The following is a 51,753-nucleotide window of genomic DNA, read 5'->3' as shown; positions in this document are numbered from 1 at the left end:
CCCCCCCCCGCCGTATCACCTCGCTTCAGGAGCGACTGTACAAGCAGTTCAATGCAATGGATCTGTTGGTGGGGCAGTTGTCTAATACGTCTTCGAGCCTTCTCGCGTCGCTGGAGAACCTGCCTTGGGCAGGAAGCAATTCGAAAAAGTAGGCCAGACTGCTTATACAAGAACCGCCGGTAGGCGGTTTTTTGTTTGCAAAACAAACTCAAGTCCTGCGCCAGATGACCGATAAACAGGTATGTGAGATCGATGTGGCAAGGGGCTCATCCAAATGAATGCTATGGCAGCAATGCGGCAATACCAGCAGGTTGGCGTAAAAGCCCAGGTTACCGAGGCCGACCCGCATCGCCTGATTCAGATGCTGATGCAAGGTGGTTTGGATCGTATCGCTCAGGCCAAAGGTGCGATGGAGCGTGAGGCTTTCGCTGAGAAGGGTGTGCTGATCGGCAAGGCCATCAATATCATCGGTGGGCTGCGTGATGCGCTGGATCAGGATGTTGGCGGCGAGCTGGCGGCCAACCTTGATCGTCTGTATGAATACATGACGATGCGCCTGTTCGAAGCGAGCCGGCATAATGATGTCGACAAACTGAACGAGGTGGGCAAGCTTCTGGGTGAGATAAAGCTGGCTTGGGATCAGATCGCGCCTAGGGGCTGATTCACCTGAAGCTGGCTTGCTGGCTTACCGCGTTTTCGGGGAAAAGATGTCGTTGAAGAAGCAAGCCTTCGCCGCGTTGGCGCAAAAGCTCCGCGGCGCACTGAGCGCAGGGGAGTGGGATGCGGTCAGCTCGCTGGATCATGAGTGCAGCGCGCTGGTGGCATCATTGTGCGACGAAGATGCAGCTGATGCCGGGCTGCGTGCGGAAATCGACGCAGTGGCGGCTCTGTATGATGAGCTTCAGCGGGCGGGGCGCGCTGAGCGTGAGCGGCTGGCCGCGGAGCTGACCAGGCTGAATCAGGCCAAGCAGGTCAGCCGCGCTTACGGGTCGTTAGGCTAGACGCCCGTCACGCTGGATTCTTCGCGCGGCGAAGAGCTGGGCGGTACCGAGGGTGCGTGGAGTAGGGTGGATGACGCTTCGCTCATCCACCGCGAACCCACCGTCTCAGGGAGTGCTCGCTGCGTCTCAGCGGTACTCGCACAGATACGCGGTGTCTACCTTGACCTTCAGCTGAAATTTGCTGTTCGCCGGTACGGTGAACTGGCTGCCGCTGGCAAAGGTTTCCCAGGCGTCGCTACCCGGCAGTTTCACGTCCAGGCTGCCAGCAACTACGTGCATGACTTCCAGTTGCGCAGTGCCGAATTCGTATTCACCTGGCGCCATGACGCCGATCGTGGCCGGGCCTTCAGTCATGTCGAAGGCGATGGATTTGACGGTGCCATCGAAGTACTCATTGACCTTGAACATTTGGATTCCTTTGCAGGGTCGGGAAAAGGGTCGCCAGTATGCCCAAGCGCCAGGCCTGGCGTCACCTGGCAGAAGTGCTAGCTGCGAAAAATGAAGTAGACCGCTCCGACCATGCAAAGCCCTGCCCATAGATAATCGAGCTTCAATGGCTGCTGCATGTACAGCACGCTGAACGGAACGAACACCATCAGGGTGATTACCTCCTGCATGATCTTCAGTTGGCCGATCGACAGCTCGGTATAGCCGATGCGGTTTGCTGGCACCATCAGCATGTATTCGAAGAATGCGATGCCCCAGCTGATCAATGCGGCGATGAGCCAGGGTTTGCCGTTCAGGCTCTTCAGGTGGCCGTACCAGGCGAAGGTCATGAATAGGTTGGAGCAGCAGAGGAGGGCGGCGGTTTGCAACCAGACAGGCATGGTGGGTGTGGGCTCGAAATGATGACGCGCTAGGGTATTTCCAAGCGTTTTCGCCTGCAATGGTGCATCTGGTGCGTAAGCTTCAGCCGGATTATTATCGCGCCCGTTTTTCACTGAGTGGCAGTTTTATGGATTGTCGCCCCGGTTGCGGTGCCTGCTGTATCGCCCCCTCAATTAGCTCCTCGATACCTGGCATGCCTCATGGTAAGCGCGCTGGGGAGCGCTGTATTCAATTAAGCGCTGACTTTCTCTGTTTGCTGTTCGGCGATCCGCGGCGGCCGGTTGTCTGCTCGGCTTTTTCGGCGGACCCTGTTTGCTGTGGTGAAACTAGGGAGGATGCGATTCGATTGTTGGGTTGGCTGGAGCAAGCGACTGCGTAGGCAAGTCTGCGTGTAGTTAAGTCCAAGATTGCGTATTCAACTGCTCGTCGGGCTATGAGTTGCTGGCTGCGCCGGTATGTCTGCTGAGAGCTGATCAATGACGTCAGGCCGGAAGATCGCCGATTGCGCTAGATGGCCATCGGCCACCTGTGTCGACCTCTAGTGAATCGAATGGAAGGGATAAATATTCAGTCGGCCCAAGGGGAATAAAAAAGGCTGCCCAAGGGCAGCCTTATTTTGCGCTGGTTGTCGCTTAACGCGGCAGGTCGCGCTTGGTGTGGCCGGTATACAGCTGACGCGGGCGGCCGATCTTCTGGCCGGAGGCGATCATTTCCTTCCAGTGGGAAATCCAGCCAACAGTACGCGCCAAGGCAAAGATGACGGTGAACATGCTGGTCGGAATGCCGATAGCCTTGAGAATGATGCCCGAGTAGAAGTCCACGTTCGGATACAGGTTGCGCTCGGCGAAGTAAGGATCGTTGAGAGCAATCTCTTCCAGCTTCATGGCCAGATCCAGCTGCGGATCGTTGATACCCAGCTCACCCAGCACCTCGTCGCAGGTCTGCTTCATGACCTTTGCGCGCGGGTCGAAGTTCTTGTAGACGCGATGCCCGAAGCCCATCAGCTTGAACGGATCGTTCTTGTCCTTGGCCTTCGCCAGGAATTTCTCGACGTTCGATACGTCGCCGATCTCGTCCAGCATGGTGAGTACGGCTTCGTTCGCGCCGCCGTGTGCCGGTCCCCACAGAGCGGCGATGCCGGCTGCGATACAGGCGAACGGGTTGGCACCGGTGGAGCCGGCGAGGCGTACGGTGGAAGTCGAGGCGTTCTGCTCATGGTCGGCGTGCAGGATGAAGATGCGATCCATTGCCTTGGCCAGCACCGGGCTGATCGGTTTGATCTCGCACGGGGTGTTGAACATCATGTGCAGGAAGTTTTCCGAGTAGCTCAGATCGTTGCGCGGATACATCAGCGGCTGACCGATCGAGTACTTGTAGACCATTGCAGCAATGGTTGGCATCTTCGCGACCAGACGCACCGCGGAAATCTCGCGATGGTGCGGGTCGTTGATGTCTAGGGAGTCGTGGTAGAAGGCCGAGAGTGCGCCGACTACGCCGCACATGATGGCCATGGGGTGAGCGTCACGACGGAAGCCATTAAGGAAGGACTTCAGCTGCTCGTGAACCATGGTGTGGTTCTTCACGGTGCTGACGAACTGTGCCTTCTGCTCGGCGGTAGGCAGTTCGCCGTTCAGCAGCAGGTAGCAGGTTTCCAGGTAGTCGGATTTCTCTGCCAGCTGCTCGATGGGATAGCCGCGGTGCAGCAGGATGCCCTTATCGCCGTCGATGTAGGTGATCTTGGACTCGCAAGAGGCGGTCGACATGAAGCCGGGATCGAAGGTGAAGTGACCCGTGGAGGTCAGGCTTCGTACGTCTATTACATCAGGCCCTACGGTACCGGTTAAAACGGGCAGTTCGACGGGGGCAGCGCCCTCGATGATCAACTGCGCTTTCTTGTCAGCCATGTATGGCCTCCTGTTTTGTGCTTGGAATCATCATGGCCCCCCACGCAGGGCCCGCATCACTATAGAGTGATAAATCGCAAAGTCAATTTGCGTGAACCCATGCCGTAGAGGGCTCTGCAGGGGGATGCGTACAGCTTGGATGCACTGTTTACGGCATTTATATAGGGGCTGCTATCAGCCTTTAGTGGCACTTCACCACATTGTCATTAGTGACCTAACTGTTTATACTCGGACACCGACCGGCAGGGGCCTTACAGGCAGTATTCTGTAGGTTGTCACTCGTGGGTAGCGGGTACTGCTGCGTACTCTTCCCAACAACTTTGCCCTGCGCTCTGGGGCTCTCAAGTGTGAAAAAAAGCCGTGAAAAGCCAACGACCTGTAAACCTAGATCTTAGGACAATAAAACTCCCCATCACTGCTTACACGTCGATTCTCCACCGTGTATCCGGTGTCATCCTGTTCGTCGGTGTCGCCTTGCTGCTGCTTGCGCTCGATACCTCGTTGTCTTCGCCAGAAGGCTTTGAGGATGTTCGTGCGTATCTGAGCAGTCCCCTGGCCAAGCTGGTGAGCTGGGCGTTGCTGTCCGCACTGCTGTACCACCTTGTGGCGGGTGTGCGTCACCTGATCATGGACACTGGGCATGGCGAGACGCTGGAAGGCGGCAAGCTGGGCTCGAAAATCGTAATCGCCGTGTCGGCGGTGCTGATCGTTCTGGCGGGAGTGTGGATATGGTAACCAATGTCACCAACTTTTCGCGCTCGGGTCTGTACGACTGGATGGCGCAGCGCGTTTCTGCAGTGGTTCTTGCGGCTTATTTTCTGTTCCTGCTTGGGTACCTGATTGCGAACCCGGACTTGGAGTATGCACAGTGGCATGAGCTGTTTTCGGCCAACTGGATGCGGATCTTCAGCCTGTTGGCGCTGGTTGCCCTGAGTGTGCACGCGTGGGTTGGTATGTGGACGATTTCCACTGACTACCTGACCAACATGGCGATCGGCAAGTGGGCTACCGGCGTTCGTTTCCTGTTCCAGGCGGTGTGTGGCATTGCCATGTTCACCTTCTTCGTCTGGGGCGTGCAGATTCTTTGGGGTATCTGATTCATGGCTAACATTCGTACGCTTTCTTTTGACGCCATCATCGTTGGTGGCGGTGGCGCCGGTATGCGCGCGGCGCTGCAGTTGTCCCAGTCCGGTCACAAGACCGCTGTGGTCACCAAGGTTTTTCCGACTCGTTCGCACACCGTTTCCGCTCAGGGTGGCATCACCTGCGCCATCGCTTCGGCCGATCCGAATGATGACTGGCGCTGGCATATGTACGATACCGTCAAGGGTTCCGACTACATCGGTGACCAGGACGCTATCGAGTACATGTGCTCCGTCGGCCCGGAAGCCGTGTTCGAGCTCGAGCACATGGGCCTGCCATTCTCCCGCACCGAGCAGGGCCGCATCTACCAGCGTCCGTTCGGTGGTCAGTCCAAGGATTTCGGCAAGGGCGGGCAGGCTGCTCGTACCTGCGCTGCTGCCGACCGTACTGGTCATGCGCTGCTGCATACCCTCTATCAGGGCAATCTGAAGAACGACACCGTATTCCTCAATGAATGGTACGCGGTCGATCTGGTGAAGAACCAGGATGGTGCGGTCGTTGGTGTTATCGCCATCTGCATCGAGACCGGCGAAACCGTTTACATCCGCTCGAAGGCCACTGTTCTTGCAACTGGTGGTGCTGGTCGCATCTATGCATCGACCACCAACGCGCTGATCAACACCGGCGACGGCGTGGGCATGGCGCTGCGTGCAGGCGTACCGGTACAAGACATCGAGATGTGGCAGTTCCACCCGACCGGTATCGCCGGTGCCGGCGTGCTGGTAACCGAAGGTTGCCGTGGTGAAGGTGGCTACCTGATCAACAAGCACGGCGAGCGTTTCATGGAGCGTTATGCTCCTAACGCGAAGGACCTGGCTGGTCGTGACGTCGTTGCGCGCTCGATGGTCAAGGAAATCCTGGCTGGTAACGGCTGTGGTCCGGATGGCGACCACGTGATGCTGAAGCTGGATCACCTCGGTGAAGAAGTGCTGCACAGCCGTCTGCCAGGTATCTGTGAGCTGTCGAAGACCTTTGCTCACGTCGACCCGGTGACTGCTCCAGTACCTGTCGTGCCGACCTGCCACTACATGATGGGTGGTATCGCCACTAACATCCATGGTCAGGCCATTACCCAGGACGCCAACGGTAATGACACCATCATCGATGGCCTGTTCGCAGTAGGCGAAGTGGCTTGTGTATCGGTGCATGGCGCCAACCGTCTGGGCGGCAACTCGCTGCTCGACCTGGTGGTCTTCGGTCGCGCTGCGGGCCTGCACCTGGAGAAAGCGCTGAAGGAAGGTATCGAGCATCGTGGTGCCAGCGAAACCGATCTGGACGTTGCTCTAAGCCGTCTTGCCGGTCTCAACGAGCGTACCACTGGTGAGGACGTCGCCCCGCTGCGCAAAGAGCTGCAGAACTGCATGCAGAACTACTTCGGTGTATTCCGCACCGGTGAATATATGCAGAAGGGTATCGCTCAGCTGGTGGATCTGCGTCAGCGTATCGCCAATGTCAAGATCTCGGACAAGAGCCAGGCGTTCAACACCGCGCGCATCGAAGCGCTCGAGCTGCAGAACCTGCTGGAAGTTGCCGAGGCTACTGCAATTGCCGCGGAGAACCGCAAGGAATCCCGTGGCGCGCATGCTCGCGAAGATTTCGAAGAGCGTGATGACGAGAATTGGCTGTGCCACACCCTCTATTTCCCAGGTGACAAGCGCGTTGCCAAGCGTGCCGTGAACTTCGCTCCGAAGACCGTTCCGGCATTCGAGCCCAAGGTTCGGACTTATTGAGGTCGACGATATGTTGCAAGTGAGTGTTTATCGCTACAACCCCGATCAGGACGAAAAGCCGTTCATGCAGGATTTTCAGGTCAATACCGATGGTAAGGATCTGATGGTTCTGGACGTCTTGGCTCTGATCAAGGAACAGGATCAGGGTTTCTCCTATCGTCGCTCCTGCCGTGAAGGCGTGTGTGGCTCCGATGGGATGAATATCAACGGTAAGAACGGTCTGGCTTGCATCACGCCGCTGTCCGCCGTGGTCAAGAACAACAAGCTGGTCGTGCGTCCTCTGCCGGGGCTGCCAGTTATTCGTGACTTGGCCGTCGATATGAGCATCTTCTACAAGCAGTACGAGAAAGTGCGTCCGTATCTGATGAACGATACGCCGCCACCGGCTATCGAACGTCTGCAAAGCCCGGAAGATCGCGAAAAGCTGGATGGTCTGTACGAGTGCATCCTGTGCGCTTGCTGTTCGACCAGCTGCCCGTCCTTCTGGTGGAACCCGGACAAGTTCCTCGGTCCGGCCGCGTCGCTGCAGGCTTATCGTTTCCTGGCCGACAGCCGCGACACCGAAACCGAAAACCGTCTGGCAGGTTTGGACGATCCGTTCAGCGTGTTCCGCTGCCGCGGTATCATGAACTGCGTCGACGTTTGTCCGAAGGGATTGAACCCTACCAAGGCAATCGGTCACATACGCAACATGCTGCTGCAGAGCGGTACCTGATGACACCCCGGTCGCGAAAGGTTATGCGCTAGCCTGGAATGGCCGGATTGCGTTACCCGTTACACCTGCGGCGCCGAAGTTGAAGCTCGGCGCCGTAGTTTTAGTAGGAATCCCAGCCCACAAAGCCGGGATTCCACTCTGAAAACTTGATGACCAGCAGGAGCACCCGGCTTGTGCCCGGGAACTATCTGCGCGGTCCGTAGTGGCTTTACCTGAGTCGCTGCTTCAGAACTTGGGAAGTCATGCTGCGGTTTCCACGCTGGTGGTGTCTCCTTATCGAAGGTGACCAGACATGCAAGAAAGCGTAATGCAGCGCATGTGGGACAGTGCCCACCTATCCGGTGGTAACGCTGCCTATGTGGAAGAGCTTTATGAGCTCTACCTGCACGATCCCAACGCTGTGCCCGAAGAGTGGCGCACTTACTTCCAGAAGTTGCCCTCCGGTGGCAGCGCTTCAGCCGATGTATCGCACTCGACGATTCGCGACCACTTCGTCCTGCTGGGCAAGAACCAGCGGCGCGCTCAGCCTGTGTCCGCGGGCAGCGTCAGCAGTGAGCATGAAAAGAAGCAGATCGAAGTCCTGCGCCTGATTCAGGCCTACCGAGTGCGCGGCCATCAGGCAGCACAGCTCGATCCGCTTGGCCTGCAACAGCGCACCGTTCCTGCCGATCTGGCGATCAACAACTACGGCCTGACCGACGCCGACCTCGACACCGTGTTCCGCACCGCTGACCTGGCCATGGTCAACGGCCAGGCCACTCTGCGCGAAATCCTGCAGGCGTTGCAAGAAACCTATTGCCGCACCATCGGCGCCGAATACATGCACATCGTCGATTCCGAGCAGCGCAGCTGGTTCGTTCAGCGCCTGGAAAGCGTGCGTGGCCGCCCGGACTTCTCGCCGGAGATCAAGAGCCATCTGCTCGAGCGCCTGACTGCCGCCGAAGGCCTGGAAAAGTACCTGGGTACCAAGTATCCGGGCACCAAGCGTTTTGGTCTCGAAGGTGGCGAGAGCCTGATTCCGCTGCTTGACGAGATCATCCAGCGTTCTGGCTCTTATGGCACTAAGGAAATCGTAATCGGCATGGCCCACCGTGGCCGCCTGAACGTGCTGGTCAACACCTTTGGCAAGAATCCGCGCGACCTTTTCGACGAGTTCGAAGGCAAGAAGGTCGAGGGTCTGAGCTCAGGTGACGTGAAATATCACCAAGGCTTCTCCTCCAATGTGATGACCCCGGGTGGCGAAATTCACCTGGCCATGGCGTTCAACCCGTCCCACCTCGAAATCGTTTCCCCGGTGGTCGAGGGTTCGGTGCGGGCTCGTCAGGATCGCCGTTGTGATCCGGTCGGCGACAAGGTGCTTCCGGTAACCATCCACGGCGATGCTGCTGTCGCCGGTCAGGGCGTGGTGATGGAAACCTTCCAGATGTCGCAGACCCGTGCTTATCGCACCGGTGGCACCATTCGCATCGTGGTCAACAACCAGGTCGGCTTCACCACCAACAAGCAGGAAGATGCTCGTTCCACCGAGTACGCAACCGATGTGGCGAAGATGATCCAGGCGCCGATCTTCCATGTGAACGCAGACGATCCCGAGGCGGTGCTGTTCGTCACCCAGCTCGCTGTCGACTACCGGATGCAGTTCAAGCGCGACATCGTCATCGACCTGATCTGCTACCGCCGTCGTGGTCACAACGAAGCGGACGAGCCGAGCGGCACTCAGCCGTTGATGTATCAGAAGATCGCCAAGCAGCGCACCACTCGTGAGCTGTACGCCGATTCGCTGATCCAGTCCAAGGTGCTGGACGACGAGCGTGTTCAGGCCAAGATCGACGAGTACCGTACGGCGCTCGACAATGGGCTGCACGTAGTCAAGAGCCTGGTCAAAGAGCCGAATAAAGAACTCTTCGTTGACTGGCGTCCGTATCTGGGTCATGCCTGGACTGCCCGTCATGACACCAGCTTCGATCTGAAGACCTTGCAGGATCTGTCCAACAAGCTGCTGCAGACGCCGGAAGGCTTCGTGGTGCAGCGTCAGGTCTCGAAGATTCTCGAAGATCGCCAGAAGATGGGTGCGGGCGCGCTCACCATCAACTGGGGCTACGCGGAAGTCATGGCGTACGCCACGCTGCTGTTCGAAGGCCACCCGGTACGTATCTCCGGTCAGGACGTCGGCCGCGGCACCTTCTCGCACCGCCATGCTGCGCTGCATAACCAGAAGGACGGCAGTACCTACATTCCGCTGCAGCACCTCTATGAAGGTCAGCCGCGTTTCGATCTGTACGACTCGTTCCTCTCCGAGGAAGCGGTTCTGGCTTTCGAATACGGTTACGCCACCACTATGCCCAACGCGCTTGTCGTGTGGGAAGCGCAGTTCGGCGACTTCGCCAATGGCGCCCAGGTAGTGATCGACCAGTTCATCACCAGCGGTGAGCACAAGTGGGGTCGCCTGTGTGGCCTGACCATGCTGTTACCACATGGCTATGAGGGGCAGGGCCCGGAGCACTCGTCCGCTCGTCTGGAGCGTTACCTGCAGCTGTGCGCCGAGCACAATATCCAGGTTTGCGTGCCGACGACTCCGGCGCAGGTCTACCACATGCTGCGTCGCCAGGCGATTCGCCCGCTGCGCAAGCCGCTGGTTGCGCTGACACCCAAGTCGCTGCTGCGTCATAAGCTTGCGACCTCGACTCTGGAAGAGCTCACCCAGGGTTCCTTCCAGACCGTTATCCCGGAAGTCGACGCGATCGATCCGGCGAAGGTCGAGCGTGTAATCATGTGTAGCGGCAAGGTCTACTATGACCTGCTGGACAAGCGTCGTGCCGAAGGCCGCGAAGATATCGCCATCGTACGTATCGAGCAGCTGTATCCGTTCCCGGAAGAGGATCTGGCCGAAGCGCTCGCGCCTTACCAGAATCTCAAGCACATCGTCTGGTGCCAGGAAGAGCCGATGAACCAGGGTGCCTGGTACTGCAGCCAGCATCACATGCGCCGTGTGGCCACCGCACACAAGAAGGAACTGTTCCTTCAGTACGCGGGTCGTGATGCTTCAGCGGCGCCGGCGGTCGGTTACGCCTCCATGCATGCCGAACAGCAGGAAAAACTGCTGCAGGACGCCTTCACCGTTTAACCATTTCGTGCAAGGGGCCGCGATATCGCGGCCTCGATGTAGAAACCGAATCAATAGGACCCCTGAATAATGGCTATCGAGATCAAAGCCCCTACATTCCCGGAATCGGTTGCCGACGGCACCGTTGCCACCTGGCACAAGCAGCCGGGCGACGCGGTCAAGCGTGATGAGCTGATCGTCGACATCGAAACCGACAAGGTGGTGATGGAAGTGCTCGCCGAAGCTGACGGCGTGCTGACCGAGATCGTCAAGAACGAAGGCGACACCGTGCTGAGCGGCGAGCTGCTCGGCAAGCTGGAGGCTGGTGCTACTGCCGCCGCTGCACCTGCGCCGGCTGCTGCCCCGGCTCAAACTGCTGCTCCGGCTGCTGCCGCAACCGCAGGTGAAGAGCCAATCCTGGCTCCTGCTGCGCGCAAGATGGCCGAAGAGAACGGCATCGATCCGAACAGCATCGCCGGTACTGGTAAAGATGGTCGCGTGACCAAGGAAGACGTGGTTGCCGCCGTTGAAGCCAAGAAATCCGCTCCGGCTGCTGCTGCCAAGCCGGCTGCTCCGGCTGCATCCGCTCCGATCTTCGCCGAGGGCGATCGTGTCGAGAAGCGCGTGCCGATGACCCGCCTGCGTGCGAAGGTCGCCGAGCGTCTGGTCGAAGCGCAATCCTCCATGGCGATGCTGACTACGTTCAACGAAGTCAACATGAAGCCGATCATGGAGCTGCGTTCCAAGTACAAGGACCTGTTCGAGAAGACTCACAACGGCGTGCGCCTGGGCTTCATGTCCTTCTTCGTCAAGGCCGCGGTCGAAGCACTCAAGCGCCAGCCGGGCGTCAATGCTTCCATCGATGGCAATGACATCGTCTACCACGGTTATCAGGATATCGGCGTCGCCGTTTCCAGCGACCGCGGCCTGGTGGTTCCGGTCCTGCGCAACGCCGAGCACATGAGCCTGGCCGAGATCGAAGGCGGCATCAACAACTTCGGCAAGAAGGCCAAGGCCGGCAAGCTGACCATCGAAGAGATGACTGGCGGCACCTTCACCATCTCCAATGGTGGTGTGTTTGGTTCGCTGCTGTCGACGCCGATCGTCAACCCGCCTCAGACCGCCATCCTCGGTATGCACAAGATCCAGGAACGCCCGATGGCTGTTAACGGTCAAGTGGTCATCCTGCCGATGATGTACCTGGCGCTGTCCTATGACCATCGCTTGATCGACGGCAAGGAAGCTGTGACCTTCCTGGTTACCATGAAGGACCTGCTGGAAGACCCGGCCCGTCTGCTGCTGGATATCTGATAGAAACGTCACGGGCTGCAGCTGGTAGGTCAGGCGAAAGCCGTCCCTGCTGCCTGCAGCTTTTGGCTTTTAGCTGCTTTTAAGAGGATTCGTAATGAGCCAGAAATTCGACGTCGTCGTCATCGGTGCCGGCCCTGGCGGCTATGTGGCCGCCATTCGTGCAGCCCAGCTGGGTCTGAAGACCGCGTGTATCGAAAAATATCAGGGCAAGGACGGCAAGACCGCGCTGGGCGGTACCTGCCTGAATGTAGGTTGCATTCCTTCCAAGGCTCTGCTGGACAGCTCCTACAAGTTTCATGAAGCCCACGAGAGCTTCAAGGTTCATGGCATCAGCACTGGCGAAGTGGCCATGGACGTTCCGACCATGGTTGCGCGCAAGGACCAGATCGTTAAGAACCTCACCGGTGGTGTTTCCGCTCTGCTGAAGGCCAACGGTGTGACCGTCTTCGAAGGCCACGGCAAGCTGCTGGCCGGCAAGCAGGTCGAAGTGACCGGCCTGGACGGCAACGTGCAGACGCTGGCTGCCGAGAATGTGATCCTGGCATCTGGCTCCACTCCGGTGAACATTCCGCCGGCGCCGGTCGATCAGAACGTCATCGTCGACTCCACTGGTGCGCTGGATTTCCAGAGCGTTCCGGGCAAGCTCGGCGTCATCGGTGCTGGCGTGATCGGTCTGGAGCTGGGTTCGGTCTGGGCACGTCTGGGCGCGGAAGTGACCGTTATCGAAGCCATGGACAAGTTCCTGCCAGCTGCCGATGAGCAGATCTCCAAGGAAGCGTTCAAGGTTCTTTCCAAGCAGGGTCTGAAGATTCTGCTGGGCGCTCGTCTGACCGGTTCGGAAGTGAAGGGCGAGCAAGTGACCGTCAACTTCACCAGCGCCGAGGGCGAGCAGCAGATGACCTTCGATAAGCTGATCGTCGCAGTTGGCCGTCGTCCGGTCACCTCCGAGCTGCTGGCTGCCGATGCCGGTGTCGATATGGATGAACGTGGTTTCATCTTCGTCGACGACTACTGCGCGACCAGCGTCCCTGGCGTCTACGCCATCGGCGATGTGGTTCGCGGTGCCATGCTGGCCCACAAGGCCTCGGAAGAGGGCGTGATGGTTGCTGAGCGTATCGCTGGTCACAAGACCCAGATGAACTATGACCTGATTCCGTCGGTCATCTACACTCACCCGGAAATCGCATGGGTCGGCAAGTCCGAGCAGGCGCTCAAGGCTGAAGGCGTTGAAGTCAACGTCGGTACCTTCCCGTTCGCGGCCAGCGGACGTGCCATGGCGGCCAACGACACCGCCGGCCTGGTCAAGGTCATCGCCGATGCCAAGACCGACCGCGTGCTGGGCGTTCACGTCATGGGCCCAAGCGCTGCCGAGCTGGTTCAGCAAGGCGCGATCGGCATGGAATTCGGTACCAGTGCCGAAGACCTGGGCATGATGGTGTTCTCGCACCCGACGATGTCCGAAGCGCTGCATGAAGCGGCCCTGGCAGTGAATGGCCACGCCATCCACATTGCCAATCGCAAGAAGCGCTAATCGGTTTCGTGCTGTACCCGGGCCCGACGTATCTGTGGATACGCCGGGCCTTTTGCAAACTGCAGATTCGAAAAGGATTGCAGGTCGCTGAGAGGTATCGTGAATTCGCAGATAGTTTTCAGCGACTTGTGAGGGGGCACGGCGGCTCGTCGTGCCGTAAATGCGCCAATACCAAACCAGACGGTAGAAAGCATGAATCTTCACGAGTACCAAGGTAAACAACTGTTCGCTGAATACGGTCTGCCCGTGTCCAAGGGTTACGCAGTCGATAGCCCGAAGGAAGCAGCGGAAGCCTGCGACAAGATCGGCGGCACGCAATGGGTGGTCAAAGCCCAGGTGCATGCAGGCGGACGTGGCAAGGCAGGTGGCGTAAAGCTGGTTCGCAGCAAGGATGAAGCCCGGGCGTTTGCCCAGCAGTGGCTTGACAAGCGTCTGGTGACCTATCAGACCGACGCCAATGGTCAGCCAGTCAGCAAGATCCTTGTCGAGGCTTGTACCGATATCGACAAGGAGCTCTATCTGGGCGCCGTGGTTGATCGCGCGAGTCGCCGGGTCGTGTTCATGGCCTCCACCGAAGGTGGCGTGGATATCGAAAAAGTCGCTCACGACACGCCTGAGAAAATCCTCAAGGCCACCATCGACCCGCTGGTCGGTGCACAGCCGTTCCAGGCGCGCGAGCTGGCATTCCAGCTGGGTCTGAAGGGCGATCAGGTCAAGCAGTTCGTCCATATCTTCGTCGGCCTTGCCCAGCTGTTCCAGGACTATGACCTGGCCCTGCTCGAAGTGAACCCGCTGGTGATCAAGAAGGACGGCAACCTGCATTGCCTGGACGCCAAGATCAACATCGACAGCAACGCCATCTATCGTCAACCCAAACTGCGCGACATGGCCGATCCGTCTCAGGACGATCCGCGCGAGGCCCACGCGGCCAAGTGGGAGCTCAATTACGTAGCGCTCGACGGCAACATCGGCTGCATGGTCAATGGTGCGGGCCTGGCCATGGGCACCATGGATATCGTCAACCTGCATGGCGGTGCGCCGGCGAACTTCCTCGACGTGGGCGGTGGTGCCACCGAGGAACGCGTGACCGAAGCGTTCAAGATCATTCTCTCCGATAGCAATGTCGCGGCCGTTCTGGTGAACATCTTCGGCGGCATCGTGCGATGCGACATGATCGCCGAAGGCATTATCGGTGCCGTTCGCGAAGTGGGCGTCAAGGTACCGGTGGTGGTTCGCCTGGAAGGCAACAACGCCGACTTGGGGGCCAAGATGCTGAGTGAAAGCGGTCTGAACATCATCGGTGCGAGCAGCCTGACCGATGCGGCCATTCAGGTTGTCAAAGCCGCGGAGGGCAAGTAATGAGCGTATTGATCAACAAGGACACCAAGGTCATTTGCCAGGGCTTCACCGGCTCGCAAGGTACCTTCCACTCCGAGCAGGCCATTGCCTACGGCACGAAGATGGTCGGCGGCGTCACGCCGGGCAAGGGCGGCACCATGCACCTCGGTCTGCCGGTATTCAACACCGTTCGGGAGGCCGTCGAGACCACCGGTGCTGACGCCTCGGTGATCTACGTGCCGGCGCCGTTCTGCAAGGACTCGATTCTCGAAGCGGCTTTCGGTGGGATCAAGCTCATCGTCTGCATCACCGAAGGCATTCCGACACTGGATATGCTCGAGGTTAAGATCAAGTGCGACGAACTGGGTGTGCGCCTGATCGGGCCGAACTGCCCGGGTGTGATCACGCCGGGTGAGTGCAAGATCGGCATTCAGCCTGGGCACATCCATATGCCCGGCAAGGTCGGCATCGTCTCGCGCTCCGGCACGCTGACCTACGAAGCCGTGAAGCAGACCACCGACGCTGGTTTCGGCCAGTCGACCTGTGTTGGCATCGGTGGTGACCCTATTCCGGGCTCGACCTTCATCGATATCCTCAAGCTGTTCCAGGATGATCCGCAGACCGAGGCCATCGTCATGATCGGCGAGATCGGCGGTTCGGCCGAGGAAGAAGCGGCGGCCTTCATCAAGGCCAACGTGACCAAGCCAGTCGTTTCCTACATTGCGGGTGTCACGGCTCCGGCTGGCAAGCGGATGGGGCACGCCGGCGCGATCATTTCTGGCGGCAAGGGAACGGCGGAAGAGAAATTCGCAGCCCTGCAGGACGCCGGTGTGAAGACCGTTCGCTCGCTTGCCGATATCGGCAAGGCGCTGGCGGAAGTGACTGGCTGGGAAATGAAGGCCTGATGTAACGCCCGCTCGGCTGCAGTCGGGCGTTCGAGTTGCTCAGTCTTCGCATGCCCCGAGGCAGACCTGACGGTTCTGCCTCGGGGCTTTCAGCTTTGGGTTTGGTAACGTTGCAGCTTCAATCGCTGCTTGGTCCCGCGCTTCATCTATCACGCGTTGAGCGCTTCAACTCTGCGGCGCGACGTTTTTTCGCGGCCAATGTTGACGCTCCGGTCAGCATCCATCGCCGCATCGTGGCATCATTGCCGCTCATTCATACGCTTGTTCGGTCCACAAGAGCGACAGCGTGCAACGAAGGATTCGGCCCAACCGGCTGAATGACGTTTCCCCTTATCCCTGAAGGAAACCCGTATCCCATCATTCAGGCCAATATGAACCGCTGACCCGTCGCGCTCGTGGCATGTGCGTCGCGTTCATTTAAGCCGTCATCCATTTGGTAGTTTTTTCCGCATGAATCGTTTGAAAGGTTTTGACCTGCTGGCTCTTGGCTTCATGACATTTGCGTTGTTCCTTGGCGCCGGCAACATCATCTTCCCGCCCAGCGCCGGTATGGCGTCGGGCGAGTTTATCTGGCAGGCGGCACTGGGCTTCTTGCTGACCGGTGTCGGGTTGCCGCTGCTGACCGTCGTCGCGCTGGCGCGAGTGGGTGGGGGCATGGACCGTTTGACCGCACCGCTCGGCAAGGTCGCTGGTACGGTGCTGGCGGTGGCCGTCTACCTGGCGATCGGTCCGCTGTTCGCGACTCCGCGCACCGCCGTCGTTTCGTTCGAGATGGGCATTGCGCCATTCAGCGGTAACGCCGGCATGCCGCTATTCATCTACACGCTGGTGTTCTTCGCGGCCATGCTGTTCCTGGTGCTGAACCCCGGTCAGCTGGTCAACCGTATCGGCAAGTTCATTACGCCGGTGCTGCTGGCGGCGCTGTTGGTACTCGGTGGCGCGGCGATTTTCGCCCCGGCGGGAGAGGTCGGTGCTGCGAGTGAGACTTATCGTGCGTCGCCGCTGATCAAGGGTTTTCTCGAAGGCTATCTGACCATGGATACCCTCGGCGCTTTGGTTTTCGGCATCGTGATCGCCACCGCCATTCGCGACCGCGGTGTCACCGAGCCCGCGCTAGTTACCCGTTACTCGATGATTGCCGGCGTGATTGCTGCGGTCGGGCTGTCGTTGGTCTATCTCGCTCTGTTCTACCTTGGTGCTACCAGCCAGGGCATCGCCGCCGGTGCGGAGAACGGCGTGCAGATTCTGACGACCTACGTGCAACACACGTTCGGCACGCCGGGCAGCCTGCTGCTTGCAGTAGTCATCACGCTGGCCTGCCTGACCACGGCGGTCGGCCTGACCACGGCCTGTGGCGAGTTCTTCAGCGCATTGCTGCCGGTTTCCTATCGCACAGTGGTGGTCGTTTTCGCTCTGTTCAGCCTGCTGGTGGCCAACCAGGGGCTGACGCAGTTGATCAGTGTGTCGGTGCCGGTCTTGGTGGGCCTTTACCCGCTGGCCATCGTCCTGGTTGCTCTGAGCTTGCTGGATCGCTTCTGGGTTTCGCCCTCGCGGGTGTTCGTGCCGGTCATGGCGGTGACGCTGATCTTCGGCGTTGTCGATGGACTTGCCGCCGCGGGCTTCGCCGATTGGGTTCCGGTGCTGTTCACGCAGTTGCCATTGGCCGATCAGAGCATGGGCTGGCTGGTTCCGGTTCTGGTGATGTTGGTGTTTGCAGTCGTCACTGATCGCCTGCTCAGTCGCGCCGATCAGGCGCAGCATCACGCCTGACTTGTTCTCGCGCTGCGCCGCGGCTGACGATAGATCGGTCGCGGGGTAGCGCTGACATTAGGCGCAAGCTTCGGCGACGCGGTGCTGGCTATAATCGCGTGATGTCTCCGAGGGCGCGCCATGACGTTATCCGATTCAACCCTGCCGCATCTGATCGCCGTGCTCTGGTTCATCGTCTGTTGGGCTGGATACACCCGCTACGCGAGCTGGCGCGGCCGGGATACGGCTTGTCTGGCGAGTGTGTTGCACCTCTATCGGCAGGACTGGATGCAGCGCCTGCTGTTGCGTGACAACCGTATCGCCGATGCCAACGTGATCGGCAATCTGGAGCGCAACGCATCGTTCTTTGCATCCAGCACGCTGATAATCCTTGCAGGCATCCTGACCGCGTTGGGTGCATCCGATCGAGCGGTTTCTCTATTGGCCGACCTGCCATTTGCGCAACCGGTCAGCCGCGGTCTTTCGGAAGTCAAGCTGCTGTGTCTGGCGGTCGTCTTCGTCTATGCGTTCTTCACCTTCAGCTGGTGCATGCGCCAGTACAACTTCGCCGCGGTACTGGTTGCTTCGGCGCCGATGGTGGGCGAGCGCAACGTCAGTGATCAGGAGCGCAGGGCTTTCGCCGAGCGTGCGGCGCGGGTCCTGTCCATGGCGGCCAACCAGTTCAACTTCGGCTTGCGCGCCTATTACTTCGGCATGGCCACCTTGGCCTGGTTCGTTCACCCCTGGTTCTTCATGTTGGTCACCACAGGCGTGGTCCTGATCCTCTACCGCCGCGAATTCCACTCGGACGTGCTCGGGGTGATGGTATTCACGCCAACTTCCCCGGCCGAAATGCCCAAGGAATAGGGCGCGTGCATGGCAAGGCGGTATCATGCGCGCCTTGAGCCATCCCCCCGAGAATTCGAATGAGCGATAGCCAGATACTCGAGCGCACCCAGCGCTTCTTGTCCTTTCTGCGACACTGTCAGGTGCTGGGTCTTACAGTCGAGCATGCCGACAGCCGCGGCCTTACCCTGCGCCTTCCATACAGCGAGAAGATCATCGGGAACCCGGAAACCGGCGGAGTCCATGGCGGCGCGATCACCACGCTGATGGACACCACCTGCGGCATTTCCACGGCCTGCGCCCTGCCGGATCTGGAAGTTTGCCCGACGCTCGATCTGCGAATCGACTACATGCATCCCGCCGAGGCCGGACACGATATCTTCGGGTTCGCCGAGTGCTACCGCGTCACCCCAACGGTCATCTTTACTCGTGGCGTCGCCTATCAGCGCGACATCAACGAACCGATCGCTCATGTGGTAGGCACCTTCATGCGCATGGGCAAGGCTGCACCGGCAGCCATGGGCAAGGAGGGCGGCGCATGAGCGATTTTAACCTCAACGAGCTGGTCCAGCATGCACACGCCAACAACGATTACGACGCGCTGATCAAACTGGTGCCGTACGCCAAGCTGATCGGCATTGAGTGCCTGCGGCTCGGTGACGAAATGGTTTTTCGTCTGCCGCAGAACGAGGACAACATCGGCAATCCGCTACCGGCCATTCACGGCGGGGTCATCGCAGGCTTCATGGAGCACGCGGCGATGCTGCATCTGCTGATGTTCATGGGCGCGCCACATTTGCCCAAAATCATCGACTTCTCGATAGATTATCTACGCGCCGGTCACTATCGTGACACCTTTGCCGCCTGCCAGGTCTGGCGCCAGGGTCGCAGGGTCGCCAACGTCGCGATCACCGCCTGGCAGACCCATCAGGCCGAGCCCATCGCCACCGCCCGCTGCCATTTCAAGATCGACGAGCCCTGACGCATTCGTCAGGGTGGCGTTGCGGTGTGCGGCGTCACCTTGTGCGATTGCGTGAAGGAACTCGAATGGAAGCACTTCTGATCCTCGGCGGCTTGCTGCTGATTCTTGCTGGCGCCGTCTGGCTCATCAGCCTGGCATTCTCGACGAGCTTGCTCTGGGGCCTGGGCAGCCTGCTGCCTCCATTGACGTTGGCGTTTGTATTCAGTCACTGGCGCGTTGCGCGCAAGGCGCTGATCCTGTCCTGCCTGGGTTTCATTCCGCTGATCGTGGGGCTGTCGCTGCTGGCCAGTCGCGATGCCGAGCGGCTGGATGCGATTTTCAGTCTGCGTTGGCTGCCAACTCAGGTCGAGCCGGATCTTGCCATGGGGGTGCGCGGGGAATTGAACGGACGTCGATTCGCGCCGCAACAGGGTGAGCTCATAAATGGCGTACTGAATCTGCGTGAGGGGAAGGGCTTCTTCGCTCGCCAGGAGGTAACGATTCGCTTGCGCGAACCGATCGAGGGTGCGTTGCGCATCGACGTTCTGCCCGACGACATCGGCGCATTGCCTGAGGTCGAAATCGCCTGGCTGAACCCCGATCAGGAGCTGCCGGAGACGCGACGCCTCGATCGCGGTTACACGTTGCATCTTGATCTGCAGCCGGTGGCGCCGAACAAGCTGCGTGGCGATTTCCATCTCGTGCTGCCGCCACAGTTCGACACCAGCATCACTGGCGTCATCGAGCTGTACACCGATCGCCTGCGCTACCTGAATGGTCAGGTCGACCGCCGCCATGATTCGCGGGACACCCTGGCCTTCGTGATCGAGGACTACCTGCAGCGTCGTCACGCGAGCCGGGACGTCGCTTTGCAATCGACGCCCGTCGTCACGTTGCCGGCCGAAGAGTTAGAGGTTGAGGTCCAGGCTCAGGTGAAGGGCGAGATGCAGGCGTTCACGCTGCCCCTGGCAAAGAACGAGCAGGGCTGGCACGTCAGGGGCGATGACTATCCGCCCCTGACCGAACCTGCGGTGGAGACACCTGTAACGACGACCAAGGCGGCCGAGCCCGTTGCTGCGACGGTGCCGCAAAGCAGTCTGGATCGGCGACTGCGCTTCTCGATGGAGCAGGTCCTGCGCACGCCTGACCGCTATCAGCACCTGTTGATGCGCGCGCACACCGAGCGCGGCGGTGTTGCAGAAGGGCGCTTCGCTGGTCTGGATAGCGAGGGCAATCTGATCATCAGGCGGGTCATCAGCGGCCCAGGCGAAGCGACCTATAACCTGGCTCCCGGGGAGATCGTGCTGCTCGAACTCGTTGACCCTTGACTGACTGGCCGGCGTTGCGACGCGTCGGCTGCCCTTGAAAATCATCGCCACGCCCCCATCTGCCAGACATCGCCGCAACCGCGGTCCGTGCCATTACGCTGATGTGGAGTTTGTAGACGATGAGTGTGGAGACTCAAAAAGAAACCCTGGGCTTCCAGACCGAAGTGAAGCAGCTGCTTCATCTGATGATCCATTCGCTGTATTCCAACAAGGAAATCTTCCTTCGCGAGCTGATTTCCAACGCCTCCGATGCCGCCGACAAGCTGCGCTTCGAAGCGCTGGCCAAGCCGGAGCTGCTTGAGGGTGGCGCTGATCTGAAGATTCGCCTCAGCTTTGACAAGGATGCCAATACCGTCACCCTGGAAGACAACGGCATCGGCATGAACCGCGATGACGTGATCGCGCATCTGGGTACCATCGCCAAGTCTGGTACTGCCGACTTCCTGAAAAATCTCTCTGGCGACCAGAAGAAGGATTCGCACCTGATCGGTCAGTTCGGTGTGGGCTTCTATTCGGCGTTCATCGTCGCCGACAAGGTCGACGTCTACAGCCGCCGCGCCGGTACCCCGGCCAGCGAAGGGGTGCATTGGTCGTCGAAGGGCGAGGGCGAATTCGAAGTCGCCACCGTCGAAAAGGCCGAACGCGGCACCCGCATCGTCCTGCACCTGAAGAAGGGCGAAGAAGAGTTTGCCGATGGCTGGCGCCTGCGCAACATCGTCAAGAAGTACTCCGATCACATCGCGCTGCCGATCGAGTTGCCTAAAGAGTTCCACGGCGAGGAGAAGGACAAGCCGGCCGAGCAGGAGTGGGAGACGGTCAACCGCGCCAGCGCCCTCTGGACCCGTCCGCGCACCGAGGTGAAGGACGAGGAGTATCAGGAGTTCTACAAGCACGTCGCTCACGACTTCGACAACCCTCTGTCCTGGAGCCACAACAAGGTCGAGGGCAAACTCGAGTACACCTCGCTGCTCTATGTGCCCGGCCGTGCGCCATTCGATCTGTATCACCGCGAGGCGCCGAAGGGCCTGAAGCTTTACGTCCAGCGCGTCTTCATCATGGATCAGGCGGACGAGTTCCTGCCGCTGTACCTGCGCTTCGTCAAGGGCGTGGTCGATTCCAACGACCTGTCGCTCAATGTGTCCCGCGAAATCCTGCAGAAGGATCCGGTCATCGATTCGATGAAGTCGGCGCTGACCAAGCGCGTGCTGGACATGTTGGAGAAGCTGGCCAAGGACAAGCCCGAGGACTACAAGAAGTTCTGGTCGCAGTTCGGCCAGGTACTCAAGGAAGGTCCGGCGGAAGATTTTGCCAACAAGGAGAAAATTGCCAGCCTGCTGCGTTTCGCTTCCACCAGCGACGCGTCGGGCGAGCAGTCGGTTTCGCTGACCGATTACCTGTCGCGCATGAAGGAAGGTCAGGACAAGGTTTACTACCTGACTGGCGAAAGCTACGCGCAGGTCAAGAACAGCCCGCACCTGGAAGTCTTCCGCAAGAAAGGCGTCGAGGTACTGCTGCTCACTGATCGTATCGACGAATGGCTGATGAGCTACCTGACCGAGTTCGACGGCAAGCAGTTCGCCGATGTTGTGCGCGGCGACCTGGATCTGGGCAAGCTGGATTCCGAAGAGGACAAGAAGGCTCAGGAAGAAATCGCCAAGACCAAGGAAGGGCTGATCGAGCGCCTGAAGGGCGCGCTGGGTGATGAAGTCGCCGAGGTGCGCGTCTCCCATCGTCTGACCGACTCGCCGGCGATTCTCGCCATTGGCGAGCAGGACCTGGGCCTGCAGATGCGGCAGATTCTCGAGGCAAGCGGGCAGAAGGTGCCAGAGTCCAAGCCGATCTTCGAGATCAACCCGCAGCATCCGCTGATCGAAAAGCTCGATGCCGAGCCGGACGAGGATCGCTTCGCGGATCTGTCGCACATCCTGTTCGACCAGGCTGCGCTGGCGGCGGGGGATAGCCTGAAGGATCCCGCTGCTTACGTGCAGCGTCTGAACAAATTGCTGGTCGAACTATCGGCCTGATCCCTGGCAGCGATGTACGAACGGCCCGTCAAGTGACGGGCCGTTTTCGTTTCGGGTTGCTTCAGAGCAGGACGCTGACCAGGCGAGTGCCGTGGGTGAGATTGTCGGCTACCGGGCAACGCTGCTCGATCTGCTCCAGCAATGCCTGCTTGCCGGCCCGATCCAGATCGGCGTCGATGTCCACCTTGATGCGCAATTCCTGAAAGCCCGGCCGTACAGCAGGATCGCGTCCGAGCAGTCCGGCGGGATCGTAATCGGCTTCGATCTCGAAGCGCATGCCGCGCAGTTCGATCTTCTGCTGGTGAGCGATGAAGCGGCCGATGGTGCCGAAACATCCGGCCACTGCCGCCAGAATGGCTTCCAGCGGCGTCGGGCCGAGGTCTTGGCCCGCCGCGCTCTTTGGCTGGTCCATGATCAGGCGGTGGTTGCCGCATTGCACCTCGATTGCCATTCCGGCATTCAATGTTCCGTGCGCGCTGATGGTTTTCATTGCCATGCGATGGGTCCTTTTGTGAAGCGGAAGAAAAGCAGCGCGCAGTGAGGTAGCGGCTGCGCGGTTGTGGTGATCATGAGACTAGTGTGATGGCGATGGATGGTCGTTGATTTCAGTCAAATACCGTGGGGGGTATGGCTCGGCTGAGCCTCTGGTCGTGTCCTGCAGCATGGCAAAGCTGAACGGGTGGCCCTCCTGACGGTCTACTCGCTGGCTGTCAGGAGGACCGAGCTTTGTACATTTTCAGAATATTTTCCGTTGTAGCCCTCGTTACGTTGTCGTCCGTCGCGGTAGGGGAAGGGCGTGACTATCGTTACAGCGATGCGCATCTGCACTATGTGGATTTTTTCCAGGAAACCGATGGCATGCAAAAGCTGCTGGCAGCGATGGACGCGGGTAGCATCGATCACGTGATGATCAGCGGCATTCCGGTGGCGAAGAAATGGCACGAGAACGAGCCCAAGCGGCCTCGCTACTACGCCGGTGACGATGCGCCGGTGTACTGGTACAGCGCCACCGACGTGCTGGTCGCCGCTGCACTGGAAGATCTGGATGAGGAGCAGCGCAAGCGCTTCCATCCGTTTCTTTCCGGTTTCAACCCTAACGACAAAAACGCCGACGCGCATATCCGCCGCATGCTGGAGCTGAACCCGGGCCTCTGGCAGGGGCTGGGGGAGGTATTCACCCGACACGATGACGTGACCGCGTTGACCGAGGGCGACACCCCGCGGGCCAACAACGAGGCGCTGGCCAGGGTCTATCACCTGGCGGCGGAGTTCGATCTGCCGGTGATGCTGCATTCCAACATCACCTCCAAGCGAGAGCGCAATCCGCTCTACCTGGTCGAGCTGGAGGAGCCGCTGCGCAATCATCCGCATACGCGCTTTATCTGGGCTCATGCCGGAACCAGCATGGAGCTGCACCGACACCAGGAGAAGCTTGAATTCCTGCACGATACGGTCAGCCGCCTGCTCGATGACTATCCGAATCTGTACATCGACCTTTCCTGGACCATGTTGCAACCTTATCTGCTGGACGATGATAAGCGTCCCGACCCGAAGTGGGTCGCGTTGGTGAAGCGGCATCCCAAGCGCTTCGTGATCGGCTCGGACGTGGTCGGCCATTTCGATAACCTGGCGACCGGCATGCACGCCTTCGCTCCCTTCCTCGATGCACTTCCAGCCTCCGTAGCGCAAGGCGTGGCGCGAGATAACTTTCTCGCGCTGCTCCCCCGCAAGCGTCAGGCTGAGCTACGTTGAGCGTCATGAGACTGTAATCGGTGCGTCATAACCTGCCTGCTTCGCAAACAGGAAGGAGCAGGTTCCATGTCGTTCACTCGTTGGGCGCTCGTCGCCATGGTACTGGGTGTGAGTTCGCCCGCAGCGCTGGCGCAGATCGAGGTCGTGGGTGCCGTGGAGTATGGCGTGTTCGAAACCGTCAAAGAGGATTTCGAGCCAGGCGAGCGCGTGCTGACTCGTCGTGACCAGCCCATTCGCCAGACGACTGAGGTGCCGGCGCGGCTCGGAAGCAAGTTCGGCCTGCGCTATCGCCTCGCTGGTAAGCGCGAAGCCGATACGCCGCTGACTTTGCTATACCTGACGCCAGGTGTGGTGACACCCGATGGCAAGCGGCATGACAAGTTCGAGGTCGTGCAAGCGCTGGTGTCGGGCGCTGAAACGGACGTGATGGCATTCGAATTCACCGAGCCCCATGAGATTGTGCTCGGTCGATGGCATCTGATGGTGTTCCAGGGGGACCGCAAGTTGGCCGAGCAGATGTTCGACGTCCGGTGATGGCCATCTTGTTAGGTCGAGATGGCCATTCGAACCGTTAGTCGGGGAGGGAGTCGAGCGGCGCAAAAAATTGGCGTCAAAGTTCAAGTGAAAGGCTAGGCCTTCCGATAACGGAGCAAGTCACGGTTTGTGGCGTTTTTCCGTTTTTCATGGAGAAGGTAGTCCCATGTCCATTCGCTCGCTCACTATTGGTAAACGCTCAACACTGGGTTTCGGCCTGATTGGCCTGCTCGTCCTCTTCCTCGGCCTGTTCGCACTGAACCAGATGGCCAACATGCGCAACGAGAGCAAGGAGGTCGATGAGAACTGGCTGCCCAGCATCATGGCGCTCAGTGAACTTAACGTCACGGTCATGCGCATCCGGGCAAACACCCTGCGACTGGCTTTGGCTGAAGAACCGCAGATGGTGCAGGAAACTGCCCAGCGCTTGACTCAGCTGCGCAGCGAAGTGGCTCAACGTGATGCCGATTACGCCAAGCGAGTAACAACGGCCGAAGAACGTGCTGCGTATGAACGCTTCAAGCAGAGCTTCGAACAGTATCTGCTGCTTCAGCAGCGTGTCGTCGAGCATGTGGTCCGCGGCGAGCGCGCCCAGGCCGTGACGATAATCAACGGCGAAATCAACGGGCACGCGGATAACGTGACTGCGTCACTGAACCAGCTCCTTACCATCAACAGCGAGGAAGCCGGCGGGGCGGCGGATCGCGCGTCCGCACAATACGACACGGCGTTCAGCTGGGTGGTAGCGACGCTGGTGTTCGCTGCCGCTATCACCGTTACGCTGGCTTGGGTGTTCACCCGCAGCGTCGTGGGCCCGCTGGGAACTGCTGTTTCGGTAGCCGAGCGTATCGCTGGTGGTGATCTGACCGGCGATTTTGTGGTCGAGGGCAAGGACGAGCCGGCCCGCCTGCTGACATCACTGAAAGCCATGCAGGCCAATCTGCGCTCGACCATTCAGGGCATCGCCGACTCGTCCAATCAGCTTGCCTCGGCAGCCGAGGAGCTCAACGCGGTCACCGAAGACTCCACCCGCGGCCTGCACCAGCAGAACCACGAGATCGAACAAGCGGCTGCCGCCGTAAACGAGATGACCGCAGCCGTAGACGAAGTGGCGCGCAACGCGGTGGCTACCTCCGAGGCCTCCCAGGACTCCAACGACACCGCACAGCGCGGGCGCAAGCAGGTGCTGCAGACAGTCGAGTCGATCAATCTGCTGGCAAGCGACGTGACCAATACCGCTGGCGAGGTGGAGCATCTTGCCGGTCAGGTGCGAGATATAAGCAAGGTGCTTGAAGTGATCCGCTCGATTGCCGAACAGACCAATCTGCTCGCGCTGAACGCCGCGATCGAGGCGGCCCGGGCTGGCGACGCTGGGCGCGGCTTTGCGGTGGTGGCCGACGAGGTACGTGCCCTGGCGCATCGTACCCAGCAGTCCACCGGTGAGATCGAGCAGATGATTGGCAGCGTGCATCAGGGCACGGACAAGGCCGTGCACGCGATGCAATCGAGCAACGAGCGTGCCCGTACTACGTTGGAAATGGCTCGGGCGGCCGGCGAAGCTCTTGATGGCATCACCTCGGCGATCAGCCAGATCAGCGAGCGCAACCTAGTGATTGCCAGCGCCTCAGAAGAACAGGCTCAGGTCGCGCGGGAAGTGGATCGGAATCTGGTTAATATCCGTGACCTCTCGCTGCAGTCCTCGGCAGGTGCCAATCAGACGAGCGCGGCCAGTCAGGAACTGGCGCGCCTGGCCATCGACCTGAGCGGCCTGGTAGCGCGCTTTCAGGTGTGACATGCGCTAGCCGCAATGGCGCCTTCCCGCCGCCTGCGGGCGCTTCAGCAGCCTCCCATGCCCCCGTGACAGCACAACGCTGGGCATGGACGGGAGAGCGGCGTACCATCCGGCGTTTTTCCATGGCAGGCACGGGCTGTTTCGGGCCGTACCTGCCGAGCTGCGAGATGCGCCCATGTCCGATATGCCTCGATTCATTCGCTTCATCAGCCGTACCAGCCTCGTTGCCCAGATCGTCGCGGGCCTGGTGGCTGGCGCCTTGCTTGCGCTACTGCTGCCTGGCGCAGCAAAATCCGTAGCTCTTCTCGGTGATCTGTTCGTGCAGGCGCTCAAAGCGGTAGCACCGATTCTGGTGTTCGTGTTGGTGACCTCTTCACTGGCCAACCACAAGCGCGGCCAGCCGACCCACATCCGCCCCATCATCTTGTTGTACGCGCTCGGCACGCTGAGTGCGGCGGCCGTTGCCGTGCTGGCGAGCTTCATATTTCCAACCACGCTCACGTTGGTCAGCGGTGCTGCGGATGTAACGCCGCCGTCGGGCGTGGGGGCCGTATTGCAGACGCTGCTGTTCAATATCACGGCTAACCCGGTGCAGGCGCTGCTCGACGGCAACTTCATCGGCATCCTGGCCTGGGCCATCGGACTTGGCTTCGCCTTCCGTCATGCGCAGGAGAGCACCCGGCATCTGATCAGTGACCTTTCCGATGGTGTCACCTTGATCGTCAAGGTGGTCATTCGCTTCGCCCCGCTGGGGGTATTCGGGCTGGTAGCCGGCACGTTGGCCGAATCGGGCTTCGACGTGCTGCTGGGCTACATGCGGTTGTTGCTGGTGCTGGTCGGCGCGATGCTGTTCATGGCGCTGGTGATGAATCCGCTGATCGTGTTCTGGCAGATCCGCCGCAACCCATATCCGCTGGTATTCGCCTGCCTGCGCGAAAGCGGTATCACGGCGTTCTTCACGCGCAGTTCCGCCGCGAACATCCCAGTGAACATGCAACTGTGTCAGCGGCTCGGGCTGCACAAGGACACCTATTCGGTATCCATTCCGCTCGGGGCGACGATCAACATGGGTGGTGCGGCGATCACCATCACGGTGCTTACGCTGGCTGCGGTCAACACCCTGGGTATCGAGGTGGATATCGCCACGGCGGTGCTGCTCAGCCTTCTGGCTGCGGTATGTGCCTGCGGCGCGTCGGGTGTGGCCGGTGGCTCCCTGCTGCTCATTCCGCTGGCGTGCAGCCTGTTTGGTATCTCCAATGACCTGGCGATGCAGGTGGTGGCCGTCGGCTTCATCATCGGGGTCGTCCAGGACTCGGCGGAAACCGCGCTCAACTCTTCTACCGATGTGCTGTTCACCGCCGCTTCGTGTATCGCACATGGCGATATCGATGGAGATGCCGAGCGCCGGGTGTGACGGCGTGAGGTGGAAACAAAAAACGGCGCCCTAGGGCGCCGTTCTTGTTTGTCGCTAGTCAGACTCAGCCTTTGTAGCGGCGCAGCACCAGTGTGGAGTTGGTGCCACCGAAGCCGAAGCTGTTGCTCATCACGGTATCGAGCTGCACGTTCTCGCGGGTTTCGCGAAGAATCGGCATGTCCGCGACTTCCGGATCCAGCTCGTCGATGTTGGCGGAGCCCGCGATGAAGTTGCCTTCCATCATCAGCATCGAGTAGATCGCTTCATGAACGCCTGCAGCGCCCAGCGAGTGACCGGATAGGCTCTTGGTCGAGCTGATGGTCGGGATCTTGTCGCCGAACATGTTGCGCACGGCCTTGATCTCGGCAACGTCACCGACCGGCGTGGAGGTGCCGTGGGTGTTGAGGTAGTCGATCGTGGTATCAACGGTCGACATGGCCTGCTGCATGCAGCGCAGGGCGCCTTCGCCACTCGGCGCAACCATGTCGTAGCCGTCGGAAGTAGCGCCGTAGCCGACGATTTCCGCGTAGATCTTGGCGCCGCGCTTGAGTGCGTGCTCCAACTCTTCGACCACCACCATGCCGCCACCGCCGGCAATGACGAAACCGTCACGCTTGGCATCATAGGCGCGGGAGGCTTTCTCCGGCGTATCGTTGTACTGGCTGGACAGCGCGCCCATGGCGTCGAACAGGCAGCTCTGGCTGTAATGCTCTTCTTCACCACCACCGGCGAAGACCACATCCTGCTTGCCCATCTGGATCTGTTCCATGGCATGGCCGATGCAATGCGCGCTGGTGGCGCAGGCCGAAGCGATGGAGTAGTTGATGCCCTTGATACGGAACGGCGTGGCCAGGCAGGCGGATACCGTGCTGCTCATGGTGCGCGGAACACGATATGGGCCGATGCGCTTGACGCCTTTGTCGCGCAGGATGTCGATGGCTTCCATCTGGTTGATGGTCGAAGCACCACCGGAGCCGGCCACCAGGCCGATGCGCGGGTTGGAGATGTCATCGAGGGTGAAGCCGGCGTCTTTCACGGCCTGCTCCATTGCCAGATAGGCGTAGGCGGCAGCGTCACCCATGAAGCGCAGGACCTTGCGGTCGATCAGTTCTTCGAGGTTCAGATTGACGGAACCGGAAACCTGGCTGCGCAACCCCATGTCCGCGTAGGACTGGTTGAAGCGAATGCCGGGGCGGCCGGCGCGCAGGTTGCCGGAGACGGTCTCTTTGTCATTGCCCAGGCAAGAAACGATACCCAGGCCAGTGATCACGACGCGACGCATGCGGATGTCCTTCAAAAGCTGTCGGTAGAGGTGAACAGGCCGACGCGCAAGCCTTCGGCACTGTAGATCTCGCGGCCATCAACGCTGACGGTGCCATCGGCAATGCCGAGAATCAGCGAGCGGTTGATGGTGCGCTTGATGTGAATGTTGTAGGTGACTTTCTTGGCGGTCGGCAGAACCTGACCGAAGAACTTCACTTCGCCGGAGCCGAGGGCACGGCCACGGCCGGGGTTGCCCTGCCAGCCGAGGTAGAAGCCGACCAGCTGCCACATGGCATCCAGGCCCAGGCAGCCGGGCATGACCGGATCGCCTTCGAAATGGCAAGCGAAGAACCAGAGATCAGGGTTGATGTCCAGTTCGGCGACCAGTTCGCCCTTGCCATACTTGCCGCCGACTTCACTGATGTGAACGATACGATCGACCATCAGCATGTTCGGCGCGGGCAGTTGCGCATTACCGGGACCGAAGAGTTCGCCGCGGCTGCAACGAAGCAGGTCTTCCCGAGTAAAGGCGTGTTGTTTGGTCATGCGTATTCCTCAATGGGCCCCTTGCGAAGGGCTTTGCTGCTTACATACCGGGCCAGAGTTCGAGGCCTGATCATCAAGACTAGTCATAGACTGCCGCGTTGTGGCTAAAGTCACAGCCCGCCAACAGCGACGCCATTCAACCCGTACCTGCGGCTGAATGCGCAAAGACAGAATTGGGCGGCTACTTTAACACTCCTTAACGGCGAACGAGGACCTTGCGACAGCGTGTCCTCTATAGACAATCGTTGCAGTGACGGTTGCATGGCGTGAACGAATACCGATCCAAAGGCCCCCGGGAGGCTCTGGGCTAGCCTTCGTGACGACTGTAACCAAATGATTTCACTGGGCCCCGTAGTTGCGCTGGCCGCTGTGAAGATGAAACGTATAATGCCCGGCACTGCCATTTCGGATGGCCAACAACGGATTCCACATGACACGACAGCAACCCATCGCGGTACTCGGCGGCGGCAGTTTCGGTACCGCGATCGCCAATCTGCTGGCCGAGAATGGTCACCACGTCCTGCTCTGGATGCGCGATGCGGAGCAGGCCGAAAGTATCCGGACGCTGCGACAGAACCCGCGCTATCTAAAGGGCGTCGAGATCCTTACGCAGGTCGAGCCGACCACCGATCTGTCGTCGACCCTCGATGCCTGCGAGCTGATCTTCGTTGCGCTGCCGTCCAGCGCGCTGCGCCAGGCACTGCAGCCGTTCGCGGCGCAGCTCGGCGGCAAGATGCTGGTCAGTACCACCAAGGGCATCGAGGCTGACGGCTTCATGCTGATGAGCCAGATTCTCGAGCAGATCGCGCCGCAGGCGCGCATCGGCGTGTTGTCCGGACCGAACCTGGCGCGTGAGGTGGCCGAGCACGCGCTGACCGCAACGGTCGTGGCAAGTCAGGACGAGGCGCTCTGCCGCAGCGTCCAGCAGGTGCTGCACGGCCGCACCTTCCGCGTCTACGCAAGCTCGGATCGCTTCGGCGTCGAGCTGGGTGGGGCGCTAAAGAATGTTTACGCGATCATGGCGGGTATGGCCGCAGCGCTGGGCATGGGTGAGAACACCCGTAGCATGCTTATCACCCGCGCTCTTGCGGAAATGACTCGTTTCGCCGTGAAGCTGGGCGCCAATCCCATGACCTTTCTCGGCCTGGCCGGCGTCGGCGACCTGATCGTCACCTGTACATCGCAGAAAAGCCGCAATTTCCAGGTGGGCTTTGCGCTCGGTGAAGGCCTCAGCCTTGATGAGGCGGTTTCCCGGCTGGGCGAGGTCGCGGAAGGCGTCAACACTATCAAGGTGCTCAAGTGCAAGGCCGAGGAGCTGCAGGTGTATATGCCGCTGGTCGCGGGTCTGCATGCCATCCTGTTCGAGGGGCGTACGCTCGATCAGATCATCGGTGTGCTGATGCGTGGCGAGCCCAAGACCGATGTGGACTTCATTTCAACCGACGGTTTCTGAGCCGAGCGTAGGGGACATTCCATGAGTCAATCGAACCAGGCAACGGACCGGGAATCGCTGATCCTGCGAGCCGTCTGGATGCTGATCTTCTTCTTCGTCTGGCAATTGGCCGAACTGGCCCTGCTGGTGGTCGTGGTGCTGCAGCTGGTAATGCGCCTGGTCAAGGGCTACCCGGACTCCAGCCTGCAGGGCTTTGGCGACAGCCTCAGCCAGTACATCGCCCAGATTGGCCGTTTCGCCACCTTCAATACCGAACGCAAGCCCTGGCCGCTTTCGGACTGGCCGACCCCGCGCCCGGCGGATGTCGAGCTGACCACCCCGGCTCCGCCCGTTGCGCCGCACGAGCCGAAGGACTCCCAGCAGGGTCCGACGGCATGAAGCTGTGGCTGCTACGACACGGCGAAGCCGAACCCCGTGCGCGCACCGATGCGGAGCGCAACCTGACCGAGGGAGGGCGCCGCGACGTGCGGCGCAGCGCCACTTTTCTTCGCGGCAAGCCGCTGCAAACGATCCTGGTCAGTCCGTTTCATCGTGCACAGCAGACTGCGGACGAGGTGCGCAAGGCGCTGAGCTTCGGCGGTCAATGTGAAACCGTGGACTGGCTGACGCCGGAGGCGGATCTTGGCGAAGCATTGCGCCAGCTCGATCTGCGCGGCGAAAGCGATCTGCTACTGGTCACCCACCAGCCCTTCGTCGGCAATCTTGCCGGCTGGCTGATGAACGGCAACTATGCGGAGCCTGTGCCGATGGCGACCGCGTCCCTGGCGGAGCTGGAGGGTGAGGCAATAGCCGGAGGGCTGATGCGGCTGGTGTCCTTGCGTCACGTTAGTTAGGGTTGACCGGTCCGCCAGGCTGTTTTGCTCACGGCGGCACATCAAGCAAAGAACAACAATAGACGTCAGGAGTATGCGCCTTGAGTATCTGGCACCGTCAGCCCAACCTGGAAGAGCTTCACAGTACCCGCAAGAACACCATCACCGAATTGCTGGACATCCGCTTCGAGACCTTCGATGACTCGTCCATCACCGCCAGCATGCCGGTCGATGCACGCACCCACCAGCCTTACGGCCTGCTACATGGCGGTGCCTCTGTAGTGCTGGCTGAAACCCTCGGTTCGATGGCCAGCTATCACTGCATCGACAGCAGCAAGTTCTATTGCGTTGGCCTCGAAGTGAACGCCAACCATCTGCGCGGTTTGCGCAGCGGGCGCGTGACCGGCGTATGCCGGCCGGTGCACCTGGGACGCTCGACCCATGTCTGGGATATTCGTCTCAGCGGCGAGGACGGCAAGCCAAGCTGCATTTCACGTTTGACCGTCGCGATCGTGCCCCTGGAAAAAGGCGCTCCCGCGGGCTGACAGCAAACCTGGAGCATTGCGGCCTGCTGATTGGCCTGAATGCCCTTCATTCGGCAGGGCTATGGCGATTGCTGCCTGCCGAGGCCTGCCAGACAATGAGGCTTCAGTCTGTCCGGCAACGCCTTCCATGTCGCAACGCATCTTCTTCGCCCACGCCAATGGCTTTCCCTCGGCCACCTATCGCAAGCTGTTCGACGCCCTGGCGCCGGAATACCGGGTCACGCACATGGACCGCCATGGGCACGACCCGCGCTTTCCGGTCGACGATAACTGGAACAACCTGCTCGACGAGTTGTTCGAGCAGCTCGATCGATTGCACGAGCCGGTGTGGGGGGTAGGGCATTCGTTCGGTGGCATGCTGCATTACCGCGCCGCGCTGCTGCGCCCGGACCTGTACCACGGGGTCGTCATGCTGGATTCGCCGATACCGACCTGGTTCGACCAGACGGTGATCTGGGCGGCCAAGCGCCTCGGTTTCATCGACCGGCTGACGCCGGCTGGCCGTACGCTGGGACGGCGCGAACAGTTCGCCAGTGTCGAAGAGGCACGCGCCTATTTCGCCGGCAAAGCCCTGTTCAGCAGCTTTGATCCGGAATGCCTCGAAGCCTATCTCGAGCATGGTCTGGAGCCTGTGGGGCAGGGGGTGCGCCTGCGTTTCGATCCGCGGACCGAAATCAGCATCTATCGCAGCGTGCCTCATCTCACTCCCGGTTGGCCGCCGGCCTTGAAGATTCCGCTGGCGATGATTCGCGGGCGCGATAGTCGTGTCGTGCTGCCGCATCATGGTTATCTGCTGCGGCTGATGTCGCGTGGCGAAGCGCACACCTTGCCAGGAGGCCACATGTTTCCGTTCGAACAGCCGCAGCAGACCGCAGAAAAGCTGCGTGAACTGCTTGGTCGCTGGGGCAGCTACACCGAGCTTTCCAAGGGGGCTGCATGAGCGTGCTGTTCGAAGAAGTCCGGCTGAGCCTGCCGCATCTTGAGGTGGCGGCGCATCTTTACGGGCCTGACGATGGCAAGCCGGTGATTGCGTTGCATGGCTGGCTGGATAACGCGGCAACCTTCAGCCGTCTGGCGCCCAGGCTGCAAGGGCTGCGCATCGTGGCGCTGGATCTGCCTGGTCACGGCCATTCCGATCATCGTCCGATCGGGGCCGGATACAACATCTGGGACTATGCCCATGACGTGCTGCAGGTCGCCGAGCAGTTTGGCTGGCAGCGCTTTTCATTGCTCGGGCACTCCATGGGCGCGATCGTTTCCGTGCTGCTCGCCGGTGCGCTACCCGAGCGCGTCGAGCGGCTCGCATTGATCGATGGCGTGATTCCCTACACCGGCGAGGCGGATAGCGCGCCGCAGAAGCTTGGTTCCGCCCTCGAGGCGCTGCTCGCGGTGAACGACAAGCGCAAGCCGGTCTACGCGAGTTTCGACCAGGCTGTGGAAGCGCGGATGAAAGGCGTCGGCGCGGTCAGTCGCGAGGCGGCCGAGATGCTCGCACAGCGAGGGTTGATGCCTGTGCCCGGCGGCTACACCTGGCGCACCGATCCACGCCTGATGCTTCCCTCGGCAATGCGGCTGACCCGCGCCCATGCGTTGGCCTTCGTCAGTCGGGTCGCTTGCCCGACCAGCCTGGTGCTGGCCGAGCAGGGGTTGATGATGCAGCCTGAGCTGCTCGAGCTTGTCGAAAGCTTCCCGTTCGATATCCGCCGCCTGGCGGGTGGGCATCATTTGCATCTGGACGATGACATTGGCGCTGAGGCGGTCGCCAGGGTATTCAACAGCTTCTTACACGACTGACGTATCCGGCGGGCTCGCAATACTCTCTCGCAAACCCTTGCTTGACTTGCTTTTGCCAACTGGCGAGGCTGGGAAGCAATGTTCCAGCAGAGCCAGCGCAATGATCAATCGCTACAGTGCCACGTTTCCCTGCGAGCACCGGCCTGCTGACGTTCTGAGCCTATCGGGTCCATGCGACGCGATACGCCGGTTGAGCTTCGGCAAGCAGTCGAAGGTGTCCCGTTGAGGAGAGTTATGCGAAGTGCATGGATAGCAGCGGCGGCGTTTTTCTCCGCCGCTGTGCTGGCGGCTGACGTTACCGGGAGCGCCGATCTGGAGCGCCTGCCTCGTTTTGCCCAGGCGCAGATCGTCGATTACCGGCAAACCCAGGTTCAGGAGCGGGTGTATCCGCAGGACTCGATACGTCGCATCAGTGGCAACCTGCGGATGGCCTCCCAGGTGGTCGTCTCTGGCGAGCTGACCGCGATCACCTATCAATTGCCAGCCACGCACACGGGTATTGAAGCCTTTACCGAGGCTCGCGGCACGCTGTTGCAACGGGGCGCCGAGTTGCTCTTCTGGTGCGAAGGGCGTGAGTGTGGTTCCAGCAGTCTGTGGGCCAACGCAATCTTCGACAAGTCGATGCTCTACGGTCCCGAGGCGCAGCAGGCCTATCTATTGGCGCGCATGCCCGGCGGTGAGGGCGAACTGATCGCGCTGTACGGGATTACCCGTGGCAACGGTAGGCCTTACCTGCATGTCGAACAACTTCTCTCCGACCGGCCTTTGACGGGTGTACTGCCGACTGCGGCGACATTACAACGACAGCTGCGCAGCACCGGCGAACTGCGTCTACCGGATCTGGCCGATGAGCCGACGGCCGAGTGGGGTGCGCTGCTGGCCAACGTCATGCGCCTGGACAGCACAACGCGGGTGAGCCTGGCCGGGCGTAGCGCAGCCGCCTGGCGTGAAGCGCTGGTCGCCGAACGCATTCGTGGCGGCCGCCTGGAAGTGGATGAGTCGGAGCAACCCGGTTTGCTCATCAGACTATTGCGCTGATCCTGCGTAACGGCTGCAATAGCCGTCTTCGCTGACGCGTCACGCTGACAGAACGCGCCGGCTCTTTTCAGTAGAGTAATTTCACATGCTCAACAATGATCGCCTGCTGGTGCAGATTCTGCTCCTCGGGCTGCTGGCCGCCTGTCTCTGGGTACTGGCGCCCTTTGCTTCCGCGTTGTTCTGGGCTGCCGTTCTGGCATTCGCCAGCTGGCCGGTCATGCGCGTGCTGACCCGTTGGCTGAATGGCAATGCCACGCTCGCCGCCGGTCTGCTCACGTTCAGCTGGATGGTTCTGGTGGCGGTGCCGCTGGTTTGGCTGGGCTTCAACATCGCCGACCAGATCCGCGATGCCAACGCATTGCTGCACGATCTGCAGGTCGAGGGACTGCCGCCGGCGCCGGCCTGGTTGGGTGAGGTGCCGCTGATAGGCGATGCACTACTGAATTTCTGGAGCACCGTGGACGAGCAGGGCACGGCGCTGATCGCCAGCATTCGGCCCTACATCGGCCAGGTCGCCAACTGGCTGCTGGTGCGCAGCGCGCGCATCGGCGGCGGGATGCTCGAACTGGCGCTGAGCCTGGTGCTGGTGTTCTTCTTCTATCGCGATGGGCCACGCTTGTCGGCATTCGTCCATAGCCTGTTGCACAGGCTGATCGGTGATCGTGCGGATCATTATCTGGAACTCGTTGCGGGGACGGTGCAGCGCGTGGTCAACGGGGTGATAGGCACTGCCGCGGCTCAGGCGATTCTGGCCTACATCGGTTTTCTCATCGCCGGGGTGCCGGGAGCGCTGGTGCTCGGGCTGCTGACCTTCGCCTGTAGCTTCATCATGGTGCCGCCGCTGATCTGGGGCCCTGCCGTTGCCTGGCTGGCCTGGCAGGGCGATTACGGTATGGCGATCTTCCTCGGCATCTGGGGGATGTTCATCATCAGCGGCGTGGACAACGTGCTCAAACCCTATCTGATCAGCCGAGGGGGCAATCTGCCGCTGGTGGTGGTGCTGCTCGGTGTGTTCGGCGGCATTCTCGCGTTCGGTTTCATGGGGCTGTTCCTCGGCCCGACCCTGCTCGCGGTCGCCTATAGCCTGCTGGGTGACTGGCTGATCAAGGAGGTGCCGCAGATGCCACCGCACGAATCGACGCAGCTCGCGAACGAGCGGCGGGAACCTGCCGGGCGGTGAGGTGGCGTCTGCCGGTCACTGCTCCTCTTCGTAGCGCACGAGGGCGTCGTGGGCGACGATGCGGCCCAGCGCTATGAGCTCCGGCGCCTTGTAGAACTCGTAGAAGCGGCAGGCCCGCTTCGGAATATTGACCAGTACATTCGGCGGATAGCCGGCGATCTTGTACTGCGCCAGCGAAGACTGCATGACATCGAAGCTCTGGTTGATCAGCTCCAGCAGCGACGCCGGGCCAGTCACATCGATTACCGTCGAGCCTTCCGCCGATCGAGGCGCGCTGCGGCTGGTCGGTGCGGCCGGTGGCTGATCACCGCGAGTCAGTTCGCCTGCGCGGATATCCTCGATCTGTTCGGTCAGCTCGGCTTCGTCCTTGCGCCAGAACGGGATGTGCGAGCTGATCGAGGTCATGAGCGAGTCGAAGCGGCCGGGGCGCTCGATCTCCGGCAGCGGATATTGCTTGTGATTGTTGGCGTTGAGGTTGACCGCGATGATCATGTCGCAATGCGCCGACACCACCGGGACGATCGGTAGGGGATTGAGCAGGCCGCCGTCGACCAGCATGCGATTGCCCTGCATGACCGGCGTGAACAGGCTCGGGATGGCCGCGGAGGCGCGCATCGCCAGTTCCAGGCTGCCTTCCTGAAACCAGATTTCCTGCTGATTGGTCAGGTCGGTGGCGACCGCGGTGAACGGAATCGGCAGATCCTCGATGCGGGTCTTGCCGACCATGTCGCGGATGCGGCCGAACACCTTTTCGCCGCGGATCGCGCCGAGACTGAAGCTCGGGTCGACCAGGCGCAGCAGATCCAGATAATCGAGGCTTTCGATCCAGCTGCGATACTCGTCGAGCTTGCCGGCTGCATAGATGCCGCCGACGACCGCGCCCATTGAACAGCCTGCAATGCAGGCGATCTCATAGCCTCGTGCCTCCAGCTCCTCGATCACGCCGATATGCGCATAGCCCCGTGCGCCACCTGATCCCAATACCAGTGCAACTCTCTTACTCATGCGGTTCTCCCTGTGGCACTCGCGATAGCTTCGTGCCTGGCCGGCAAGCCTGCAAGGGCTGATCGGACCTCGCCACGCTCGAGTCTGTCGTTGCAGGCCCGAATCCGGCGGCTACCGGCGAACTTACAGCGGCCTTTGCTACAATCGCCGCCCGTTTGTGCATGTGTCACGAGAGAGTCCGATGAGCGAACCGATCCGCCTCACCCAGTACAGTCATGGCGCCGGCTGCGGCTGCAAGATATCGCCCAAGGTGCTGGACGTGATTCTTGCCGGCAGCGGAGCGCAGAACCTCGACCCGCGTCTGTGGGTCGGTAATGCCTCGCGTGATGATGCCGCGGTGTATGGCATCGATGAAGAGCGCGGCGTGGTGTCGACCACAGACTTCTTCATGCCCATCGTCGACGATCCGTTCGATTTCGGTCGCATTGCTGCGACCAATGCCATCAGCGACATCTACGCCATGGGTGGCGACCCGCTGATGGCCATCGCCATCCTCGGCTGGCCGGTCAACGTGCTGCCGCCGGAAGTCGCCCGCGAAGTGATCGCCGGTGGCCGCGCCGTCTGCGATGCCGCAGGCATTCCCCTGGCAGGCGGCCATTCGATCGATGCGCCCGAGCCGATCTTCGGCCTGGCCGTCACCGGGCTGGTGAACAAGCGCCAGATGAAGCGTAACGACACCGCCACCGCCGGCTGCACGCTGTACCTAACCAAGCCGCTGGGTATCGGCATTCTCACCACCGCCGAAAAAAAGGCCAAGCTGCGCCCTGAAGATGTCGGGCTGGCCCGCGACTGGATGTGCACGCTGAACACTGCCGGTAGCCGTTTCGGCAAGCTCGAGGGGGTTCGTGCCATGACCGACGTCACCGGCTTCGGCCTGCTCGGCCATCTGGTGGAAATGGCCGACGGCAGCGGCCTGACTGCCGAGATCGACTACGACCGCGTACCGCGGCTACCGGGCATCGAGTACTACCTGGAGCAAGGGTGCGTGCCCGGCGGGACCCAACGCAATTTCGACAGCTACGGTGAGCGCATCGCCACGCTCGACGAACGCCACAAGCAGCTGCTCTGTGACCCGCAAACCAGTGGTGGCTTGCTGGTCGCCGTGGCGCCGGAAGGCGAAGCTGAATTCCTAACCGTTTGCGCCGAGCTCGGCCTCGCCCTGGAGCCTATCGGCCAGCTGGTGGGCGCGCGCAGCCATGCGGTAGAGGTGCGTTGATGCGCAGCGATACCGAAGATTTTCGCGCGTTGTTCCTCAACGGCACCCCGATGATGGATGCCCGTGCGCCCGTGGAATTCGACAAGGGCGCGTTTCCCGGCGTGGTCAATCTGCCGCTGATGAATGATGTCGAGCGGCAGAAGGTCGGCACCTGTTACAAGCAGCACGGGCAGAAAGCCGCTATCGAGCTGGGCCATCAGCTGGTGTCCGGCAAGACCAAGGCCGAGCGTCTGCAGGCCTGGGCCGATTTCGCCCGTGCCCACCCGGAGGGTTACCTGTACTGCTTCCGTGGCGGCTTGCGCTCGAAGATCGTCCAGCAGTGGTTGAAGGACGAGATGGGCATCGAGTACCCGCGGGTCGTCGGCGGCTACAAGGCGATGCGCCATTTCTTGCTGGATACCATTGATCAGGCTGTCGAGCAGTGCGGTTTCGTGCTGGTGGGCGGGATGACTGGTACCGGCAAGACCGAAGTGCTGGCGCAGCTGGATAACAGCCTGGACCTGGAAGGCCTGGCCAATCACCGGGGCTCCAGCTTCGGCAAGCGCGCGACACCACAACCGGCGCAGATCGATTTCGAGAACGCCCTGGCGATCCGGCTGCTGAAGATGCGTGCAGCGGGCATCCAGACGTTCGTTGTCGAGGATGAGGCGCGTCTGGTCGGGCGTTGCTCGATTCCATTGCCGCTGTTCAACGGCATGCAGGAATTTCCGCTGGTCTGGCTGGAGGACAGCCTGGAAGGGCGCGTCGAGCGGATTCTCAAGGACTACGTGATCGACCTGTGCGCTGAATTCATCGCCGAGCAGGGCGAGAACGGTTTCGCTGCATTCGCCGAGCGTCTGCAGCAAAGTCTGGTCAATATCAGCAAGCGACTCGGCGGCGAGCGTTACCAGCGCCTGGCATTGCTGATGGATCAAGCGCTGGCGGAACAGGCGCGTAGTGGCTCTGTCGACCTGCATCGCGCCTGGATTGAGACGCTGCTGGGTGAGTATTACGACCCCATGTACGCCTATCAGCGCGAGAGCAAGGCCGAGCGTATCGAGTTCGCTGGCGACCAGCCGTCCGTGGTCGAGTATTTGCGGCACCGTCAGGCGCGAGCTGCGCCTTAACTCCTGAATGGCATACGAGGGATCATGCGATGAAAACCTGGCTATCTTTGCCTTTGCTGGTTCTGTTGCTGGCCGGTTGTGCTGGCAAGACGGCATACCGTGACAGCTGCGCCGCGGAGCTGAATGCGGCGTGGAAGGAGCAGAGCCTGGCGGAAGCCGAAGGCTTCGCCGGTACGGTCAGCTACTCCAAGGCCATGGCCTTGCTGACCGGCGCCAAGACGCAGCAGCAGTTCGAAGCCTTCCGCGGTTGCACGCAGAAAGCGCAGAAGGCGCGCTTCTACCTTCGCGAATCCCGCGCCGGTCGCTGAGCCGGCGCCTTCAGTTGTCGGTCCGTTCGCTAGCGCACGGGCCGGCAATTGCCTTCGAGCCTTCCGGCTCGCTTACCGCTTTCCCGCGGCCGTCATCTCACAAGCAATGTCTGCAGCTGCTTTCCATCGTCTGGAAACAGGCGCAGCGGCGTGAGCGCTGCAACGGTGCCAGGATCACAAACTCGTCACCGGGCATTTCCTTCGCTTTGCCTGGCCGCAGCTGACCAGTAGCATCAGGGCGACGAACGAAGGAGAGTCTATGCGCACCCGATTGGACGGCTGCCTGCGAGCAGTCAACGAAGTATTGCTCGGCAAGGAAGCCCAGGTTCGACTGGCCCTTGCCTGTCTCTTGGCCCGAGGTCATCTGCTGGTCGAAGACATGCCGGGCATGGGCAAGACCACCCTGAGCCATACCCTGGCCAAGGTGCTGGGATTGGAGTTCCAGCGCATCCAGTTCACCTCCGATCTGCTGCCCGGTGACATTCTCGGCACCTCGGTGTTCGACAAGGACAGCGGACAGTTCGTCTTCCACCCGGGTCCGATCTTCGCCGAGCTGGTGCTGGCCGACGAGATCAACCGCGCCACGCCGAAGAGCCAGAGCGCGCTGCTTGAAGCCATGGAGGAGGGGCAGGTCACCATCGAGGGGGCGACGCGCCCGTTACCTGACCCATTCTTCGTCATCGCCACACAGAACCCGGTCAGTTCAGGTGGCACCTTTGCATTGCCGGAATCGCAGCTGGACCGCTTTCTCATGCGCGTTTCCCTAGGCTATCCGGCCAAGGCTGCGGAAAAGGCGCTGCTGTTGGGCGAGTCGCGACGCGATCTGCTGACCCGGCTCGAACCGCTGCTGGAACACGACGAGCTTCGTGCCATCCAGGATGCGGTGGGCAACGTGCGGGTCAGCGATGCGCTGGTCGATTATGTGCTGCGACTGGTGGAGGCCACCCGTACGCAGCCGCAATTCGCCTGGGGACTGTCGCCGCGGGGCAGCCTGGCCCTGCTTGCTGCTGCACGTGCCTGGGCATTTCTCGATGGGCGCGACTACGTGATTCCGGAGGACGTGCAGGCGGTGTTGCCGACCGTGGTCGGTCATCGCCTGCGCGAGCGCGCGGACGCCACCGGTCATGGCGGCGGTGCGTTGGTGCAATGGTTGCTGCGCGAAGTGCCTGCCCTGTGACAGCGACATCCGCGCATGACGGCGGGCAACTGTCGTGAGGCTGTTGCCGCGCTTTCGTGACCGCTGGCTGCTGCGGCGCATCCCGCCCGCTTCCAGCGTGCGCCTGAACCAGCGGCGCATCTTCATCATGCCCACCGCGGTCGGGCTGGCGTTCCTGGTGGCGCTGTTGCTGATGCTGCTGACCGCGATCAACTACCAGAACAGCCTGGCCTACGGCCTGACCTTTCTGCTCGGGTCGTTGTACCTCGTCACCATCCTGCATACCTGGCGCAATCTTGCCGGGCTGGTCTTGCAAGCAGGCGGGACCACCGCCGCATTCGTCGGCGAGCAGGCGCTGCTGCGGGTGCGTCTGGAAAGTCCCGGCCGCGCGTATCAGGCGGTGGCGCTCGGCTGGCCGGCCAGTGGCCTGCGGTTGGTCGATGTGCCCGCGGGCGGCGCCGTCGAAGTCGAATTGAGCCTGCCAACGCAACGCCGCGGATGGCTGCGACCGGGGCGTGTGCGGGTCGAGAGCCGCTTTCCGCTGGGCCTGCTGGTGGCCTGGAGCTGGATCGATCTGGAATTGGCGGCGCTGGTCTACCCGCACCCATCGATCGCCGAGCGGCCGCTCGGCGGCAGTGCGCCGGAAACCGAGGATGAGGGCACGCTGACGCGCGGCGCCGGTGTCGACGACTACCAGGGGCTGCGGGCCTGGCAGCCGGGCGATCCGCGCCGACGCCTGCACTGGAAGGCCTATTCCCGTGGCCAGGGCCTGCTGGTGAAGGATTTCGCCAGCCTGCTCGGCAACGATCCGCTGCTGGACTTCGATGCCCTCGACGGTGACACCGAGCAGCGTCTGTCGAAACTCTGCCACTGGGTCGTCGACCTCAGCGACAAGCAGCAACCGTTTGCGCTGCGCCTTCCGGGTGAGCTGGTCGGCCCCGATGGCGGGCAGGCTCATCGGGATGCCTGCCTGCGTGCGCTGGCGCTGCATGGCTTGAGCGAGAAGGGCGCGAAGTGAGCGCGAAGCCGGGAATTCCGCGCAACAGCCTGATCTGGCTGCTGGTGGCGCAGGTGCTGGTGATCCTGCCGCACCTCACTCATCTGCCGCTGTGGATCATCGGCCTGTGGCTGGGTTGCGCCAGCTGGCGGATCCAGATCTTCCGCATGCGTGCGCGTTATCCGCGTAGTTGGCTCAAGGCGCTGCTGATGATTGGCGCCGGCTTCGGCGTGTATTTCTCGCGCGGCAGCCTGGTCGGACTGGAGGCCGGCGTGGTGCTGCTGATCGCTGCGTTCATTCTCAAACTCGTGGAGATGAGCACCCGTCGTGATGCGCTGGTATTGATCTTCCTGGGTTTCTTCGCGGTGGTGACCAGCTACCTGTTCGAGGACAGCCTGGTGGCCGGGCTGTATAGCCTGTTGCCCGTCACCGCATTGCTGGCCGCGATGATCGGGCTGCAGCAGAGCAGCCTGGTCACCCGACCATGGCCGACGGTACGCCTGGCCGGCTCGCTGCTGCTGCAGGCGGTTCCGCTGATGCTGGTGCTGTTCCTGTTTTTCCCTCGCCTGCCGCCGCTGTGGTCGTTGCCGCAGGCCGGGGACCGCGGTACGACTGGCTTGGCCGATCACATGGCGCCCGGCGATATCGCCCGTCTTGGTCGTTCGGCGGAGTTGGCCTTCCGTGTCACCTTCACCGGCGACATTCCGCCTCGCGACCAGCTCTACTGGCGCGCGGTGACCTTCGAACGCTTCGACGGCCGTCGCTGGTCGCAGTCCTACGCTTCGCAGCTTCCCCAGGCGCCGGAGTGGCAGGCGGTTGGTGAGCCGCTCAGCTACAGCATCGTCATGCAGCCCAGCGGTCAGCCCTGGCTGTTCGCGCTGGATGTGCCGCAGGTTGCGTCCGCCGAGGCGCAGCTTATGGCGGATTTTCATCTCCAGCGCCGCCAGCCGGTGAACAAGCCGCTGATGTATCAGGCGACTTCATGGCTGGACGCGCGTCGCGAAGCGACCAGCGCACCGGCGAGCCTCGGGCGCGCATTGCAGCTGCCGGAACAGGGCAATCCACGTACTCGCGCCTGGGCGACCGAGCTACGGCGCTCTGCGCAAGAGCCGCAGGCGATGGTGGATGCGCTGTTGAAGCACTTCAACCGCCAGCCCTATCACTACACCCTGGAGCCGCCGCCGGTGGGGAGCGATATCGTCGATGACTTCCTGTTCGAGACGCGCAGCGGTTTCTGCGCACACTACGCCGGCGCCATGACTTTCGTGCTGCGCGCAGCGGGCATTCCGGCCCGGGTGGTGGCGGGCTATCAGGGAGGTGAGGTCAACCCGGCGGGCAATTACCTCTCCGTTCGTCAGTTCGACGCCCACGCCTGGGTCGAATACTGGGTCGCCGAGCGCGGTTGGGTCAGTGTCGACCCGACCTTCCAGGTCGCGCCCGAGCGGGTGGAGCAGGGCCTGGAGCAGGCGCTGGCCCGTGAGCAGAGCTTTCTCGCCGATGAACCGATGTCACTGCTGCGCTACCGTGATATCGGCTGGATGAACGCGCTGCGCCTGCGCTGGGACAGCCTCAATTACGGTTGGCAGCGCTGGGTACTCAACTATCAGGACGAGCAGCAGTCGCAGATGCTGCAACGCTGGTTCGGCAAGCTGGACGGGCAGACGCTCGGTCTTGGCCTGGTGGCGCTGCTGGGTGTGCTGACCGGCGTGCTCGCGCTGCTGCTGTTCAAGCCCTGGCGGCGCGAAACGGACGTTCAGCAGCGCCTGTTCCGGCGCTTCGAACGACTTCTGGCACGTCATGGCGCGCGCCGCCACAAAGGCGAGGGTGCCCGTAGTTTCGCCCAGCGCGCCGCAGTGATGCTGCCCGAACAGGCGCCAGCCATCCTTGCGTTCGTCAGCCTCTACGAGGCGCAGCGCTACGCCGAGCAAACTGATGCGACTGACGACCTGTCACGCGCCTTGAACCAGCTGCGCCGGGCGCTGCCCTGGCGTCCCGCTGCGCCGGCGCAACGTGGCTGACGTCCATTGCCGGCATGGATGATTCGGCATTTCATGCGGCCGCTTCTGCCAGGCAGGCTCGCACCCTCACCGGCGCCCCTTTAACATCGCTCGCATAACGAACGATAACGAGGTGGATATGGAGCTTTGCGAGCTATTGCAGGCGGTGCGTGACAACCCCGGCAGTTTGGTGGTACCGGCCAGCTGGGGACAGGGGCGTGCCGGTTTCGGCGGTCTGGTCGCCGCGCTGGTCTTCGAAAGCATGCGCGCCAAGGTGCCCGACGGCAGACCGCTGCGTTCGCTGGCGATCACCTTCGTCGGGCCGCTGGCGCTGGACACGCCGGCGAGCTTCGAGGCCGAGGTATTGCGAGAAGGCAAGGCCGTGAGCCAGATGCTCGGCCGGGTGATGCAGGACGGGCAGGTGGTCACCATAGTCCAGGGCAGCTTCGGCGCAGCGCGCAGTTCCGTCGTGGATGTCGCGGCCGAGCCGGCGCCAGCCATGCCACCGGTCGAAGCCTGCCAAGAACTGCCTTACGTAGCAGGCGTAACGCCGGAATTTACCCGTTACCTGGCCATGCGCTGGGGCATCGGCGGGCTGCCATTTTCCGGCAACGCGTCCCGCGAAATGGGCGGCTGGGTGCGCCAGCGTGGTGATGTACCCCGCGAGCCGATGACTGAAGCGCACCTGCTGGCGCTGGTCGATGCCTGGCCGCCTGCCGTGTTGCCGCATCTGAAGAGCTTCGCGCCCGGCAGTTCACTGACCTGGACCATCGAATTCATCCAGCCGTTGCCTGAACTCGACAGCCACGACTGGTGCATGTACCGCGCAGTTATCGAGCATGCCGGTGACGGCTACGGCCACTGCGCCGCGGCGTTGTGGACGCCAACCGGAGAGTTGGTCGCGCTGAGCCGGCAAACGGTGACCGTTTTTGGCTGATGGCCGATCGGCGGCGTGCGTTACCGATGCTCATCGCCGAGGTGCCGCGCTACGCGAGGGTTTTACTTGCGATCGGTGCGGTAGATCTTTTCCGGATTCATCTTCGGGCTCCACGGCAGGCCGGCGTTCTGCCAGCCGTTCTGTAGGCGAAAACCTGCCTGCGGTCCTTCCTTTATCGCCGCGCCCTGAAATCCATCGACGACATACCGCGCATTGGGAAAACCGTTCTCACGCAGGAAATCCGCACTGGGTTTGCCACGCTCGCTGCCCGAGCGGCACATGGTGATGATTTCGGTGTCGGCGCCCAGCCCACGCTTGTCCAGCTCGGCTTGGATCTGCTCGATGAACTTCGGATTACGGTTGGTCTGGAACGCACCGCGCTCGTCATTCCAGGCGTCCCGATCGACGAGCAGATACGGAATGTTGGTGTCCACAGCATCGGTGAAGCCGACGAACATGATCTCCACCGGGTCGCGGACGTCGATGAAGAGGACCTTTGCATTCTCCTGTTGGGCGCGGGCGTAGGCGTCTTGCGGGGTGACTTCGAGTTCTACTGCCTGGGCCGCGAAAGCCAGCATGCTGAGGGAAAGGGCGATCAATGAGGATTTCATCTGAAACTCCGACATGAAAGGACGTAGATGTTCGGGTCATCTTATACCGGTGGGGGTATTTATCCACTCATTGATCCACTCAGTGCTTCTCTTCCCAGCCGCTCAGCATGGCTCTGATGTGTTCCAGGGGCGTCCGCCCGGTTGTGGCCAGGTATACATGCGCTATCAGGAAGATCAGCATCATGAACGCGCCCGCCGTGTGCAGCAGTGCGACCTGTTGCAAGCCGAACCAGGGCGAGAGTAGCTCCTGTACCTGCTCCCAGAAGAGATAGAGCAGCCCGGTCAGCCACAGCAGCGGGCCGATCATCACTTTGACGAACAGGTACGACAGGCGCTGCAACGGGTTGTGCTTGCGCTCCACCGTGATCTTGTACGGATGGGGGGCGCCCATGAAAATCCCGTGGACGTAGTAGCGCAGCATCCGGTCGATGTTGTTCAGCGTGGGAATGTACTGGCGCCACTGGCCGGTGGTGAAATGCCAGAAGATACCGAATACCCACAACAGCATCAGCAGCCAGGCTGATACCTCATGGATTCCAACCGCAGTGCGAAACTCCAATAACGCGTGGCTGCCATGAACCGCGAAGCCGCTGAACAACAGCGTGATGATCAGTGTGGCTTGTGACCAGTGCCAGAAGCGCTCGAAACGGGTAAACAGGTAGAGACGCTCGCCCATGTCAGTGACTCCTTCTGCGGCGGCGCGAGAGTACGCGCAAGGCGGCATGGATGAGGACGCCCAGCAGGGCGAGGCCAGCCAGCCCAAAGCCGATCCGGTCGAGCAGGGGGCTGTGGTGTTTGCCAGTCAGCCAGATGCCGGGAACAGTGCCGAGCCGGCTTTGTTGGGCATGGCACTGTGCGCAATCGAGCGCCTGTTCCTTCGGTGCGACCATATGGGTGATTGGCCACAGCATCGACGTGTCGACGAAGCCGAACTTGCCACTATAGGGTGCGCCAGAAGCGTCGGCTCCAGCCTGCAGGGCCTTGCCCCAATCGAAGTTGTACCAGAACGCCGTATCGTTCGGGATCGCGGTATGCGGCACCAGCAATGTCAGGAGTTCGGTATCGAAAGGCTGGCGCCCGTGAAAGGTTTTGACCGGCCAGATGCGTGCATCAGTGGCCCCCGGTGTGCCGTGAAAGCTATTGATCGGTACCCGGGTGCTTGGGTCTATTACCGTATCGGGTTGCACATAGCTAACCCGACCGTCGAACCAGACATAGTCGGGCACTACATCCTCGCCGAGTACGAAACTGCCCTTTCTGCTGTCGTAAAGAACCTGACCGCGCTCGTTGCGCGTCTGGAATGGTTTGCCGTTGGCGTCCATTCTTCCTGCGCTGGACCAGTCCCAGGCCATTTTGGTAGGCACGCCGCCGCGGGCGAAGGCTGGGATATGACAGCTCTGGCAGGCAAGCACGCTGGTGTGGTCATTAAGGCGCCCGGTGTGCAGCAGGTTTCCCAGGTGCGGCTTGTCACCATGGCAGGACTGACAGGTCGAACGATTGCGCTCGCTGCGCTCACCTCGAGTGACTGCGCCGTGCGGGTCGCTGGCAGTAACGTTGATGCGACTGCCGGCGATCCGGTGCTCCTCGGCAATGTGGCACGTCGCACAGGTGAAATCGAGACCCTCCGCGGCCATGTGCACGTCCAGCTCACGCGACGGCGCATTGAGCGACGAATCGAGATCGCCGTGTTTCACGCCGTCGCCACCGCCGCCGTAGTAATGGCAGGTCCCGCAGGTCCGGCGCGTGGTTGCGCCAACATGGCGTGCCACGGCGGCCAGGTCGACCGGTTCGATGAATTTGCCTGAGCCGGGTGCGGTTTCGCTGCGCACCAGCGGCGGATGCCCAGCGAGGCCCGCAAGCTTGAGGTAGTTGCCGGTGTTATGGCAGGAAAGGCAGTCGACCTTGGTTTCGTCGGTAAAGTCGAAGCTGGCATCCTTCCAACCATAGCCGATGTGGCAAGACTGGCAGAACGCCTCGTTGGAACGGTCGCCGATGCAGAAGCCGTTGAGCATGGTCTTCTTGCCCAGACGCTGACCGGTATCCGGGTTTATGTAGTCCCAAGTCCAGTGCCGGGTGGCCATGATCTGCTTGGCTGCCTTGCCGTGGCAGCTCAGACAGGCCCGCGTTACTTCTTCGCCACTGGCGAAAGGACCCAGCAGGGCATCGAAACGAGCGTGATTGGCGGTGGATGCTTGCGCCAGGCTGCCAGCAAGCAGGAGCGGCGCTAGCAGCAGGGCGATGGTGCGCTGCCGGAATGCTCTCATTTGCCTCTCCCTTGCTGCATGGCAGCGGCGCTAGGGTCCAGCATAGGTCACCTTTGGCAATCTGCTACTGCAGCCATTGCGGCTGTAGCAGCATGACGACGTCCCGCGGGAGCATCGCCGCACCGCTGATGAGCTTCAGCGTGCCGCTGGGTCGTTTTGTGAGCTTGCGGCTGCTCAGCGCGGGCACGGCGAAACAGGTAGTACATCTGATCAGCGATGACGAATGTCGGCACTGCCGGCGGCCAGATGCCAGCGTCACGGGACAGGCGCAGCAGATCGGCGCGAGCGGCAGGATCGCGATCGACTTCCCGCAGGCGAATCTCCAGCTCCGGATGCTGCGTGGAGAGCTCCGCGAGATGGGCCTTGGCTGCGCTGCAGTGCGGGCAGCCGTCACGCACGAATACCTCAGGCACCGTTGCGTTAGCGAAGGCATGAGCGCTTGCAAGTATCCCCAGAAGCATCAACAGAGCCCCGCGCAACACGACGTGGTACATGGGCGTGCTTCCGTGGTGCTGGCCTAGCCTCCGGCGGGGCGATGGCACATGGTTTGCGAATCCACGCCCATCCTCGACCGTCTTTTTCCGGCCAGCAATGATCTGTAGCAAGGTTGCGCGGTGTGAACGGCCTTGGCGCAGCAGGGTGGACTAATCTCTTAATCAGCGTCATGTAACCGGACCTGACAAGCGGACAGAATCAGGCACCGGTGAGACAGGCCTGTGCCGTGCTGTTTGCCGTCCTACCAGCGGAGATTTTTGGCGATGAAGATCGAGCGATTCGAAGACCTGATCGACTGGACACGCGACACCCATGCCATGCTGGCTCGTTGCATGGCTCGCTGTTCCGACAAGCACGAAGAGACCCGAGCCAAATGGCTGCTGGTCTACATTGCCGACCACGAGAGAGCACTGGCGGAAACGGTCGACAAGATCGAGAAGCATGCCGACCCGAAGGCATTGCATACCTGGATCTACGACTATCTGACACGCAATCCGGTATTGCGCAATCAGGCCTGTAAGGCTTACGACACCATGACGGTGGAGGAGATTTCCCTGGATATCTTCACCATTCATAACCAGGTGATCGATCTCTACCGCTCCTTGGCGCGTCGCGCCGAAATTGATGGTGCACGCAATCTCGCCGAGGACCTTCTTCGCATGGAAGAGCACGAGACCATGCGTCTTGCTCGTCAGGTGAGCCGTATTCACGAGATGTGATGTCAGTGCGGCCTGTCCTGCCGTCCATTGCAATGTCCGAACTCGGCAACACCGGGTGCCGCATGGCCGCATGTACATTTGCCCTGTTGCCCTGTTGCCCTGTTGCCGGGTGACACAGTGACGCCGGCTAGTCTGTCGCGAGTGAATTGCCGCGGGCTTGGAGGTTGTTACTCAAGCATCATCCCAGCCGCAGTCGCCGCCCAAGCGATGCGCTTTCCCGCATACTGCGCGCCGTCAGTCAGCATGGTTACGGTTGCATATCGATGGTGTCGCTCTCCGGCTATCTCGGCCTTTTTCTCGCGGCGTTCGGTGCCGCCACGCTGCTACCGATGCAGTCCGAGGCGGTGCTCGCCGGCCTCCTCCTTTCCGAACGCTACACGGTCTGGGCCCTGGTCGCCGTGGCCAGCCTGGGCAACGTATTGGGCTCGCTGGTGAACTGGTTGCTCGGGCGTTACGTCGAGCATTTGCGCCACAAACGCTGGTTTCCGGTCAACGAGCGGCAACTGGCGAAGGCGCAGCACAGCTACCACCGCTACGGTCGCTGGACGCTGCTGCTCAGCTGGGTGCCGATCATCGGTGATCCGCTGACCCTGGTCGCCGGCGTGATGCGTGAGCCGCTATGGAGCTTTCTGCTGATCGTCACGTTGGCGAAGACCGCGCGTTACCTCATGGTGATGGGGCTGACCCTGGGCTGGATGTGACGCAAGGGCTGACAGCGCGACCGTGCCTGGCCGATCATGGCGGCCAACGACTACAGGGCAGGAAACCGAGCCGCATGACCAGCGAGGCGCAAACGACAGCAGACGAGGCAGCCGTCTCGGCGATAGCCCGCCGGGACAGCATCAGCGTCCGCCTGGTAGCCGAGGCGCTGCTGGGCTTCGTGCGGCCCGGGCTATCCGCCGAGCAGCTGCTGCATGAGATCGGCCTCGACCCCGCCTGCCTGCAAGATCCCGATGGCCGCATGGGCGTGCGCGCCTACTCGCAACTCTGGCTGCGTCTGGCGCGGCGCTTTGACGACGAATTCTTCGGCATGGACCCGCGACGCCTGCGCTGGGGCAGCTTCGTCTTTCTCAGCCGTAGCTGCATCCAGCAGCCGACCCTGGAAAAAGCGCTGGTTCACGCACTGAGCTTTCTCGGACTGGGCCTGGAGAACCTGCGCGGCAAGCTGATCCGCAGCCAGAGCCTGGCCGAAGTGGTGCTGCGCGAGCGCAACCCCGAGCCGGCGCGAGCCTTCTGCTACTTCACCTTCTGGATGCTCCTGCACGGCCTGGCCTGTTGGCTGGTGGGACGGCGCATCCCGTTGCTGGCGGTCGAGTTGCGCTGCGCCGAACCGGACTATACCGACGACTACCGGGTGATGTTCTCCGACAACCTGCGTTTCGGTCGACCCTCGACGCGAATCATCTTCGCTGCCGAAGTGCTCGATCTGCCGATTCGCAGGAGCGAAGCGGAATTGCAGGCCTTTCTCGCCGAGGCGCCAGCCAACATCCTGGTGCGTTATCGCGACCACTCCAGCCTGGCCAGCCGCATCAAACAGCACCTGCGCAGCCTGCCCGCCGAACGCTGGCCGGACAGCGAGACGCTGGCGCAGACCCTGTGCATGTCGGCCTCGACGCTGCGTCGCCGTCTGGCAGAAGCGGGGCAGCCCTACCAGGCGATCAAGGACGGCTTGCGTCAGGAGATGGCCACCGAGTGGCTGGCCGACGCTGCCATCAGCTACGGCGAAATTGCCGAGAGGCTTGGATTTGCCGATGTCAGCTCGTTCTACAAGGCGTTCCGCAAGTGGACGGGTATCAATCCCGGCCACTACCGCAATCTGATTCTGGCGCCGGCGCGGCGCTGATTTCCCGCCTCCAGACGTCAGTCCCGCCGATGTGCGCTGTGGCGCAGCGTGATCGCGGTTTGCCATTGGCCAAAACGGTCAGGCAGGTTGAGAACATCGACCATTGCCGCACCCGAGTGGCTGTCCAAAGATAACTCCCGGCTTCGCACCGAATAACAACAAGCACGGGAGAGCGCCATGCAGATTCGCGACAAGGTATTCCTCATTACGGGGGGCGCTTCCGGCCTCGGCGCTGCGGCGGCGCAGGCGCTGGTGGAGGCGGGCGGCAAGGTCGTACTCGTCGATCTGGACGCATCCGCGGCCAACGCCATGGCAGAGGCGCTGGGGCCGAACGCCCTGGGTGTCGCTGCCGATATTCGTGATGAGCAGGCCGCGCGGCATGCCGTCGCCACCGCCCGCGCACATTTCGGCGCCCTGCACGGGCTGGTCAACTGCGCCGGCGTCGCCGGCGGCGAAAAGGTCCTCGGCCGCAACGGCCCGCACAGTCTGGACGGCTTCAGCCGCATCGTCGGCATCAACCTGATCGGCAGCTTCAACATGTTGCGGCTGGGCGCCGGGG

Annotated in this window: 52 protein-coding genes; 41 read left to right on the top strand and 11 right to left on the bottom strand. The window is 61.4% G+C overall.

Annotation, left to right across the window (positions count from 1 at the left end):
• Window positions 1-274 precede the first annotated feature (274 nt).
• The gene (gene fliS / locus F753_RS48700; RefSeq protein ID WP_026006571.1) at window positions 275-661 is read left to right on the top strand and encodes a flagellar export chaperone FliS; all 387 of its coding nucleotides are present in this window, start codon (window positions 275-277) and stop codon (window positions 659-661) included.
• A 46-nt stretch (window positions 662-707) separates the two neighbouring features.
• Complete coding sequence (locus tag F753_RS48695) at window positions 708-1,001, top strand: flagellar protein FliT (RefSeq protein ID WP_017245261.1); 294 nt, start codon at window positions 708-710, stop codon at window positions 999-1,001.
• 126 nt (window positions 1,002-1,127) lie between these two features.
• Here F753_RS48695 and ppnP read toward each other — a convergent pair whose 3' ends face one another.
• Together ppnP and F753_RS48685 are read right to left on the bottom strand one after the other, a co-directional pair.
• Window positions 1,128-1,409: a pyrimidine/purine nucleoside phosphorylase gene (ppnP, locus tag F753_RS48690; RefSeq protein ID WP_003302386.1), complete on the bottom strand. Its 282-nt coding sequence runs from the start codon at window positions 1,407-1,409 to the stop codon at window positions 1,128-1,130.
• A 77-nt stretch (window positions 1,410-1,486) separates the two neighbouring features.
• A complete protein-coding gene (locus F753_RS48685; RefSeq protein ID WP_003285450.1) occupies window positions 1,487-1,828 on the bottom strand; it encodes a DMT family protein in 342 nt (113 codons plus the stop codon).
• A gap of 128 nt (window positions 1,829-1,956) precedes the next feature.
• Between F753_RS48685 and F753_RS50140 the strand changes: the two genes are divergently transcribed.
• Window positions 1,957-2,208, top strand: a complete 252-nt coding sequence (locus F753_RS50140; protein WP_082041303.1) for a YkgJ family cysteine cluster protein — start codon at window positions 1,957-1,959, stop codon at window positions 2,206-2,208.
• 253 nt (window positions 2,209-2,461) lie between these two features.
• Here the strand turns inward: F753_RS50140 and gltA are convergent, their stop codons facing one another.
• Window positions 2,462-3,733, bottom strand: coding sequence for a citrate synthase (gltA, locus tag F753_RS48680; protein ID WP_003294794.1), 1,272 nt, complete (start codon window positions 3,731-3,733; stop codon window positions 2,462-2,464).
• Between the two features lie 360 nt (window positions 3,734-4,093).
• Here gltA and sdhC point away from each other — a divergent pair, with 360 nt between their 5' ends.
• The 15 genes from sdhC to htpG all read left to right on the top strand — a co-directional run bounded on the left by sdhC (window position 4,094) and on the right by htpG (window position 22,417).
• The gene (gene sdhC / locus F753_RS48675; protein ID WP_014820480.1) at window positions 4,094-4,468 is read left to right on the top strand and encodes a succinate dehydrogenase, cytochrome b556 subunit; all 375 of its coding nucleotides are present in this window, start codon (window positions 4,094-4,096) and stop codon (window positions 4,466-4,468) included.
• Window positions 4,462-4,830 carry a succinate dehydrogenase, hydrophobic membrane anchor protein gene (sdhD, locus tag F753_RS48670; RefSeq protein WP_014820479.1) on the top strand — a complete coding sequence of 123 codons (369 nt, stop codon included), beginning with the start codon at window positions 4,462-4,464 and terminating at the stop codon, window positions 4,828-4,830. Before sdhC ends, sdhD begins: the two co-directional genes overlap by 7 nt.
• 3 nt (window positions 4,831-4,833) lie before the next feature.
• A complete protein-coding gene (sdhA, locus tag F753_RS48665) occupies window positions 4,834-6,606 on the top strand; it encodes a succinate dehydrogenase flavoprotein subunit (RefSeq protein WP_014820478.1) in 1,773 nt (590 codons plus the stop codon).
• A 10-nt stretch (window positions 6,607-6,616) separates the two neighbouring features.
• Window positions 6,617-7,321 (top strand): succinate dehydrogenase iron-sulfur subunit, encoded by a 705-nt coding sequence (locus F753_RS48660; protein ID WP_003302396.1) that lies wholly within the window; start codon window positions 6,617-6,619, stop codon window positions 7,319-7,321.
• A 292-nt stretch (window positions 7,322-7,613) separates the two neighbouring features.
• A complete protein-coding gene (locus F753_RS48655; RefSeq protein WP_031298534.1) occupies window positions 7,614-10,445 on the top strand; it encodes a 2-oxoglutarate dehydrogenase E1 component in 2,832 nt (943 codons plus the stop codon).
• Window positions 10,446-10,514: 69 nt separating this feature from the next.
• Entirely contained in the window at window positions 10,515-11,735 is a 1,221-nt protein-coding gene (gene odhB, locus F753_RS48650) for a 2-oxoglutarate dehydrogenase complex dihydrolipoyllysine-residue succinyltransferase (protein ID WP_023447232.1), read from the top strand.
• Window positions 11,736-11,829: 94 nt separating this feature from the next.
• On the top strand, window positions 11,830-13,266 hold the full coding sequence (lpdA, locus tag F753_RS48645; RefSeq protein ID WP_023447231.1) for a dihydrolipoyl dehydrogenase: 1,437 nt from the start codon (window positions 11,830-11,832) through the stop codon (window positions 13,264-13,266).
• A 192-nt stretch (window positions 13,267-13,458) separates the two neighbouring features.
• Window positions 13,459-14,625, top strand: a complete 1,167-nt coding sequence (sucC, locus tag F753_RS48640) for an ADP-forming succinate--CoA ligase subunit beta (protein ID WP_014820474.1) — start codon at window positions 13,459-13,461, stop codon at window positions 14,623-14,625.
• A complete protein-coding gene (gene sucD / locus F753_RS48635) occupies window positions 14,625-15,509 on the top strand; it encodes a succinate--CoA ligase subunit alpha (RefSeq protein ID WP_014820473.1) in 885 nt (294 codons plus the stop codon). The genes sucC and sucD overlap by 1 nt, the downstream gene beginning before the upstream one ends.
• 450 nt (window positions 15,510-15,959) lie before the next feature.
• On the top strand, window positions 15,960-17,279 hold the full coding sequence (gene brnQ, locus F753_RS48630; RefSeq protein WP_031298532.1) for a branched-chain amino acid transport system II carrier protein: 1,320 nt from the start codon (window positions 15,960-15,962) through the stop codon (window positions 17,277-17,279).
• 120 nt (window positions 17,280-17,399) lie between these two features.
• Window positions 17,400-18,125: a DUF599 domain-containing protein gene (locus tag F753_RS48625; protein WP_014820471.1), complete on the top strand. Its 726-nt coding sequence runs from the start codon at window positions 17,400-17,402 to the stop codon at window positions 18,123-18,125.
• 59 nt (window positions 18,126-18,184) lie between these two features.
• Entirely contained in the window at window positions 18,185-18,646 is a 462-nt protein-coding gene (locus F753_RS48620) for a PaaI family thioesterase (RefSeq protein ID WP_023447229.1), read from the top strand.
• On the top strand, window positions 18,643-19,086 hold the full coding sequence (locus tag F753_RS48615; RefSeq protein ID WP_023447228.1) for a PaaI family thioesterase: 444 nt from the start codon (window positions 18,643-18,645) through the stop codon (window positions 19,084-19,086). The genes F753_RS48620 and F753_RS48615 overlap by 4 nt, the downstream gene beginning before the upstream one ends.
• 65 nt (window positions 19,087-19,151) lie before the next feature.
• Entirely contained in the window at window positions 19,152-20,393 is a 1,242-nt protein-coding gene (locus F753_RS48610) for a hypothetical protein (protein WP_023447227.1), read from the top strand.
• Window positions 20,394-20,512: 119 nt separating this feature from the next.
• Window positions 20,513-22,417: a molecular chaperone HtpG gene (gene htpG, locus F753_RS48605; protein ID WP_023447226.1), complete on the top strand. Its 1,905-nt coding sequence runs from the start codon at window positions 20,513-20,515 to the stop codon at window positions 22,415-22,417.
• 61 nt (window positions 22,418-22,478) lie between these two features.
• Here the strand turns inward: htpG and F753_RS48600 are convergent, their stop codons facing one another.
• Window positions 22,479-22,913, bottom strand: a complete 435-nt coding sequence (locus F753_RS48600) for an OsmC family protein (RefSeq protein WP_014820466.1) — start codon at window positions 22,911-22,913, stop codon at window positions 22,479-22,481.
• Window positions 22,914-23,143: 230 nt separating this feature from the next.
• Here F753_RS48600 and F753_RS48595 point away from each other — a divergent pair, with 230 nt between their 5' ends.
• The 4 genes from F753_RS48595 (at window position 23,144) to sstT (ending at window position 27,909) form a co-directional block, all read left to right on the top strand.
• Entirely contained in the window at window positions 23,144-24,169 is a 1,026-nt protein-coding gene (locus F753_RS48595; protein ID WP_031298531.1) for an amidohydrolase family protein, read from the top strand.
• A gap of 66 nt (window positions 24,170-24,235) precedes the next feature.
• The gene (locus F753_RS48590) at window positions 24,236-24,703 is read left to right on the top strand and encodes a DUF3859 domain-containing protein (protein ID WP_023447224.1); all 468 of its coding nucleotides are present in this window, start codon (window positions 24,236-24,238) and stop codon (window positions 24,701-24,703) included.
• Window positions 24,704-24,869: 166 nt separating this feature from the next.
• Window positions 24,870-26,495 carry a methyl-accepting chemotaxis protein gene (locus tag F753_RS48585; RefSeq protein ID WP_023447223.1) on the top strand — a complete coding sequence of 542 codons (1,626 nt, stop codon included), beginning with the start codon at window positions 24,870-24,872 and terminating at the stop codon, window positions 26,493-26,495.
• A gap of 175 nt (window positions 26,496-26,670) precedes the next feature.
• Window positions 26,671-27,909, top strand: a complete 1,239-nt coding sequence (gene sstT, locus F753_RS48580) for a serine/threonine transporter SstT (protein WP_023447222.1) — start codon at window positions 26,671-26,673, stop codon at window positions 27,907-27,909.
• Window positions 27,910-27,973: 64 nt separating this feature from the next.
• Here the strand turns inward: sstT and fabB are convergent, their stop codons facing one another.
• The gene (gene fabB / locus F753_RS48575) at window positions 27,974-29,191 is read right to left on the bottom strand and encodes a beta-ketoacyl-ACP synthase I (protein ID WP_023447221.1); all 1,218 of its coding nucleotides are present in this window, start codon (window positions 29,189-29,191) and stop codon (window positions 27,974-27,976) included.
• A gap of 11 nt (window positions 29,192-29,202) precedes the next feature.
• Window positions 29,203-29,718, bottom strand: a complete 516-nt coding sequence (gene fabA, locus F753_RS48570; RefSeq protein WP_003285418.1) for a 3-hydroxyacyl-[acyl-carrier-protein] dehydratase FabA — start codon at window positions 29,716-29,718, stop codon at window positions 29,203-29,205.
• Between the two features lie 430 nt (window positions 29,719-30,148).
• Here fabA and F753_RS48565 point away from each other — a divergent pair, with 430 nt between their 5' ends.
• The 8 genes from F753_RS48565 (at window position 30,149) to F753_RS48530 (ending at window position 36,540) form a co-directional block, all read left to right on the top strand.
• Window positions 30,149-31,171: an NAD(P)H-dependent glycerol-3-phosphate dehydrogenase gene (locus tag F753_RS48565; protein WP_031298530.1), complete on the top strand. Its 1,023-nt coding sequence runs from the start codon at window positions 30,149-30,151 to the stop codon at window positions 31,169-31,171.
• Between the two features lie 21 nt (window positions 31,172-31,192).
• A complete protein-coding gene (locus F753_RS48560; RefSeq protein WP_023447219.1) occupies window positions 31,193-31,549 on the top strand; it encodes a DUF4389 domain-containing protein in 357 nt (118 codons plus the stop codon).
• Window positions 31,546-32,004 carry a phosphohistidine phosphatase SixA gene (sixA, locus tag F753_RS48555; protein WP_023447218.1) on the top strand — a complete coding sequence of 153 codons (459 nt, stop codon included), beginning with the start codon at window positions 31,546-31,548 and terminating at the stop codon, window positions 32,002-32,004. The genes F753_RS48560 and sixA overlap by 4 nt, the downstream gene beginning before the upstream one ends.
• Before the next feature lie 80 nt (window positions 32,005-32,084).
• The gene (locus F753_RS48550; protein ID WP_023447217.1) at window positions 32,085-32,528 is read left to right on the top strand and encodes a hotdog fold thioesterase; all 444 of its coding nucleotides are present in this window, start codon (window positions 32,085-32,087) and stop codon (window positions 32,526-32,528) included.
• A gap of 127 nt (window positions 32,529-32,655) precedes the next feature.
• Window positions 32,656-33,468: an alpha/beta fold hydrolase gene (locus F753_RS48545; RefSeq protein ID WP_023447216.1), complete on the top strand. Its 813-nt coding sequence runs from the start codon at window positions 32,656-32,658 to the stop codon at window positions 33,466-33,468.
• On the top strand, window positions 33,465-34,322 hold the full coding sequence (locus tag F753_RS48540) for an alpha/beta hydrolase (RefSeq protein ID WP_023447215.1): 858 nt from the start codon (window positions 33,465-33,467) through the stop codon (window positions 34,320-34,322). Before F753_RS48545 ends, F753_RS48540 begins: the two co-directional genes overlap by 4 nt.
• Window positions 34,323-34,556: 234 nt before the next feature.
• On the top strand, window positions 34,557-35,360 hold the full coding sequence (locus tag F753_RS48535) for a DUF4892 domain-containing protein (protein ID WP_023447214.1): 804 nt from the start codon (window positions 34,557-34,559) through the stop codon (window positions 35,358-35,360).
• Between the two features lie 85 nt (window positions 35,361-35,445).
• Entirely contained in the window at window positions 35,446-36,540 is a 1,095-nt protein-coding gene (locus F753_RS48530; RefSeq protein ID WP_023447213.1) for an AI-2E family transporter, read from the top strand.
• Window positions 36,541-36,555: 15 nt separating this feature from the next.
• Here F753_RS48530 and F753_RS48525 read toward each other — a convergent pair whose 3' ends face one another.
• Window positions 36,556-37,545 (bottom strand): patatin-like phospholipase family protein, encoded by a 990-nt coding sequence (locus tag F753_RS48525; protein WP_031298529.1) that lies wholly within the window; start codon window positions 37,543-37,545, stop codon window positions 36,556-36,558.
• Window positions 37,546-37,726: 181 nt separating this feature from the next.
• Between F753_RS48525 and selD the strand changes: the two genes are divergently transcribed.
• From selD to F753_RS48490, 7 genes are all read left to right on the top strand, one after another.
• Complete coding sequence (selD, locus tag F753_RS48520) at window positions 37,727-38,761, top strand: selenide, water dikinase SelD (RefSeq protein WP_023447211.1); 1,035 nt, start codon at window positions 37,727-37,729, stop codon at window positions 38,759-38,761.
• A complete protein-coding gene (gene mnmH, locus F753_RS48515) occupies window positions 38,761-39,867 on the top strand; it encodes a tRNA 2-selenouridine(34) synthase MnmH (RefSeq protein WP_023447210.1) in 1,107 nt (368 codons plus the stop codon). The genes selD and mnmH overlap by 1 nt, the downstream gene beginning before the upstream one ends.
• Before the next feature lie 29 nt (window positions 39,868-39,896).
• Window positions 39,897-40,175 (top strand): hypothetical protein, encoded by a 279-nt coding sequence (locus F753_RS48510; RefSeq protein WP_014820449.1) that lies wholly within the window; start codon window positions 39,897-39,899, stop codon window positions 40,173-40,175.
• Between the two features lie 259 nt (window positions 40,176-40,434).
• On the top strand, window positions 40,435-41,352 hold the full coding sequence (locus tag F753_RS48505) for an AAA family ATPase (RefSeq protein WP_023447209.1): 918 nt from the start codon (window positions 40,435-40,437) through the stop codon (window positions 41,350-41,352).
• Window positions 41,353-41,386: 34 nt separating this feature from the next.
• Window positions 41,387-42,349: a DUF58 domain-containing protein gene (locus F753_RS48500; RefSeq protein WP_023447208.1), complete on the top strand. Its 963-nt coding sequence runs from the start codon at window positions 41,387-41,389 to the stop codon at window positions 42,347-42,349.
• Complete coding sequence (locus F753_RS48495) at window positions 42,346-44,346, top strand: transglutaminase TgpA family protein (protein WP_023447207.1); 2,001 nt, start codon at window positions 42,346-42,348, stop codon at window positions 44,344-44,346. Before F753_RS48500 ends, F753_RS48495 begins: the two co-directional genes overlap by 4 nt.
• A gap of 118 nt (window positions 44,347-44,464) precedes the next feature.
• Complete coding sequence (locus tag F753_RS48490) at window positions 44,465-45,262, top strand: acyl-CoA thioesterase (protein WP_023447206.1); 798 nt, start codon at window positions 44,465-44,467, stop codon at window positions 45,260-45,262.
• A 62-nt stretch (window positions 45,263-45,324) separates the two neighbouring features.
• Here the strand turns inward: F753_RS48490 and F753_RS48485 are convergent, their stop codons facing one another.
• From F753_RS48485 to F753_RS50135, 4 genes are all read right to left on the bottom strand, one after another.
• Window positions 45,325-45,873, bottom strand: a complete 549-nt coding sequence (locus tag F753_RS48485) for a rhodanese-like domain-containing protein (protein WP_023447205.1) — start codon at window positions 45,871-45,873, stop codon at window positions 45,325-45,327.
• A 79-nt stretch (window positions 45,874-45,952) separates the two neighbouring features.
• Window positions 45,953-46,549, bottom strand: a complete 597-nt coding sequence (locus F753_RS48480; RefSeq protein ID WP_023447204.1) for a cytochrome b/b6 domain-containing protein — start codon at window positions 46,547-46,549, stop codon at window positions 45,953-45,955.
• 1 nt (window position 46,550) lies between these two features.
• On the bottom strand, window positions 46,551-48,137 hold the full coding sequence (locus F753_RS48475; protein WP_023447203.1) for a tetrathionate reductase family octaheme c-type cytochrome: 1,587 nt from the start codon (window positions 48,135-48,137) through the stop codon (window positions 46,551-46,553).
• A 47-nt stretch (window positions 48,138-48,184) separates the two neighbouring features.
• Complete coding sequence (locus F753_RS50135) at window positions 48,185-48,598, bottom strand: glutaredoxin family protein (protein WP_245218686.1); 414 nt, start codon at window positions 48,596-48,598, stop codon at window positions 48,185-48,187.
• A gap of 297 nt (window positions 48,599-48,895) precedes the next feature.
• Here F753_RS50135 and F753_RS48465 point away from each other — a divergent pair, with 297 nt between their 5' ends.
• The 4 genes from F753_RS48465 to F753_RS48450 form a co-directional block, all read left to right on the top strand.
• A complete protein-coding gene (locus F753_RS48465) occupies window positions 48,896-49,351 on the top strand; it encodes a hypothetical protein (protein WP_014820440.1) in 456 nt (151 codons plus the stop codon).
• A gap of 263 nt (window positions 49,352-49,614) precedes the next feature.
• On the top strand, window positions 49,615-50,052 hold the full coding sequence (locus tag F753_RS48460) for a YqaA family protein (RefSeq protein WP_023447201.1): 438 nt from the start codon (window positions 49,615-49,617) through the stop codon (window positions 50,050-50,052).
• 74 nt (window positions 50,053-50,126) lie between these two features.
• Window positions 50,127-51,194: an AraC family transcriptional regulator gene (locus tag F753_RS48455; protein WP_023447200.1), complete on the top strand. Its 1,068-nt coding sequence runs from the start codon at window positions 50,127-50,129 to the stop codon at window positions 51,192-51,194.
• 177 nt (window positions 51,195-51,371) lie between these two features.
• Window positions 51,372-51,753, top strand: a 382-nt coding sequence (locus tag F753_RS48450) for an SDR family NAD(P)-dependent oxidoreductase (RefSeq protein WP_023447199.1), incomplete at its 3' end; no start/stop codon positions are given.

Origin of the sequence: Stutzerimonas chloritidismutans AW-1, assembly GCF_000495915.1 — a bacterium.
Taxonomy (GTDB): Bacteria; Pseudomonadota; Gammaproteobacteria; order Pseudomonadales; family Pseudomonadaceae; genus Stutzerimonas; species Stutzerimonas chloritidismutans.
The sequence above is the reverse complement of the archived record's forward strand: the minus strand, read 5'-3'. Positions and strand labels throughout refer to the sequence as shown.

Bases quoted from the DNA above. Each gene is read 5' to 3' on its own strand.
- fliS (WP_026006571.1), top strand. From the start codon at position 275: ATGAATGCTATGGCAGCAATGCGGCAATACCAGCAGGTTGGCGTAAAA.
- F753_RS48695 (WP_017245261.1), top strand. From the start codon at position 708: ATGTCGTTGAAGAAGCAAGCCTTCGCCGCGTTGGCGCAAAAGCTCCGC.
- ppnP (WP_003302386.1), bottom strand. From the start codon at position 1,409: ATGTTCAAGGTCAATGAGTACTTCGATGGCACCGTCAAATCCATCGCC.
- F753_RS48685 (WP_003285450.1), bottom strand. From the start codon at position 1,828: ATGCCTGTCTGGTTGCAAACCGCCGCCCTCCTCTGCTGCTCCAACCTA.
- F753_RS50140 (WP_082041303.1), top strand. From the start codon at position 1,957: ATGGATTGTCGCCCCGGTTGCGGTGCCTGCTGTATCGCCCCCTCAATT.
- gltA (WP_003294794.1), bottom strand. From the start codon at position 3,733: ATGGCTGACAAGAAAGCGCAGTTGATCATCGAGGGCGCTGCCCCCGTC.
- sdhD (WP_014820479.1), top strand. From the start codon at position 4,462: ATGGTAACCAATGTCACCAACTTTTCGCGCTCGGGTCTGTACGACTGG.
- sdhA (WP_014820478.1), top strand. From the start codon at position 4,834: ATGGCTAACATTCGTACGCTTTCTTTTGACGCCATCATCGTTGGTGGC.
- F753_RS48660 (WP_003302396.1), top strand. From the start codon at position 6,617: ATGTTGCAAGTGAGTGTTTATCGCTACAACCCCGATCAGGACGAAAAG.
- F753_RS48655 (WP_031298534.1), top strand. From the start codon at position 7,614: ATGCAAGAAAGCGTAATGCAGCGCATGTGGGACAGTGCCCACCTATCC.
- odhB (WP_023447232.1), top strand. From the start codon at position 10,515: ATGGCTATCGAGATCAAAGCCCCTACATTCCCGGAATCGGTTGCCGAC.
- lpdA (WP_023447231.1), top strand. From the start codon at position 11,830: ATGAGCCAGAAATTCGACGTCGTCGTCATCGGTGCCGGCCCTGGCGGC.
- sucC (WP_014820474.1), top strand. From the start codon at position 13,459: ATGAATCTTCACGAGTACCAAGGTAAACAACTGTTCGCTGAATACGGT.
- sucD (WP_014820473.1), top strand. From the start codon at position 14,625: ATGAGCGTATTGATCAACAAGGACACCAAGGTCATTTGCCAGGGCTTC.
- brnQ (WP_031298532.1), top strand. From the start codon at position 15,960: ATGAATCGTTTGAAAGGTTTTGACCTGCTGGCTCTTGGCTTCATGACA.
- F753_RS48625 (WP_014820471.1), top strand. From the start codon at position 17,400: ATGACGTTATCCGATTCAACCCTGCCGCATCTGATCGCCGTGCTCTGG.
- F753_RS48620 (WP_023447229.1), top strand. From the start codon at position 18,185: ATGAGCGATAGCCAGATACTCGAGCGCACCCAGCGCTTCTTGTCCTTT.
- F753_RS48615 (WP_023447228.1), top strand. From the start codon at position 18,643: ATGAGCGATTTTAACCTCAACGAGCTGGTCCAGCATGCACACGCCAAC.
- F753_RS48610 (WP_023447227.1), top strand. From the start codon at position 19,152: ATGGAAGCACTTCTGATCCTCGGCGGCTTGCTGCTGATTCTTGCTGGC.
- htpG (WP_023447226.1), top strand. From the start codon at position 20,513: ATGAGTGTGGAGACTCAAAAAGAAACCCTGGGCTTCCAGACCGAAGTG.
- F753_RS48600 (WP_014820466.1), bottom strand. From the start codon at position 22,913: ATGGCAATGAAAACCATCAGCGCGCACGGAACATTGAATGCCGGAATG.
- F753_RS48590 (WP_023447224.1), top strand. From the start codon at position 24,236: ATGTCGTTCACTCGTTGGGCGCTCGTCGCCATGGTACTGGGTGTGAGT.
- F753_RS48585 (WP_023447223.1), top strand. From the start codon at position 24,870: ATGTCCATTCGCTCGCTCACTATTGGTAAACGCTCAACACTGGGTTTC.
- sstT (WP_023447222.1), top strand. From the start codon at position 26,671: ATGTCCGATATGCCTCGATTCATTCGCTTCATCAGCCGTACCAGCCTC.
- fabB (WP_023447221.1), bottom strand. From the start codon at position 29,191: ATGCGTCGCGTCGTGATCACTGGCCTGGGTATCGTTTCTTGCCTGGGC.
- fabA (WP_003285418.1), bottom strand. From the start codon at position 29,718: ATGACCAAACAACACGCCTTTACTCGGGAAGACCTGCTTCGTTGCAGC.
- F753_RS48565 (WP_031298530.1), top strand. From the start codon at position 30,149: ATGACACGACAGCAACCCATCGCGGTACTCGGCGGCGGCAGTTTCGGT.
- F753_RS48560 (WP_023447219.1), top strand. From the start codon at position 31,193: ATGAGTCAATCGAACCAGGCAACGGACCGGGAATCGCTGATCCTGCGA.
- sixA (WP_023447218.1), top strand. From the start codon at position 31,546: ATGAAGCTGTGGCTGCTACGACACGGCGAAGCCGAACCCCGTGCGCGC.
- F753_RS48545 (WP_023447216.1), top strand. From the start codon at position 32,656: ATGTCGCAACGCATCTTCTTCGCCCACGCCAATGGCTTTCCCTCGGCC.
- F753_RS48540 (WP_023447215.1), top strand. From the start codon at position 33,465: ATGAGCGTGCTGTTCGAAGAAGTCCGGCTGAGCCTGCCGCATCTTGAG.
- F753_RS48535 (WP_023447214.1), top strand. From the start codon at position 34,557: ATGCGAAGTGCATGGATAGCAGCGGCGGCGTTTTTCTCCGCCGCTGTG.
- F753_RS48530 (WP_023447213.1), top strand. From the start codon at position 35,446: ATGCTCAACAATGATCGCCTGCTGGTGCAGATTCTGCTCCTCGGGCTG.
- F753_RS48525 (WP_031298529.1), bottom strand. From the start codon at position 37,545: ATGAGTAAGAGAGTTGCACTGGTATTGGGATCAGGTGGCGCACGGGGC.
- selD (WP_023447211.1), top strand. From the start codon at position 37,727: ATGAGCGAACCGATCCGCCTCACCCAGTACAGTCATGGCGCCGGCTGC.
- mnmH (WP_023447210.1), top strand. From the start codon at position 38,761: ATGCGCAGCGATACCGAAGATTTTCGCGCGTTGTTCCTCAACGGCACC.
- F753_RS48510 (WP_014820449.1), top strand. From the start codon at position 39,897: ATGAAAACCTGGCTATCTTTGCCTTTGCTGGTTCTGTTGCTGGCCGGT.
- F753_RS48505 (WP_023447209.1), top strand. From the start codon at position 40,435: ATGCGCACCCGATTGGACGGCTGCCTGCGAGCAGTCAACGAAGTATTG.
- F753_RS48490 (WP_023447206.1), top strand. From the start codon at position 44,465: ATGGAGCTTTGCGAGCTATTGCAGGCGGTGCGTGACAACCCCGGCAGT.
- F753_RS48485 (WP_023447205.1), bottom strand. From the start codon at position 45,873: ATGAAATCCTCATTGATCGCCCTTTCCCTCAGCATGCTGGCTTTCGCG.
- F753_RS48480 (WP_023447204.1), bottom strand. From the start codon at position 46,549: ATGGGCGAGCGTCTCTACCTGTTTACCCGTTTCGAGCGCTTCTGGCAC.
- F753_RS48475 (WP_023447203.1), bottom strand. From the start codon at position 48,137: ATGAGAGCATTCCGGCAGCGCACCATCGCCCTGCTGCTAGCGCCGCTC.
- F753_RS50135 (WP_245218686.1), bottom strand. From the start codon at position 48,598: ATGCTTCTGGGGATACTTGCAAGCGCTCATGCCTTCGCTAACGCAACG.
- F753_RS48465 (WP_014820440.1), top strand. From the start codon at position 48,896: ATGAAGATCGAGCGATTCGAAGACCTGATCGACTGGACACGCGACACC.
- F753_RS48460 (WP_023447201.1), top strand. From the start codon at position 49,615: ATGGTGTCGCTCTCCGGCTATCTCGGCCTTTTTCTCGCGGCGTTCGGT.
- F753_RS48455 (WP_023447200.1), top strand. From the start codon at position 50,127: ATGACCAGCGAGGCGCAAACGACAGCAGACGAGGCAGCCGTCTCGGCG.